The organism is Scytonema sp. UIC 10036, from assembly GCF_009725235.1.
Genome location: NZ_WJFC01000009.1, coordinates 1 through 57,671, shown reverse-complemented (window position 1 = coordinate 57,671; position 57,671 = coordinate 1). Strand labels below are relative to the sequence as shown.

43 protein-coding genes and 1 pseudogene (1 of these 44 running past the window's edge) are annotated in these 57,671 nt (G+C 42.5%); 32 read left to right on the top strand and 12 right to left on the bottom strand.

The window, feature by feature from the left end; all coding sequences use genetic code 11:
* Positions 1-1,449: the 5' portion of a pitrilysin family protein gene (locus tag F7734_RS06470; RefSeq protein WP_155743904.1), read on the bottom strand. It extends 1,317 nt beyond the left edge of the window; 1,449 of the gene's 2,766 nt are visible here — the first part of the coding sequence; its start codon is at positions 1,447-1,449; its stop codon lies off the left edge, out of view.
* 204 nt (positions 1,450-1,653) lie between these two features.
* Between F7734_RS06470 and nth the strand changes: the two genes are divergently transcribed.
* The 4 genes from nth to tilS all read left to right on the top strand — a co-directional run bounded on the left by nth (position 1,654) and on the right by tilS (position 4,498).
* Complete coding sequence (nth, locus tag F7734_RS06465) at positions 1,654-2,304, top strand: endonuclease III (protein ID WP_155743903.1); 651 nt, start codon at positions 1,654-1,656, stop codon at positions 2,302-2,304.
* A gap of 80 nt (positions 2,305-2,384) precedes the next feature.
* Positions 2,385-3,059 (top strand): uracil-DNA glycosylase, encoded by a 675-nt coding sequence (gene ung, locus F7734_RS06460; protein WP_155743902.1) that lies wholly within the window; start codon positions 2,385-2,387, stop codon positions 3,057-3,059.
* Positions 3,060-3,101: 42 nt separating this feature from the next.
* On the top strand, positions 3,102-3,290 hold the full coding sequence (locus tag F7734_RS06455; RefSeq protein ID WP_155743901.1) for a hypothetical protein: 189 nt from the start codon (positions 3,102-3,104) through the stop codon (positions 3,288-3,290).
* Between the two features lie 200 nt (positions 3,291-3,490).
* Positions 3,491-4,498 carry a tRNA lysidine(34) synthetase TilS gene (tilS, locus tag F7734_RS06450; protein WP_166481767.1) on the top strand — a complete coding sequence of 336 codons (1,008 nt, stop codon included), beginning with the start codon at positions 3,491-3,493 and terminating at the stop codon, positions 4,496-4,498.
* Positions 4,499-4,528: 30 nt separating this feature from the next.
* Here tilS and F7734_RS06445 read toward each other — a convergent pair whose 3' ends face one another.
* Both F7734_RS06445 and hmpF read right to left on the bottom strand, forming a co-directional pair.
* Positions 4,529-5,764, bottom strand: coding sequence for an RNA-guided endonuclease TnpB family protein (locus tag F7734_RS06445; protein ID WP_166481763.1), 1,236 nt, complete (start codon positions 5,762-5,764; stop codon positions 4,529-4,531).
* A gap of 517 nt (positions 5,765-6,281) precedes the next feature.
* Positions 6,282-8,018, bottom strand: a complete 1,737-nt coding sequence (gene hmpF / locus F7734_RS06440; RefSeq protein WP_166481762.1) for a pilus motility taxis protein HmpF — start codon at positions 8,016-8,018, stop codon at positions 6,282-6,284.
* A 588-nt stretch (positions 8,019-8,606) separates the two neighbouring features.
* Between hmpF and F7734_RS06435 the strand changes: the two genes are divergently transcribed.
* The 8 genes from F7734_RS06435 to F7734_RS06400 all read left to right on the top strand — a co-directional run bounded on the left by F7734_RS06435 (position 8,607) and on the right by F7734_RS06400 (position 24,916).
* Complete coding sequence (locus F7734_RS06435; protein WP_155743899.1) at positions 8,607-9,908, top strand: response regulator; 1,302 nt, start codon at positions 8,607-8,609, stop codon at positions 9,906-9,908.
* A gap of 101 nt (positions 9,909-10,009) precedes the next feature.
* A complete protein-coding gene (locus tag F7734_RS06430) occupies positions 10,010-10,375 on the top strand; it encodes a response regulator (RefSeq protein WP_155743898.1) in 366 nt (121 codons plus the stop codon).
* 13 nt (positions 10,376-10,388) lie between these two features.
* Entirely contained in the window at positions 10,389-10,919 is a 531-nt protein-coding gene (locus F7734_RS06425; RefSeq protein ID WP_038074637.1) for a chemotaxis protein CheW, read from the top strand.
* A gap of 22 nt (positions 10,920-10,941) precedes the next feature.
* Positions 10,942-13,977 (top strand): methyl-accepting chemotaxis protein, encoded by a 3,036-nt coding sequence (locus F7734_RS06420; protein WP_155743897.1) that lies wholly within the window; start codon positions 10,942-10,944, stop codon positions 13,975-13,977.
* 187 nt (positions 13,978-14,164) lie between these two features.
* Complete coding sequence (locus tag F7734_RS06415) at positions 14,165-19,510, top strand: response regulator (protein WP_155743896.1); 5,346 nt, start codon at positions 14,165-14,167, stop codon at positions 19,508-19,510.
* 381 nt (positions 19,511-19,891) lie between these two features.
* Positions 19,892-21,940: a prolyl oligopeptidase family serine peptidase gene (locus tag F7734_RS06410; protein WP_155743942.1), complete on the top strand. Its 2,049-nt coding sequence runs from the start codon at positions 19,892-19,894 to the stop codon at positions 21,938-21,940.
* 306 nt (positions 21,941-22,246) lie between these two features.
* Positions 22,247-23,218 carry a YegS/Rv2252/BmrU family lipid kinase gene (locus F7734_RS06405; RefSeq protein ID WP_155743895.1) on the top strand — a complete coding sequence of 324 codons (972 nt, stop codon included), beginning with the start codon at positions 22,247-22,249 and terminating at the stop codon, positions 23,216-23,218.
* 129 nt (positions 23,219-23,347) lie between these two features.
* Positions 23,348-24,916, top strand: coding sequence for a metallophosphoesterase (locus F7734_RS06400; RefSeq protein WP_155743894.1), 1,569 nt, complete (start codon positions 23,348-23,350; stop codon positions 24,914-24,916).
* A gap of 670 nt (positions 24,917-25,586) precedes the next feature.
* On the opposite strand, the gene F7734_RS06395 is transcribed toward F7734_RS06400, so the two are convergent.
* Positions 25,587-27,239, bottom strand: a complete 1,653-nt coding sequence (locus F7734_RS06395) for a hypothetical protein (protein ID WP_155743893.1) — start codon at positions 27,237-27,239, stop codon at positions 25,587-25,589.
* A gap of 608 nt (positions 27,240-27,847) precedes the next feature.
* Here F7734_RS06395 and psaA point away from each other — a divergent pair.
* The 6 genes from psaA to F7734_RS06365 all read left to right on the top strand — a co-directional run bounded on the left by psaA (position 27,848) and on the right by F7734_RS06365 (position 38,726).
* Positions 27,848-30,106, top strand: a complete 2,259-nt coding sequence (psaA, locus tag F7734_RS06390) for a photosystem I core protein PsaA (RefSeq protein ID WP_155743892.1) — start codon at positions 27,848-27,850, stop codon at positions 30,104-30,106.
* A 118-nt stretch (positions 30,107-30,224) separates the two neighbouring features.
* The gene (psaB, locus tag F7734_RS06385; RefSeq protein ID WP_155743891.1) at positions 30,225-32,450 is read left to right on the top strand and encodes a photosystem I core protein PsaB; all 2,226 of its coding nucleotides are present in this window, start codon (positions 30,225-30,227) and stop codon (positions 32,448-32,450) included.
* Between the two features lie 638 nt (positions 32,451-33,088).
* Positions 33,089-35,302 (top strand): photosystem I core protein PsaB, encoded by a 2,214-nt coding sequence (gene psaB, locus F7734_RS06380; protein ID WP_155743890.1) that lies wholly within the window; start codon positions 33,089-33,091, stop codon positions 35,300-35,302.
* 595 nt (positions 35,303-35,897) lie between these two features.
* Positions 35,898-36,338, top strand: a complete 441-nt coding sequence (gene cynS / locus F7734_RS06375; RefSeq protein WP_166481761.1) for a cyanase — start codon at positions 35,898-35,900, stop codon at positions 36,336-36,338.
* A 105-nt stretch (positions 36,339-36,443) separates the two neighbouring features.
* Positions 36,444-37,349, top strand: a complete 906-nt coding sequence (locus F7734_RS06370; RefSeq protein ID WP_155743889.1) for a site-specific DNA-methyltransferase — start codon at positions 36,444-36,446, stop codon at positions 37,347-37,349.
* A 351-nt stretch (positions 37,350-37,700) separates the two neighbouring features.
* Positions 37,701-38,726, top strand: coding sequence for an SGNH/GDSL hydrolase family protein (locus F7734_RS06365; protein WP_155743888.1), 1,026 nt, complete (start codon positions 37,701-37,703; stop codon positions 38,724-38,726).
* Positions 38,727-38,848: 122 nt separating this feature from the next.
* On the opposite strand, the gene F7734_RS06360 is transcribed toward F7734_RS06365, so the two are convergent.
* Complete coding sequence (locus tag F7734_RS06360; protein ID WP_155743887.1) at positions 38,849-40,510, bottom strand: serine/threonine-protein kinase; 1,662 nt, start codon at positions 40,508-40,510, stop codon at positions 38,849-38,851.
* A gap of 535 nt (positions 40,511-41,045) precedes the next feature.
* Here F7734_RS06360 and F7734_RS06355 point away from each other — a divergent pair.
* The 7 genes from F7734_RS06355 to F7734_RS06325 all read left to right on the top strand — a co-directional run bounded on the left by F7734_RS06355 (position 41,046) and on the right by F7734_RS06325 (position 44,907).
* A complete protein-coding gene (locus tag F7734_RS06355; protein ID WP_155743886.1) occupies positions 41,046-41,609 on the top strand; it encodes a hypothetical protein in 564 nt (187 codons plus the stop codon).
* Positions 41,610-41,998: 389 nt separating this feature from the next.
* Complete coding sequence (locus F7734_RS06350; protein ID WP_155743885.1) at positions 41,999-42,580, top strand: COP23 domain-containing protein; 582 nt, start codon at positions 41,999-42,001, stop codon at positions 42,578-42,580.
* A complete protein-coding gene (locus F7734_RS06345) occupies positions 42,577-42,891 on the top strand; it encodes a hypothetical protein (protein ID WP_243146728.1) in 315 nt (104 codons plus the stop codon). The genes F7734_RS06350 and F7734_RS06345 overlap by 4 nt, the downstream gene beginning before the upstream one ends.
* A 269-nt stretch (positions 42,892-43,160) precedes the next feature.
* Complete coding sequence (locus F7734_RS06340; protein ID WP_155743884.1) at positions 43,161-43,646, top strand: hypothetical protein; 486 nt, start codon at positions 43,161-43,163, stop codon at positions 43,644-43,646.
* 194 nt (positions 43,647-43,840) lie between these two features.
* On the top strand, positions 43,841-44,074 hold the full coding sequence (locus F7734_RS06335; protein ID WP_155743883.1) for a DUF433 domain-containing protein: 234 nt from the start codon (positions 43,841-43,843) through the stop codon (positions 44,072-44,074).
* Between the two features lie 307 nt (positions 44,075-44,381).
* Positions 44,382-44,651 carry a type II toxin-antitoxin system ParD family antitoxin gene (locus F7734_RS06330; RefSeq protein ID WP_155743882.1) on the top strand — a complete coding sequence of 90 codons (270 nt, stop codon included), beginning with the start codon at positions 44,382-44,384 and terminating at the stop codon, positions 44,649-44,651.
* Entirely contained in the window at positions 44,626-44,907 is a 282-nt protein-coding gene (locus tag F7734_RS06325) for a type II toxin-antitoxin system RelE/ParE family toxin (RefSeq protein WP_155743881.1), read from the top strand. The genes F7734_RS06330 and F7734_RS06325 overlap by 26 nt, the downstream gene beginning before the upstream one ends.
* Here the strand turns inward: F7734_RS06325 and F7734_RS06320 are convergent.
* Both F7734_RS06320 and F7734_RS06315 read right to left on the bottom strand, forming a co-directional pair.
* Positions 44,880-45,266: a type II toxin-antitoxin system VapC family toxin gene (locus F7734_RS06320; protein ID WP_155743880.1), complete on the bottom strand. Its 387-nt coding sequence runs from the start codon at positions 45,264-45,266 to the stop codon at positions 44,880-44,882. The genes F7734_RS06325 and F7734_RS06320 overlap by 28 nt on opposite strands.
* On the bottom strand, positions 45,263-45,514 hold the full coding sequence (locus F7734_RS06315; protein ID WP_155743879.1) for a type II toxin-antitoxin system Phd/YefM family antitoxin: 252 nt from the start codon (positions 45,512-45,514) through the stop codon (positions 45,263-45,265). The genes F7734_RS06320 and F7734_RS06315 overlap by 4 nt, the downstream gene beginning before the upstream one ends.
* Before the next feature lie 113 nt (positions 45,515-45,627).
* Here F7734_RS06315 and F7734_RS06310 point away from each other — a divergent pair, with 113 nt between their 5' ends.
* Positions 45,628-46,116, top strand: coding sequence for a glycine-rich domain-containing protein-like (locus F7734_RS06310; RefSeq protein WP_155743878.1), 489 nt, complete (start codon positions 45,628-45,630; stop codon positions 46,114-46,116).
* 199 nt (positions 46,117-46,315) lie between these two features.
* On the opposite strand, the gene F7734_RS06305 is transcribed toward F7734_RS06310, so the two are convergent.
* Complete coding sequence (locus tag F7734_RS06305; RefSeq protein WP_155743877.1) at positions 46,316-48,667, bottom strand: NB-ARC domain-containing protein; 2,352 nt, start codon at positions 48,665-48,667, stop codon at positions 46,316-46,318.
* Positions 48,668-48,906: 239 nt separating this feature from the next.
* Between F7734_RS06305 and F7734_RS06300 the strand changes: the two genes are divergently transcribed.
* From F7734_RS06300 to F7734_RS06285, 4 genes are all read left to right on the top strand, one after another.
* The gene (locus F7734_RS06300) at positions 48,907-49,128 is read left to right on the top strand and encodes a hypothetical protein (RefSeq protein ID WP_155743876.1); all 222 of its coding nucleotides are present in this window, start codon (positions 48,907-48,909) and stop codon (positions 49,126-49,128) included.
* 97 nt (positions 49,129-49,225) lie between these two features.
* Entirely contained in the window at positions 49,226-49,375 is a 150-nt protein-coding gene (locus tag F7734_RS06295) for a hypothetical protein (protein WP_155743875.1), read from the top strand.
* A gap of 38 nt (positions 49,376-49,413) precedes the next feature.
* A complete protein-coding gene (locus F7734_RS06290) occupies positions 49,414-50,049 on the top strand; it encodes a hypothetical protein (protein WP_207714034.1) in 636 nt (211 codons plus the stop codon).
* Positions 50,050-50,548: 499 nt separating this feature from the next.
* Positions 50,549-50,731: a hypothetical protein gene (locus F7734_RS06285; RefSeq protein WP_155743874.1), complete on the top strand. Its 183-nt coding sequence runs from the start codon at positions 50,549-50,551 to the stop codon at positions 50,729-50,731.
* 353 nt (positions 50,732-51,084) lie between these two features.
* Here the strand turns inward: F7734_RS06285 and F7734_RS06280 are convergent, their stop codons facing one another.
* Both F7734_RS06280 and F7734_RS06275 read right to left on the bottom strand, forming a co-directional pair.
* Positions 51,085-51,435, bottom strand: coding sequence for a hypothetical protein (locus tag F7734_RS06280; RefSeq protein ID WP_155743873.1), 351 nt, complete (start codon positions 51,433-51,435; stop codon positions 51,085-51,087).
* A 15-nt stretch (positions 51,436-51,450) separates the two neighbouring features.
* Positions 51,451-51,696 (bottom strand): annotated as a pseudogene (locus tag F7734_RS06275) (DUF1822 family protein); the annotation flags it as partial.
* A gap of 45 nt (positions 51,697-51,741) precedes the next feature.
* On the opposite strand from F7734_RS06275, the gene F7734_RS06270 reads away from it, so the two are divergent.
* Positions 51,742-51,888: a hypothetical protein gene (locus F7734_RS06270; RefSeq protein ID WP_155743871.1), complete on the top strand. Its 147-nt coding sequence runs from the start codon at positions 51,742-51,744 to the stop codon at positions 51,886-51,888.
* A 76-nt stretch (positions 51,889-51,964) separates the two neighbouring features.
* Entirely contained in the window at positions 51,965-52,189 is a 225-nt protein-coding gene (locus F7734_RS60560) for a hypothetical protein (protein ID WP_166481759.1), read from the top strand.
* 704 nt (positions 52,190-52,893) lie between these two features.
* On the opposite strand, the gene F7734_RS06260 is transcribed toward F7734_RS60560, so the two are convergent.
* Positions 52,894-54,612 carry a GMC family oxidoreductase N-terminal domain-containing protein gene (locus F7734_RS06260; RefSeq protein WP_155743869.1) on the bottom strand — a complete coding sequence of 573 codons (1,719 nt, stop codon included), beginning with the start codon at positions 54,610-54,612 and terminating at the stop codon, positions 52,894-52,896.
* Between the two features lie 1,219 nt (positions 54,613-55,831).
* Positions 55,832-57,671 (bottom strand): BamA/TamA family outer membrane protein (locus F7734_RS06255; protein ID WP_243146727.1); only part of this gene is annotated, 1,840 nt, incomplete at its 5' end.

Below are 57,671 nucleotides of genomic sequence, written 5' to 3'. Positions count from 1 at the left end.
GGGGCTGAAGTTTTCTACAATGGGACCGGAACTAGCACTCTTTTCTCCTGGTTTACCATCAGGAAGCGTGGGTTCAAAAAAGCCGATAGTTTGTTGAGTCGGATTCAGGTAAGTTTTTGCAACTCGCTGTACATCTGCTGCTGAAACTTCGGCTATTGCCTCAAGATACCGCTTGGTGTAAAGATAATCACCAGAAACAGTTTGGCTGTACCCTAATTGAGTTGCAAGGCTTGTAATATCTTGGTTGTTTAAAACAAAAGCAGCTTGAAGTTGTGTTTTTGCGCGGTTCAACGCATCAGTAGCTACCTCTTTTTGTTGAAGTTCTGTTAAACATTGTTGCAGAACTTGTGAAATTTTAGAGAGTTGTTGACCGGGAACTGCTGTCACGTTAATTTCGTACCAACCAGGTTCAATCAATTCTGCAGCACTCGCGCTCACCGAACTAGCCAAACCAGATTCCACCAAAGCTTGGTAAAGTTTAGAACTGCGTCCACCAGTCAGGACAACATCCATTACATCAATGGCAGCTACATCTGGATGATTGACATCAGGCAAAGGATAGACAGCTTGTAACAGTGCTGCACTACCCGGTTCTTTTAGGACAATTGGCGATTGGGGACTGGCGACTGGGGAAGTAGAGCGAGATTTCGGATTCTGAATTGGTTTGTATCCCCGTCCTCTTTTCGGTAGTTTTCCAAAACTTTGTTGAATGGATTTGAGAACGGCTTGAGTGTCAAAATCTCCAGTAACAACTAGCGTTGCGTTGTCTGGGTTGTAGTATGTTTGGTAGTAGTTGCGTACTTGCTCTAATGTAATTTTTTTTACATCTGCTTTCGTACCTCCCACTGGTAAACCGTAAGCCCGTTTTGGAAATGCAGCTCGCATGACAGCACGATTGAGACGATACCCTGGCGAATTTTCATAACCCTGCAACTCCGAAATAACAACGCGTTTCTCGCTTGTGAGTTGGTCGGCTTGAATCAAAGCGCTTTCCATACGGTCTGCTTCTAGAGTCAGCAGTGCATCCAGTTTATCGCGCTGTACTGTACTAAAATAAGCTGTTTCATCATAACTGGTAAAAGCATTAAACTGGCTACCCAAAGCACTCAACAAACGACCAAACTGTACCGGACGGTCAGTAGTTCCTTTAAACATCAAATGCTCTAGCTGGTGAGAAATGCCGTTTTCTCCTGCTTGCTCGTTGCGTGAACCAACTCGATACCACACTTGTACGCTCACCACAGGCGCTGTGTGAACTTCCTTGGTCAGTACCGTTAAACCATTGTCCAGAACAGTTTTTCGCACTCCTTGCGTGAGGGAAAGACCAGAAACGGGTGTAACATCTGTTTGGAGGGCTGCAACGGAAAAATCACTGACCCATAGCACTCCACTTAGGAAGAGGCTGAAGAGAATAAGAATTGATGGACGTAGTTTGGAAAGAAAAGACATAGTAGTCTGCACAAAGGTATAAACACGCTATATGACTTTATGTTATTGAGAAAGCGCGATAAGCGTATCGGATTTAGAAAAAATGTACTGAGTGCCATAACTGTATCAGAGCGGTTAGATCCCCATAGGGTTTTCCCACTTTGCTAAATTTTGTTTAAAGAGGTATAACGGGCAAAGAATAGTTAAATTAATAACATTATTTTTATGCCCACCAGCACTCAAAACATTGAAACAATTCTTAACAAATTGAAACAAACCTATCCCAACGCTAAATACGAGTTAGATTGGGAGACTCCGCTTCAACTCCTAGTTGCAACGATTCTTGCAGCACAGTGTACTGATGAACGGGTAAACAAAGTCACTAAAACTTTATTTCCCAAATATCCCACGGCTCAAGCTTATGCTGACGCCGATATTTTAGAACTGGAGGAAGACCTAAAACCAACTGGTTTTTACCGCAACAAAGCCAAAACCGTCAAAAGTATGTGTCAAGACTTAGTTGAGAGATATGGGGGAGAGGTTCCCAAAACAATGGATGAACTGGTGACTCTACCTGGAGTGGCTCGCAAAACAGCCAATGTCGTTCTCAACAGCGCTTTTAATACTCCTTCTGGAATTATTGTTGATACCCATGTTGCCCGCGTTAGCCAACGCCTGGGCTTAACAAAACGTAAAACACCAGAAACGATAGAGCAAGAGTTAATGCAATTAGTTCCTCAAGAAGAATGGACTTTTTGGGGACCAGCCGTTGTTCTTCACGGGCGTTACACCTGCATATCAAAAAAACCAAAGTGCGCGGAGTGCGTTCTAAATAATGTATGTGAAAAAATTGGTGTAACAAACAGTGACCAGTGACCAATAACAACTAACAACTAACAACTAACAACTAACAACTAACAACTAACCACTAACCACTAACCACCAACTACTAACAAATGACCCAACTTCCTACTTCTTGGCAAACTGTACTTGCTGAGGAATTTGATAAACCTTACTTTCAAAAACTTCAAGATTTTCTTAAAGAGGAAAGGCAATCTTACTCAATTTATCCTCCTGAAGAAGATGTCTTTTCTGCTTTTGAACTCACACCATACGAACAAGTGAATGTCCTTTTGCTGGGACAAGACCCTTATCATGATGACAATCAAGCTCATGGATTGTGCTTTTCTGTCAGACCGGGTATTAAACCTCCTCCATCGTTAGTTAATATTTATAAAGAACTCAAAGATGATGTTAGTTTTAATATTCCAAATAATGGCTACCTCGTAACATGGGCTAAGCAAGGGATTTTGATGTTAAATGCAGTATTAACTGTACGCGCACACACTCCAAATTCTCATAAAAATAAAGGTTGGGAAACTTTTACAGATGCTGTTATTACCAAAGTGAATCAAAAGACAGATCCTGTAGTCTTTGTGCTGTGGGGTGGTTACGCACAAAAGAAACTGAAGTTAATAGATACCGATCGCCATATTGTTGTACAATCTGCACATCCTTCTCCATTGTCTGCGCGTAATGGATTTTTTGGTAGCAAAGCTTTCTCAGCTATCAATTCAGCATTACGCTCTTTTGGTAAGCCTGAGATTGATTGGCAAATTCCTGACATTTAGAGAGCGATAAGCTGGGTACAGCTTGCCCTTCGCGATCGCAATATGATAAAACCAGATTATCAAGCTATGACACAGCAGGAGTTAAGGCAATATATTCTCGAGCATCGTGATGATAAAGATGCAGTGCATGAAGCGGTGTTGCGTCTTCAACAAAATGGTAAAAAGCTCAACTCTATTGATGAATTAACACAAATTATTGAAGAAAAGCGTCGTCAAGGCTTAGAACCATAAATTAGAGTAGCTTTAACAAAGTTGTCATTGGGCACATAATAGTTGAAAGTATTACCAGTAAATAGTTTTAAATTGACAAAGTAGGCAAATGAAACTGTAGTTTATTTGGTTGAGAATCGCTATAGTAGAGATTTCCAAGCAATCGAGTTTCGTTGTTAAAAATTGTTGCTTATTGTGAATATTATTAAATGCCCTCTTCTATTCCTTGGACGCCACTCCATGCAAAAATACACCGTACTATTCGATCGCGTCGTCTATTCGCTCCCAATCATCGACTGTTAGTAGCCGTCTCTGGTGGGCAAGACTCTCTGTGTTTGATAAAGTTACTGTTAGATTTACAACCAAAATGGGGATGGGATTTAGCGATCGCTCATTGCGATCATCGTTGGCGTACTGATTCCCAAGCTAATGCAATTCATGTCGAAAACCAAGCCTTAGCTTGGGGAATTCCTTTTTATTTACAAACTGCTGATTCACCTCCAAGTAGTGAAGCCTCCGCTCGTGATTGGCGATATCAAGTTTTGAGCGATATTGCTTGCGAACATAAATTCGATTGTATTGTAACAGGGCATACAGCTAGCGATCGCGCTGAAACTCTCCTTTATAATTTAATTCGTGGAACTGGTGCAGATGGGTTGCAAGCATTAACTTGGCAACGCTTGCTTTTTGAGAAGATTTTGCTTGTTCGCCCGCTTTTAGAAGTGACGCGCACCCAAACAGGACAGTTTTGTCGAGATTTTCAGCTTTCTATTTGGGAAGATTCTACTAACTTTGAATTGAAATATGCTCGCAATCGTATTCGCCAAGAGTTAATCCCTTATTTGCAAGAAAATTTTAATCCTCAAGTTGAATCAGCTTTAGCTCAAACTGCTGAAATCTTGCAAGCAGAAGTCGATTATTTAGAACAAGCTGCTCTTCAGTTACGAGAAGAGGCAATGTTTGGGAAAGAGATTGGAGGAGATAAGGACAAAAGTTCTGATTCCTTGGTTCTACTGAAATTAAATCGTCGTATTTTACAGAAAGCACCACTAGCATTACAGAGGCGGGTTATGCGCCAAGTTTTATTGGCAGTACTTGCTATTGCTCCAAGTTTTGAGCAGATTGAAAAACTCACAGCCTTGATTGCAGCACCCAATCGTTCGCAAACCGATCCATTTCCTGGTGGTGCGATCGCTCGAGTTCAAGGTGATTGGATTATGTTCGAGTAATAGCTTGCAAAAGTAGTCACAGTGAACTACCTACACCGACCTGAGTACAGGTACGGTGTAGGCTTCTAGCTTCACAGACCGCCGCCCCTTTCCCTTACGAGTAGGTGGTCTTACGCAGTCTCCACTAGCAGTAACGGGGAACCCTCCGCCAGAGACTTCAGAACTAGTCTGAGAGTTCAAAATTCGGATACCTTCATTCCGGATGTTCAGCGCTGCGTTCCCATCTCTATCGTGATGAGTTGTACAGGATGGGCAATCCCATTCTCTGATATCCAGTGGCAACTCATCAACAACATGACCGCAATTTGAACACAGCTTTGAACTTGAAAAGAATCTGTCAATCTCTATTAATTTACCGCCTTTACGCTGTAGCTTGTAATCCAAGAAATTGACAAACATCCCCCATCCGGCGTCCGAAATAGATTTAGATAACTTACGGTTCCGTATCAGCCCCTTTACGTTGAGATTTTCAACTGTAATGATTTCGCTTTCATCTACAAGCTTTCTTGATACTTTATGCAGAAAGTCTTGACGGGAATTTGATACTTTTTCGTGAACTTTCGCTACCAGTTTTTTAGCTTTAGCACGAGACTTACTACCCTTCTTTTTACGCGCTAGCTTCTGTTGTTTCCTGGCTAGATTCTTCTCGTGCTTTTTTATATGTTTTGGGTTTGAATACTTTGTAACCTTTGTCCCATCATGGACGATTGCAAAGTCTTTAATTCCAAGGTCAATACCAATAACCTTGTCATCTATAAATACATTCTCGCCGTTCTCTGTTTCACACAGAATAGACGCAAAGTATTTTTCTGTGGGAGTTTCGCTGATAGTAACAGTCTTGATAACCCCCTTGATTTCTTTATGAAAAACCGCTTTAACTATTCCAACCTTAGGAATATTTAAGCAGTTTTCTACAACTGTTACGTTTTGAGGATACTGAATTGACTGCTTACCGTGCTTAGATTTGAACTTAGGAAACCTAGCTCGTCCTTCAAAGAAGTTTGTGTATGCCTTATTAAGATTAATAGCAACGCATTGTAGGACAGAGGAATAGCAATCAGTCTTTAGCCAGGGGTGCTCAATCTTTAGCTGAGGCAACATCCCCTTGTAAGTCTTCATCGGTAATGATTTGCCAGTTTCTTCGTAGTGTTGAATACAAGCATTTAAGGCATAATTCCAATACCATCTTGCACAGCCAAAAGACTTAGCTAGAGCTTCTTGTTGTTCAATTGTTGGGTATAGTCTGACCTTGATTGCATTCAACACTTTAACCACCTCCTTTGTTACACCTATGCTAGCATTAAAGAGTGAACAACGGGGGTACAACATGAAAGATAAATCATTAAAAATCAGGATATCATCTCGAAGATTGAATAAGTTACAACTATATGCCGCACAGGCAGATAAAACTATGACCCAAGTACTTGAAGAACTAATAGACTCTCTACCCCAGCCACAAGAATTTGGCAATTCCTCAAGCACCCCACTCCCGCGTTGACCGTCTCGGTACTTGAGGAGGGGATGCTTTCGTCATTGCCCCAAAATTCATCTCATCACTCCCCTGAGTACAGGGTGAGTGAGAGGCTTCTTTTGGATTAAGCTAAATCATTACTAGAGTGAAGATGATTATAGTATGACACTAATTTTTTCTCCAAACGTATACACATTTACGCAAAGGTTTACGACCATGAGAGCCCATTTGCTGACTGCTATTACCCTTACCTATTGTCACTGTTATGTTGGGTTTCGTTCCTCAACCCAACCTACGCTGTATTTGGGTGCTTTACGATAAAATATTTTCTAAGGTTTGTCGCATCTGGTTAATTGCTTGACTGTGATAATTCTCTACTTCCTGTACTTGAGCCAGAGATTGAGCTATACCTTCTAACTTGTGTCGCAACCCATCTACAGTGTCTTGAATGGGTTGTAAATCTTGATATAAGCTTAATCGGGTTTGAGATTCTGCGATCGCAGTTTGCACGGACAGCAAGTTCTCTTCTATAGCTTGGATCTCTTGGTACTTTGTTTGATGCTGTTGAGTTTGTTGCTCAATAACGCTTTGAACTTGCTCGATATTGCTACGCATCTGTTCGATTTCACTTTCGAGGCTTTGCAATTCCTGCCCTTGTTGCTGCCGTTGTTGGTCAATACGTGCGAGGATTTGTTTGAAATCTGTGCTTTTATCCTCAAGTTCGGAACCCGGAGTTTTTCCTTGTTTTTTACAGAGCACGAGTTGATGTTGCCTGCAAACTTCTGTCCGTTCCTGCAAACTACGACGCTGTCCTACCAAAGTTTGGTTCAACATTTGATAAGAATCTTTTTCATCTACTAGTTCGGACTCTAATTTGGAACGTTCTCCTCCCGACACTTGATTTATCTTATTTTGCAGTTCTTCTATAATTTTTTGTCTTTCTGTTAATTCTTGTTCTTGTTCGTTAACAAAGTTAGAGTCTATATTTAACTTTTGTTGCAAATCCCGCACAGTGTCTTGCAGTTGTTCTACAGACCTTTTCTCTAAAGCCGCTATATCAACTTTTGGCGTAGAAATGACATCACTAGATATGGAAGCCAGAAAGCTAACTTGCTTGTATAACTCTTCTTGATACTGCAACTGCTCTTTTAAAGAACGAGCGTACTCCTGCTTGTTGGCAAGGGTGACTGTATCAACTTTTAAATTTGTTATTTGCTCTTCTAAAAACTGTTGTGCTTGCTGCCATTCGTTTTTTTGCGCGGACAAAGTTTGTGACAGGCGACTGGCTTCTCCTTGTTGGTGCTCAACCACAGCTTTTTGCTGTTCGAGTTGTTGCCAGTGTGGGTTCAGCACCGCTTGCTGCTTTTCTATAATTTCAAAGGCAAAATTGAGGTTTTCGCGGACTGTTTGTGTAGATGTAACGTTTGTAGAGAGGCGAGTCAGCAATTCATTCAAGGTTTTGCTTTGTTCTTCATCCAACACAGCCCCTTGCTGACATTCTGCTTTAAATTCTTCCAAACGGCGTTGCTCACCCCGCAAGTGCTCCCACGCCCCCTCTAATTCTTGACGGTTACGCTCCATCTCTGTTCGCAACCTTTCTACTTCCTCTCGTGCCGCCTCTACTTCCTTTAGTTGTGTTTCACAGCGTTGAACATTTTCCTCTACGTGTTGCAGTTCTTCCAAACGCGCTTCTAACTCCATTTCGCGGCGATTGAATTCCTGTGCTTGAAATGTCAGCGACTGCTTCCACTGATCGATTTCTTCTTCCTTAACCTTGAATTTCTCTATCTGACGGGAAAAGTTCTGCAAAATATTGATTAACGGACGTCCCGCTTCTTGAACCCTTTGCACTTGGCGATTGGGAGTGAGTTCAACCAGAATCAGGACTCCATCATTTAATTTGCTAGCTTCTTCACCCGCGATGGTTTCTTCCGACACTGTTGTCCAGCTTTGGTCATTTCGCTGGCAAGCCAACAATTTCAGTTCGGTTTTGCCACCGCCACTGAGTAAACCGCCTTTTTGTTTTTGTACTTCTGCTAAATATAGCACACTGTTATTCCTCTGGTGTACTTGATGTCCGCGTTTTGATTTATATCTTACATAGTGGTTTTTGCCTGCCTTATTTATCCCTAATTTAGGAAGATTAAGACAGACTATACTTTCGCGCATCCGTAAAACTTACGTCTTGTTAATAATCTTGATAGCCTCGATCGAGATTGAGCTTATACCAATTTGAAAAAAGAGTGCGACAGATTATTGGATAGAATCAAGTCCAACTGAGGCTTTTTCAATCCAAAATCTAAAATCCACGCATCCAAAATGGTATTATTTACCGAATGCTCTTATTTTGTACTGTCAGTAGTGACAATGGCTACCGTGTAATTACTAGCATTGTCAAAGTCTATTAAAAGAACTTAAGATAAGCTATGTTAAGATCTCTAGCGCTCGTCTTTTGTCCTTAGTCTCTAGTCCTTTAGCTTACTTTTGACCAAAGGCTACTGATGAATGTAAAAACTTTTTAGCTTACGATAAATTACTTATTATCCCCCTATTAAAAGTTATATATTATCTCAACTAGAACCGCCATAATATGCTGAGTGTAACAAACACAAATGACAAGGAGTTCCCATAAGCTCAATGCAGGGAAATTTAAAAGAAATCGATATTCGAGGTATTTTGCAATTGATAGAGTTGGGCCAACGAACAGGGGTATTGTTTGTTGAAATTGACGGCTCTGACAATGGCAAAAAATTTGGTGTAGGTAATGCTCTAGGTTCGGATGCTAAGAGTCCTGACTGTCCTCAGTCTTGGTTTGTTTTTTTTCTTAACGGTCAAATAATCTATGCCACCAATGGCTGTCATCTGTCACCTTTAAGCGATTACCTGCGGCATTACCGCATCAAAGAGCGTCTTGAGGACATACAGATTCCTCTTCTAAAATCCCCAAGTATCCCACAGTATGAATATATTTGGGTACTATTACAACAAAATATCATCAACCCCGTACAAGCTCGCGGTATTATTCAAAACTTAATTTCCGAAACTCTTTTTGACATCCTAAGCTTGTATGATGGTCGTTTTATTTTCAAGTCATATCCGACGCTAACACCTTTGTTAAGTGCTTGGGAAATTACACCTATAGTGGCTAAAATGACAGTGCAGTTACAAGAGTGGAAGCAGTTATATCCTTTTATTCAGTCTCCCGATCGCTTTCCGGTACTCGCTGACATCACTCAGTTACAATCTTCTCTACCCCGCACCACACTAAAAAAGCTACAACTTTGGGCAGACGGCAAAACATCTTTACGTCAACTATCCCGTTATCTTAACCGCAGTATTTTAACTGTTGCCAAAGCTATGTACCCTTACGTACAACAGGGGTGGGTAAAATTTGTATGTTCTGTCACTAATAATGACACTATTGAACTACAAAATTCAATTCCCGAATTGGAGGTGGACTGTAAAGCACGTGTAGTCTGTATTGATGGCGAAAGGGAAATTGCGGAAGCTGTGGAGTTGACTTTAAGACAGCAGGGGTATGAAGCGATCGCGCTGACCGATCCTGTAGCTGCCCTCAGTCAAGTCTTTCAACTCCAACCCAATTTAATTATATGTAACACTGCCATGTCGCCATTAGACGGGTATGAGATTTGTAAAATGCTCAGAAACTCCACGGCATTTCGATTGTTACCAATCGTTCTGCTTGTAGATGCCCGAGAGCATCACTCACCTATCAAAGCCAAAATGATGGGGGCGACAGATTGTTTAACATCGCCTTTTGGGAATACTGAGTTATTAAAGCTTGTTGAAAGATATATGAACTACAGTGTTATTGGCGATCGCGATCGAGGTACAACTCTTGTTGATCCGATTCAATATAGGGTAAAAAATAATATCACAGAATCAGCAAGCCTTAATAAAACCTCAATATCTAACTAATTCGATTCAGGAATAGAATTATTTTATACAGTAAATGCTTGCACTAAAGCGGGGTATGTTCCGAATAGGAACGTCTAACTCAGGAGGTATATAGACGTTTTATGAGTACAGTTCTGATTGTGGAAGACAGTGTCGCACAAAGGGAGATGATTACAGACCTCCTGAAAGCGAGTGGCTTAAAAGTCACCCACGCCAGCGACGGAGTTGAAGCACTAGAAGCTATTCACAGTGCTTGCCCCGATCTGGTGGTATTAGATATCGTTATGCCTCGGATGAACGGCTACGAAGTTTGTCGCCGCCTGAAGTCCGATCCAAAAACCCAAAACGTCCCAGTCGTTATGTGTTCTTCTAAAGGAGAAGAATTTGATCGCTACTGGGGGATGAAGCAAGGGGCTGACGCTTACATAGCTAAGCCCTTTCAGCCAACTGAGTTGGTGGGAACAGTCAAACAACTTTTGCGAGGATGAGGATGAATAGAAAATGGTTAGCAAACCGGACTTCTTAGGAGGAAGTGGACAAGATCACTTCCGCCCTGAATTACAAGTAGAAAGTCCTGAAGGAGAACTGTATTTAAGATTTTACATTCCCTCGCATCAGGAGTTTGCACTACTAGCCACGGGAATTCGAGAAGTTATTGAACTCAGCCCTGACAGAATTACTCCAATTCCTAATGCATCTCCATTGCTTTTGGGTACTCTAAATTTACGAGGTCGAGTCATTTGGGTGGCTGATTTGGGTCAATTCCTGGGAGAAGTAACGGCATTGAATACAGATCGAGCTGAAATTCCGGTAATTGCTATTGAAGAGCAAGACACAATTGTCGGCTTGGCAGTAGAGGAAATTGGCGGAATGGACTGGCTTGATGTTCAGCATTTAATGGCACCATCTGGTGTCCCAGACACTATGACTCCTTTCTTGCGAGGAGAGTGGATGTTAGATGCTAAAAAAAATCAGTGTCTGAGACTGCTCGATCAGACGGCAATTTTGCGAAGCGCCCGGTGGGCAGGATGAACTTTGGGAGGTAGGAAATAACATGGCAACCGATATAGAAGATTACGAGCAGTTATATCAACAGGCTTATTTGGCTTACGTAGATACTCACTACGAACAAGCTGCCACCCTTATCGACCAGGTGGTACAAAATTTACCAGATGAACCTAACATTCGTTTACTAAGAGGTCATATATATTATGTGTTGCAGCAATATGATATCGCAAAAACCGAATATCAATATGTGTTGAAATTAACAAGCGATTCCAACATTACGAGTTATGCTCAAAGTGGATTGGAGGCTATTGAACAATATCAAACATCTGCTGACGAACAAGAGGATTTATCAGAGAAAGATGAAAAAAAGCAAAACAATTTTTCATCACAGTTAAAACCGCAAGTTGTTGAGGAAGAATTAGAAGATTCAGAAGAATTAGAAGAAATAAAAGATTTTGATAGCAACAGCTTCGCTCTGAAATCATTTGATGTAGAGCGCATAGAAGTTTCAGACGAAATGGAAGAACTACCTGTTAGCAGTCCATTCGATATACCGCTAGATGGAGGTTCTGGGTATAGTTCATCTTCTAGTTCTCAAGATAGCGTGGAAAGTAATCCTTTCGCTGTCAAATCAGATTCTTGGATGTCAAAAAATGCTAACCCTAAAGAGGAAGAATTAGAGCTACCTCCTTTCTTACAGGATGATATCTCAGACTTGAAATTTTCTGATGGAGAGGATAGCAATCCACAGCCATTTAGTGCAATTTCTGTTGAAAGCTCATGGGAAAAACAACAAGATGCAAGCAATTCTCCATTTGCACAGCTAGAGTTGCCATCATTGGGAGGATTGGGAAATGAAGATTTCTTCAGGAACAGTCAATCTGAAGAAGACGAGAAAGATATAAACATGAGAATAAGTATTGCTGATGATGAAACTTTACTGACAGATGATATAGATTTAAGGGCTGATTCAGCAGTGAGTTACAACAGTCAGGAAAAATTTTCTCCACAAAATAATACATTAGAAAATCTTGCATCATCCTTCTCAAGTGAAAGCGATCGCGTCGTGCGTTCACAATCCGAATTCACGTCTGGTGACAGAATTTATACAAACAATTCTAAATCTCTTCCTCTGCCTCAAGTCGATTCATCTTCATCATTGAACAACAGTTTTGCTTACAGCAATCTTGGGAAAGAAGAGAAACAGCAAAACCCAAGCCCAAAAGCACAGCAACATACTTTTGATGAAGACGATAGTTTTGACTTTGAAGCGTTTGAATCTGCCTTTGGTTCTGAGGCATTCTCTGAGGATGAAGAAAGCAGCAGTCACCTTGTAGCTGGAAAGACTTCTAAAGGTAGCAATATAGAATTTCTTGATGACTTTGATGACTTTGACGATCTAGGAAGTATTCCTGGGTTTGATATTGCAGATAATGACGTGCCATTGCGTTCTGCCTCCGTAGAAAATAATGGTAGAAATAATGGTAGATCTCGCAATCCGATATTAGACACGGGAAGTCATGACAAAAGCATAACACCCGATCGCGATTCGGAATTGTTTAGCATTACAGGTTCCCAAGAAGGAGTACCTGTGTTTACCCAGGGAGATGTCTCAAAGGTAGAAGCCCATGTCTCAGTAGAACAGGGTGTCCTTGCACCATTAGAAAATGCTTCTTTACAAACCAAACAGTGGATTACTGCTGGAACTGTAGGTTGCGTCTCAGCGCTGGTTGTTGCGGCTGTCAGCTTTACTGCGGCTAACTTTACTCCAAAAACACAACGCTCAGCAGTGCGGAACACGGGTTGGGCAATGTCACTAGCCGCAGGGCTGGCTGGCTTTGCCAGTGCAAGTTTTATGGGGAATTTTGCTTTCAAACAAATTCGCCGCACAACTAAAGATTTGCAAATGCAATTTGATGCTGTTAGCAAAGGCAATTTGAATGTTCAAGCCACCGTATATTCTGAGGATGAATTGGGGCAATTAGCCGCTAGCTTTAACGAGATGGCTCGTGTGATTTTTACAACAACTCATGAAGCTACACGTAAGGCACAAGAACAGGAAGAAGCAAAAGAGAACTTGCAGCGTCAAGTGATTCGATTACTTGATGACGTGGAAGGTGCTGCTAGAGGTGATTTGACAGTGCAGGCTGAAGTTACAGCCGACGTACTCGGAGCAGTGGCTGATGCTTTTAACCTCACAATTCAAAACCTGAGGGATATTGTGCAACAGGTAAAAGTCGCTGCAAGGGAAGTGACTAGAGGTGCTACCAATTCTGAAACCTTTGCTAGAGCTTTATCGAGTGATGCTTTACGACAAGCAGAGGAACTCGCAGTCACTCTCAATTCCGTTCAAGTGATGACAGATTCCATCCACAGGGTAGCAGAAGCAGCACGAGAAGCAGAAGCCGTTGCCCGTGATGCCAGCCAAATTGCTCTAAAAGGTGGCGATGCAGTGGAAAATACGGTGGCAGGTATTCTAGAAATCCGAGAAACTGTAGCAGAAACCACTCGCAAAGTCAAGCGGTTGGCAGAATCCTCTCAAGAAATCTCTAAGATTGTGGCGTTAATTTCTCAGATTGCTTCCCGAACTAACTTGCTCGCCCTCAATGCCAGTATTGAGGCAGCACGGGCTGGAGAAGCAGGACGGGGCTTTGCCATTGTGGCGGATGAAGTGCGACAGCTTGCAGATAGATCGGCGAAGTCTTTGAAAGAAATTGAAGAAATTGTGCGACAAATACAGAGCGAAACAGGTTCAGTAATGACTGCTATGGAAGAAGGTACGCAACAAGTTATTAAAGGAACTCAGCTGGCAGAAGAAGCCAAGCGATCGCTTGAAAACATTATTCAAGTGGCAAAGCGCATTGATAGCCTGGTACGCGGGATCACAGCTGATACAGTAGAGCAAACAGAAACTTCCCGTGCTGTCGCTCAAGTTATGCAATCAGTAGAACTGACTGCACAAGAAACTTCTCAAGAAGCACAAAGAGTTTCCGGGGCTTTACAACACTTAGTGGGTGTATCTCGTGACTTGATAGCTTCAGTTGAACGCTTCCGCGTTGAAACCAGTGAAAATACTAGATAAAAATTATGAATTATGAATTATGAATTATGAAGTTTTGCTTTCACCATTCATCATTCATCATTCATCATTCTTTTCACCATCTACCATTCATCATTCATCATTCTTTTCACCATTCATCATTCATAATTCATAATTCATAATTCATCATTCTTTTCATCATTCATAATTCATCATTCATCATTCTTTTATGCTGCCAGAACAACAACAGCGCATTTTGGGTTACTTCATAGAAGAAGCCAAAGATCATTTAAATACGATCGAGCAGGGCTTGCTGAATCTTCAAGGTACCCTTGGCGATCCGGAAATGATTAACGAAGTCTTCCGGGCGGCTCACTCTATTAAGGGTGGGGCGGCAATGCTTGGTCTGAGTAGCATTCAGCATACCGCTCACCGTTTGGAAGACTGTTTCAAAATTTTAAAAGAGTATCCCATTAAGGTTGACCAAAAGTTAGAATCCTTATTTCTTGGTGTGTTGGATACCTTGAAAGCTCTATTGGAGAACTTACAGGGACCTTTTGGTTTGACTGAAGAAACAGTCAATAACTTAATGTCGGAAACAGAACCCGTTTTCAAGTGGTTGCACGAACATTTAGAGTTACTTGTAGCACAGGGAACTACAGAAGGGGCAAATAGAATAACTGTAGCTGTAGCTTCATCTTCACCACAGCCAACATTCACAGATAACGAACGGCGACAAACGGTGCAAACTGAGGTACTCCAAGTGTTACGGGATATGTTACAAATTTTTAAGCAACCTGCAACACCTGAAACTCGTCAGAATCTTAAGGAATGCTGTCATAAATTAGCTCAACTTGGTGAAGCATCAAATTGGTCAAATTGGTGCAATTTGTGCCGCTCTTGCAGCAATGCGATCGCTAACCCTGAAAATACGTATCTTACCTTAGCTAAAATTGTTATTACAGATATTAAACAAGCTTTAGAATTAGTCCTGACAGGCAGAGAAACTGAAATTGCAGTGAGTCAGCAACTGCAAGCGCTCATATCTATTGAAGCCGAAATAGAATTATTAGAACTTCCTCTAGATTTGATGGATGAATCGGCTACTACGCCAATAGAACCATCCGAAGTCCCACAACTAAATACCATAACAAGTACTTTCGATTATGACAGTACGCACCCAGATGAAGGGGTGGCACAAATTATTGAAGATGATCCGATAATTGAAGGGGTTGAACCGCAAGACAAAATTACCAGTCTTTCTGATTTAACCTACCAATTTCAAAATCAGTTTGACATACCTATTATACAAAACAGCACAGATGGTCATGGTCCTGAAGTAGGAATTGCAGAGTTAAATACTCTTGCCGATTTATTTGAAGGGGAAAGTTCGGAGCTCGATGATACATGGGATAAGGAAGAAGTTTTAGATATTTCTAATAGCAGTCAGTTAGGAATTGAAATTAGCACAAATACTATTGAAGATACAGATAGCGAATTCGAGGATTTATTCTTTCAAGAAGAAATTAAAAAGCAGCTGGAATCGGCAAAAAATGCTAAAGAAGAATTAAGTTTTGGTGAATTATTTGGGGGTTTTATAGAAGAAGCTTCAGAGCTACAAAACCAAAGAAAATCTAGTTTAAATGTAGACTTTCCTGTTGAGGTTACACAGACATCAAACGATCTCACAATTCAACAAGGGAAAGGAAATAGCGATTTATTAGAACTGAGAATTGATGATATTGATGATAACAAACCATTGATAGCAGAAATTTCTGCGAGCAATATCGAGTCTGTAGAAAATCTTGAACCACCTTCCATACAAGAACCTAGCTTTGATGATTTATTCATAGAAAATACAAATTTATCTCCAATAGAGGAAATTGCGCCAAAAGCTTCGAGAGCAGAATTAAAAACTCTGCCAGAAAATCATGAAATTTTGACTGCTAATGGATTATTTAGTGAACTTGAAGAAGTAGATATTACTGATGATTTATTAGAAAGATTACCTGAGATAGAAGAAACTGACTTATTTTGGGATAATGAAGTAGAAGAAAATACAGAAGAACTTGATTCCTTTGGAGAAGAAGATGCAGCCCAGAAGTTAGAAGAAATGCTATTTCAAGCAGCTGCTGAAGAAGAGATTTTTGAGGATGAGCCGTCTTTAGAGTTAGAATCAGATAGCTTGGGCTTGGAAGGTTTGGATGCTAACTTTCAGACGCAAGCTCAAGATTTCGATTTCATGTTTCCATCTCAAACAGATGATGATTTACTTGAGGAGTTGATACAGACAACTTCCACCAACAATGCACCTGCTGTTAGTGATGACAAACTCTCTGCGATAGAATCTTCTAGCTTATTAAAGCAAAATGACAGCCTTTCGCATTCAGGAGATAGAGTCACAGCACCGCCTCCTGAAGCCCTCGAATTTACTCCTGAATTTACTCATTCTTCACAAGAAAAGATAGAGACAAGCTTTGCTGAATCCGATCTTGCTTCTGGTGAAGAGGAAGAAAATTTAACTTCACCTTTCATACTAGAAAATTCACAGAAAATTTATTTAACAGATGACGGTGTTGGCAATACAAACAATACTTTTGACTTGCTACAAGAAGTAGGTAGCAATGATTTACTACCTGTAGAAGCTTCTCAAGAAATAAGTTTTACAGAACTATCTGAATCCATAGAGTTAGAGAGTTTAATAAATATTCAATCAGAAACAATTGTTCAAGAAGAATTTGCTGATTTTGATTTTCCTGATTATCCGGATTCAGATAATATTTTATTAGTTGATTCAGAGAGCAAGTTCAGCAAAGAATCAAATGTAGAAAAAGAATTAGAAGTTAGCGATCGCTTGCCAACTATTGAGGCTGATTCTGAGAAAACACAACAAGAAGTTCCAGAAGAGAATTCTGTAGGTGCTATTCAATTAGAAGAATTAGAATCAAGTGGTGAAGAGCCAGATATTTTTTCAAATCTTGTATCGGAGTCTGTAGAGTTGGAAGAAGAAAGTTTCTTAGATATTCAAGATTCCGATTTTTCTGACTTATCTGCCCTCTTTGACAATCCAGAACAAATTATTAACGGTGCTTCTGTTCCGATAACAAAAGAGGCATTAGAGCAAACTGTAGCACAGAAAGTAGAAATCCCTGAAATCCAGGGAGCGGATTTTTCAGACCTGTTTGCGAGTTTAGAATTAGAGGAAGAAACCTGTGTTCCACAAACCTCTTTACCGGATAAGCCAGTTGAGCAAGAAACACAAATTTTAGATACTCAAGCAGCAAATTTATCAGAGTTGTTGGCAGGGCTAGATCTTGATGATACATCTTTCATCATGGGTTCTACTTCTTCACAAGAAACAGAATCAAATACTCCACAAGAGGAAGTCGCTCAACCAATCGAGCCATCATGTGATGATGAGTTTGCCGATCTTGATAAGTTATTGGAGGAGGAATTAGCACCTAGTTTTAGTTCTCCTCAGAAATCAGAGCTAGAAGTGGTTCCTCCCTTCCAAGTCTCAGAGGTAACGAGTAAGCCAGCCACACCCGCTGCTGCCAAAGGAGAGCTTGACATTCAGTTTCAGGAATTGGAAGAAATGGTGAAGGGAGATTTTCCTCCCCGCCCCTCTGTGGCTCGCGCCCCTCGCTTTGAGCAACTTATGAAGGTTCCTGTTAAGCATTTGGATGACATGAGCAATCTGGTTGGGGAATTAGTGGTTAATCGCAACACGTTGGAACAAGATCACGAACGCACTCGCCAATCTTTAGACAATTTGCTCCATCAAGTGCAGCAATTAAGTGATGTCGGAGCGAGAATGCAGGAATTATACGAGCGTTCTCTTCTGGAAGCGTCTCTGCTTAATAGTCGCAAACACAATAGTTCTGGCGTCTTTCAGCAACAAACAGATAGGGGTTTCACAGAACTGGAAATGGATCGGTTTACCCCCTTCCATTCCTTGTCGCAAGAAATGATTGAATTGATTGTACGGGTACGTGAGGCAGCAAGTGACATTGATTTTGTGACAGAAGAAACCGAGCGCGTCGCACGACAGTTCCGTCAGGTTACTAACCAACTTCAAGAGGGAATTACGCGAGCAAGAATGGAACCTTTCTCCGAGGTGAACATTGCTTTGGAGCGAGGAGTCCGCGAAAACGCTATTAAGTCAGGTAAGCAAGCGCAACTGAAAATTGAAGGAAAAGATACTTTAATTGACAAAATGATTTTGGGACATCTCCAAAGTCCTTTGAACCATTTGCTGAATAATGCGATCGCTCACGGTATTGAATTACCAGAAGTGCGCCAAGCCAATGGTAAACCACCTATGGGAACTATTACCGTCCGCGCTTTCCACCAAGGAAACCAAACTGTTATTTCTGTCAGCGATGACGGTGCGGGAATTAATACTGAAGGAGTTAAGGCAAAGGCGATCGAGAAAGGTTTGATTACCGCAGAACAAGCAAAAACCCTGTCTCGTCTTGATATTTATGATTTACTCTTCCTACAAGGTTTCAGTACTGCCGAAAATATTGACGATCTTAAAGGACGGGGTGTTGGTATGGATGTTGTCCGTACCAGAATCAGTGAAATCCGAGGGACTATTAGTATTGATTCTACCTTAGGGAAAGGGACAACCTTTACCATTCGTCTACCCCTAACGCTCAGTATTTGTAAGGCTCTGTGCTGTGTTTCCGACAAAGCGCGGATTGCTTTCCCAATGGATGGGGTGGAAGATACTCTCGACATACCTGCAAAAAATGTTCAGCAGGGTAATGATGGTCAAAAGTACATCATGTGGCGCGATACAATGCTGCCATTTCGACCTCTTAAGGAAATTTTAACCTTCAATCGTCTGCTCAGTCGCGGTAACGTTTACGGTGGAAATCGCGATGATGATACGATTTCTGTTGTTGTTGTGCGATCGGCAAGTACTTTTGTTGCCTTACAAGTTGACTTAGTGCTTAACGAGCAAGAAATAGTCATCAAGCAATTTGAAGGACCTGCACCCAAGCCCATTGGTGTTGCTGGTGCTACTGTGTTGGGAGATGGTCGCATTATGCCGATAGCTGACGTTTTGGAAATCATTGATATCTTCCAAGGAAGAACTTCCAAACAACGCGGACTCAGCTTCAGAGAACAGATAACCTCAACGCTCACAGTAGAAACCCCAGCTGTTAAGATCGATCCAACAGTCCTAATTGTTGATGACTCCATCACAGTGAGAGAGCTGCTATCACTGACATTTAATAAGGCAGGTTATCGAGTAGAACAAGCACGTGACGGTCAAGAAGCATGGGATAAACTGCGATCGGGTTTACCTTGCGACATCGTATTTTGCGATATTGAAATGCCCCGTTGCGACGGTTTGGAGTTACTCTCTCGCATTCAAAAAGACCCCAGCCTCAGCAACTTGCCGATCGCCATGCTGACTTCACGAGGCGCAGATAAGCACAGACAAATGGCAATACAATTGGGTGCTAGTGGTTACTTCACCAAACCATACCTTGAAGAAGCTTTGCTCGAAGCAGCTTCGCGGATGTTAAAAGGCGAAAATTTGGTTAACAATATTGGAGCTTGAAGAAGGCAGATGGCAGATGGTAGGTGGGCAAGAAAAACAAAACTGTGTAACAAAATATACAATTCCCCCATTCTATTCGTAGTAGCGCTGTCTTCGCATGTATCACTACTACAAATCAGTATGATTATTATCACTGACTCGCACTAATACAATTCTTGTAGGTTGGGCATTGCCCGCTCTATTATAGTAGTAATCATTATTTGTGCCAATTTACTTAAATTATGTAGACTCTCATCATAATCTAAAATGTTTTCCGTCTTGCGTAGGTTTTTAATTCCTTTTCTAGCAACTATTATTGTATCTAGGTATCTATCTGTTCCTGACGTTGCTGTTGCTAAAACTCCAGTTCAATCTCATTTAGTACACTCTTCGCTCCACCCTATGTCTTATCCCACAACCCGTAAGAGCAATCAAGTCGATGATTACCACGGAACTTTGGTTGCAGACCCCTATCGTTGGTTAGAAAATCCTGATTCTCCAGAAACAAAGGCTTGGATTGAGGCACAAAATAAAGTCACTTTTAGCTATCTTCAACAAATCCCTTTAAGAGAAAAAATTCAGCAGCGTCTTACTAAACTCTGGGATTATGAAAAGTATAGTATTCCTTTTAAAGAGGGCGATCGCTATTTCTATTTTAAGAACGATGGTTTGCAAAACCAAAGCGTACTTTATACTTTAAAGACTCTTGAGGACCAACCAAAAGTTTTACTCGATCCAAATAAACTATCAGAAGATGGTACTGTTGCTCTCTCAGGAATAGCTATTAGTGAAAATGGTCAGTTTTTAGCATACGGTTTATCTTTCTCTGGTTCTGATTGGCAAGATTGGAAGGTCAGGAATATTGAAACGGGAAAAGACTTGGAAGACCATTTAAAGTGGATTAAATTTTCTGGAGTATCTTGGACTCATGACGGTAAAGGTTTTTTTTACAGTCGTTATGATGAACCAAACCAAAAAACTAAATTGGAAGAAGTCAACTATTATCAAAAACTTTTTTATCACCAACTGGGGAAACCTCAATCAGAAGATGTATTAATTTACAAGCGTCCCGATCGCAAAGAATGGGGATTCAATGGCGATGTTACAGAAGATGGGCGCTATCTTGTGATTTCAGTATGGGAAGGAACCAATCCCAAAAATTTAGTTTTCTATAAGGATTTGGCAAATCCAAATTCAGAAGTTGTAGAACTGATTAATGAATTTGAAGCCAGTTTTAGCTTTGTCGATAATAAGGATAGCATCTTTTACTTGCAAACAGATTTAAATGCGCCAAAAGGACGTGCGATCGCAATTGACATTAAAAATCCCCACCGAAAAAATTGGCAAGAAATTATCCCTCAGGCTGAAGAAACTTTACAAGGTCTTAGCACAATTAACAATCAATTTGTAGCTGATTATCTTAAAGATGCTCGCAGTCAAATCAAAATTTTTGAGATGACAGGTTCGTTTGTCCGAGAAATTGAGTTACCAGGAATTGGTTCTGCTGGTGGTTTTGGCGGTAAACGCAATGACACCGAAACTTTTTACAATTTTACAAGCTATACTGTACCGGGAACTATCTACCGCTACGATATGGTCAGTGGCAAGAGCAAGGTTTTTCGGGAACCAAAGGTAGACTTTAACCCTAACGCGTATGAAACAAAACAAGTTTTTTATAACAGTAAAGATGGTACTAAAGTACCAATGTTCATCACTCATAAAAAGGGAATTAAGTTAGATGGTAACAATCCTACATACCTGTACGGGTATGGCGGATTTGGTGTATCTCTCACCCCCAGCTTTTCTGTTAGTAGCTTAGTCTGGATGGAGATGGGTGGCGTATATGCTATTCCCAATTTGCGTGGTGGTGGTGAATATGGGGAAGACTGGCATCAGGCGGGAATGAAACAGAGAAAGCAAAATGTCTTTGATGACTTCATCGCCGCTGCTGAATGGTTGATTGCAAAGGGATATACCAAACCAGCTAAATTAGCCATCGGCGGAGGTAGCAACGGTGGATTGCTTGTAGGAGCGTGTATAACTCAGCGTCCCGACTTATTTGGTGCCGCTTTGCCAGCTGTCGGTGTGATGGATATGTTACGCTTTCACAAGTTCACCATTGGTTGGGCTTGGATTGCCGAGTACGGTTCCCCAGACAATTTGGAAGAATTTAAAGCACTTTATGCTTATTCTCCCCTGCATCGGCTGAAAGTAGGTACAGCCTACCCAGCAACTATGATTACCACAGCAGAAAGTGACGATCGCGTAGTTCCAGCCCACAGTTTCAAATTTGCAGCCGCTTTACAAGCTGCCCATAGTGGTACCGCACCAGTTCTTATTAGAATTGAAACTAAGGCAGGACACGGTGCTGGTAAACCAACTGCTAAAAGAATTGAAGAAGCGACAGACGCTTGGGCTTTTTTAGTCCGGACGCTTGATGTACAAGTTTAGATTCACAAAACTTCTTGTATCTCCTCACTCAGACAACAATAAATTGCACCGTTTTATGACGTTTTACGGCGTTTTACGAGTCTCCCAAGGATAGGAACCAATACTGCAAGGACTCTCGAATTTTTGTAGTAAACCCGTGTGTGAAACCCAACAAATGCTTGTAAATGTTGGGTTTCGTTCCTCAACCCAACCTACGTAATTTCATTGTTTGAGCTTAACCAACAAGTATTGGGATAGGAAATACTTGTCCTTGGCAAGCTAGAATAGTGGAACTTGTAGCAACATTAGACTTTATACTGAAACCCTATGAAACGTTCTGCTTGCCTTATCTTTAATCCTGTTGCAGGTCAGGGTAACTCAGAGCAAGATTTGGCAATGATTCGGGCAATTTTGGAGCCAGAGATTGACCTAGATATTCAAATGACAACTGAAGATAGCTGTGCTGATGATTTGGCACGTCAAGCAATCGAGCGGGGAGTCGATCTCGTCATAGCTTCAGGAGGCGATGGGACTCTTTCAGAAGTTGCTACTGCGGTTGTTGGTACTGAGGTTCCATTTGGTATTATTTCACGGGGAACGGCAAATGCTTTTGCCCATGCTTTAGGAATACCTGACACTATCGATGCTGCTTGTAAAGTAATTTTGCAGGGAGTGACTCGGACTGTAGATGCCGCGTACTGTAACGGTCATCCAATGGTATTGTTAGCCGGGATTGGTTTTGAAGCTGATGCTGTAGAACGAGCAGACAGAGAAGCAAAAAACCGATTTGGGATTCTTGCATATGTTTTGGCTGGAGTGCAAGAGTTGCGGAAGATGGAACATTTTGATGTAGAAATCGAAACTGAGGACAAGATCGTTAAAACCACTGCAGCCGCAGTGACAGTGGCGAATGCTGCTCCTTCTACTTCAATTTTGGCACAGGGACCAGCAGGTATTATAGTTGATGACGGGCTGCTTGATATGACAATAGTGGCTCCAGCAAATAGAGCAGGTGCGATCGCCGCCGCATTCCATCTTTTTCAAACGGCGTCTACAGGTAACGCAGCAGAGCGCAATGATATAGGTTACTTGCGAGCCAAACAATTTAAAATTAAAACAGATCCCCCTCAAAAGGTCGTTGTTGACGGTGAAATTTTAGGAACAACTCCTGTAGAAATTCACTGCGTCCCAGCTGGTTTAACAGTTTTTGTGCCATCAGTGGAAGAAGAAAAACTTCTCGAAAAACTAGAGGGACTACCAAATCTGGTAGTTGAGGAGAAAGAAAAAGAAAATGGATAATGGTTAGTGGTTAGTTGTTAGTTGTTAGTCGTTGTACCAGTAACAACTAACCACTAACCATGTACGGGCGCGGCGGCCTTGCGCCCCTACTAACCGCCAACAACTAACATCATTCCCAGGAGTATTCCATTGAAACTCGTGACTGAGGCAGCTATTGCCGAAAAAATCCGCAAGATGAAGCAGCGAGTCAAGTGGCAAGAGCCTGTCATTGTTGAACGGGGAATTGACCAAACCCGGTTAGCGATCGACGATGGCGCATCTGACAATCCGGAATTCTCATTTTTGGTTGTTGGCGATAGTGGAGCCGGACCGCATTGGGGTTACAATCCCCAACGACAAATTGCTGAACTCATGCTTCCACACCACCAAGAAAGCAGTTTTATGCTGCATACGGGTGATGTGATTTATTTGGTGGGGTCGAGCGAGTTTTATCCAGATAACTTTATTAAGCCTTATCGCGAATTTATTGTAGGGGGAGAGAATCCTGAGAGGATATCCTACGATCGCATGGTTTTTCAACTGCCAATTTTACCTGTTCCGGGGAATCACGATTATTACGACTTGCCACTCTTGTTTGGATTGATATCTTTGACAACACTACCACTGCGACGGTTACTGGGGTCGGGTGTAGATCTTGATGTTGGTTGGCGCGGTTCGGGAGAGGGTGATGTGTATGCGCGTGCTTTTCTCGATTACTTGAAAGGTCATATGCTTCCAGGAGAGTTAAGCCGTCATCTTGATGAATATTACACGGTACAAACAACTACGGGACGGTGTTTGCGTTACCAACCGGGACGTTTTACTCGTCTTCCCAATCGTTACTATACCTTTCGTTATGGCGGCATAGATTTTTTTGCACTTGATTCTAATACGTTTAACAATCCACGTCCCCTTCCTAAAACTCAGGAAGGGGATGCTTTTCGCAAGGAGTTAGAGTTGCGCCGTCAGAGTTTAGAACAGGAAAAGATGCGGCTGATGGACAGTTCTCCTAAAGTGCTTCCCACCGATCCCCATCGCACGGAGAAACTTGATGATGTGCGAACTAATGTGTCACAAATCGAGGAAATTATTGTTGATATTGATAAGCAACTTTCTACTCATCAAGAAACAGCAACAGATATTGAGCAATTAGAATGGCTCAAACAGCGACTGATTGAATCTTGGAATTGTTCGGATGTTCGAGGGAGGGTGATCTACTTTCACCACCCTCCCTATGTAACAGAGGCAACAAAATGGCAACAGGCACAAACTTTAGCGGTTCGCCATCGCTTGCGGAATGTCCTCAGTGCAGTGGCGAAAGTCGTTGGTTCCAAAAGTGGCGATCGCCCCTTGGTTGATTTAGTTTTAAACGGTCATGCACACTGTTTGGAACATCTTGAAACAGTAAATCGAGACAGTGCTGATTTTGGCATTCACTGGATTGTTTGCGGTGGAAGCGGGTATAGTTTGCGACGCCAGCGCCCTGAAGGGTCGGATTTGTACGAGACATTTGTCAGCAAAGAAAAGCAGCGGTTGGTAGCGCGATCGTACTTATTTATTGGTCGTAACGGTCAAGGTTTGCAAAAGCGAAGACCTTACACTAGCTTGCGTATCGATGTTAAAGATGGTTGTCCTCCTAAATTCATTGTCCGTACCTTTGTCGCTGAGTGGTATCAACGACAATGGAATAACTACGAGATTGAACCTTTCGTTATTTAGATTCCCATCCCCTCACCTCGTTCCCAGGCTCCGCCAGGGAATGCCTTACTGGAGGCTCCGCCTCCTGTCTTCAAAGAAGTTGCGAGACCAACCTCTTGTGGAACAGGCGTCTCGCCCACCCCACAAAACAGATAATTTACGCTCTTGGCAGTCCTAGTAAAGTTGGCTGGGTATTGGCAACTGTTCCCCCATTCCGCACGCCAACTGTCACAAGCGGTAATTACTGAATGAAATCTCTAAAAAAAGAATAAAACTATACTGTTTTTCTTATAAAAACAGGTGACGAAGCGTGAAAACTGGAACATAACACATCCAAGTCATTCTGTGACTTCAATTATTGAATTCTCAAATATCACTTCTGGTAAAGGTGTTTTATATTCTCCATGTACATGAATTGATGATGAATCTAAGAGGTTGTTTGAAAAGTCATGATTGATGTATCAAATATTTTTTACCCCACCCTACTACCTCGTCCACCTTAAAATGGTCGGTGAAGACACCAGGGGGAGCAGGGGTGCTGGGGCGCTCTTGAGAAAGAATCTAGACTGATTGACCGATTAATTTCTACCTACCAATTAAGCCTAGATGCACTACTACGTTTCTTTAAGAAGGTGCGAGGCGGAGCCTCGCGGACTGCATTCCCAGGCTCCGCCTGGGAACGAGAGGAAGACTACTGCGGATCGGTAGTAGTTTTTGGCTGAGGTGTGACTGTTTCTGGTGGAGGTGTGACTGTTTCTGGTGGAGGTGCGACTGTTTCTGGTTGTGGAGATTCAATAATCTCTGGCAAAGTAGGAGTTACGCTGGGAGTGGGTTCAGCAGTGATTTCTGGTTCTGGCGTTTTACTCGCCCGACGATTGAAATATTTGCTAAACCGTCCCTTTTCCTCTGACTTGGGAGGAACTGTTTCTGATGGAGTTGTTAGTTCCACTGTTGTTGTTGGCTCTGGCTGAGTTAGCGTTTCCGGTACAGGTGTTGGCTCAGCTTTTGGTGCTTCTGGGGCTTGCGGTTCTACCGTAGTTTCTAGTTGAGGAGATTCGATAATCTCTGGCAAGGTAGCGGGTTCGCTGGGAGTTGGTGCAACAGTTGTTTCTGGGGTTGGAGTGGTTTGTGGACGGCGTCCGAAGCGATTGAAAAACCCTCCCGATTTTGCTTTTTCTGGCTGAACTTGAGGTATTTCTTGTAGTTCGGGTTCGGAACTCGGTTGTTTTGGTTCCTTAACTTGTGTTTCTGGCGCTTTTTCTTCAACAGTAGGAATTGAAGTGGGAACAGGTGTCGGTTCGAGTTCGGGAACTGGTTGTGTTTGTTCCTGTGGTTTGACTTCGGGTGCTTTCTCTGGAGTTGGGATTGGGGTTTGGATGGGTGTGGGTTCAGCAATTGGTGTCTTAGCTGTATAGTTGGGATCTACAATGCTTCGGACTTGGTCGGCTGAAAGTTCCCCTCGAACAATTCTAGAAAGCGTATCTTGACCTTTTGGATTGTAGGTAATTAATCTAGTGGTGCTGTTGAAAACATTTTTGACGGGATTTCCTTGCTCGTCTAGAAATTCTAGTTCTACCCAATTCTTACCGGGCTTGAACCCTTTGAGATATACTGACTGCCAACGGTCTAAAACAAAGCTTTCACCATTGATTGTGCAGCGAATACGCCAATCTGCGATTTCATCGTTGGGATTTTGTTGTGCAACTAGGTGCAGAGGAGCATTGGTTAAATAAAAGTCCAGTAGAATTGGTTCTGCACCGTAATCGCCTTTAGGACGGCTGTAGGTTAACAGTGGTTGTTTTGGATCGGGGTTATTATTGTCAGTCTTTGTAAATGTATTGAACGTTGATTGAGCATAAGCACCTTCGTTTTTAAAGCTTTCATGCCAGGGACGGGAAGCAAAAACGCGTAGAGTATGGGTTCCTGGGGATAAATCTGATAAAACTAGGGGTTTATCTAGGTCATAGACTGCTATGTAGGGTTCGTTATCGAGAATGACGTGTAAGTGGGGACCGAGATCCCATTTTGAATCTTTAAATATAGGTAGATCTTTAACCTGAAAGCGGACTGTGACGGTATTATCTTGTAGGATTTCGTCTGCTTTGGGTGCCACGATTGTCACTTGTGGCTGATAAATTTCCAGTGCTTGCCGCAGTTCTTGGATTGTTGCTGGTGGAGAAACTTCTGATATTTGCCCTGAAAGTTGAACTTTCTGTTGCGAGCTAGCGATCGGTTCTTGGCTGACAGCTTTTTCACTGTTACCACAACTGGTCACATTTAAGACTAGTACCAGCGCCATGAACCACCTGAGGAGAGCAATTCCTGTCTTCTGCCACAAGTTCATGTATTTCACCAAATGAGAGTTAAAAACCAAACTTTCCACTGGACAATATAGCCCAAAAATGCATCATTACCTGCACGTTTTCAGGCTTAAACTCAGGAGCTATATGATTTTGTCTTTACACATCTCATTGTAGCTTGAAAAAAGTATTTATTTATACAGTTTACTTATAGCAATATTAATTTAATAATTTTTTAATTATTTTGAAGAGCGCTAAATTAAAGAAAAATCAAAACATTATTCATGGATAATCTCTCTTCCCGAGTCCCCGATCGCCAGTTCCCAGCCCCTAAATTAAAGTGCATTTTTCGTCTTTTTATGCTAGGACTATAATTTTTACGAATTGTGTCTGTTTGTAAAATAAATGAAGAAAGTATTGACTTTTTGCCCAATGCTTTTCACTTCAAAAGCAGATTACACGGTAGATTCGGGGATTTTGAATTATTGTTAAATTCTCTCTAACAAGGTAGGAGTTAAGCCTTTATAATTCAACAGAAACCACTCTCCACAGATGGTCTTCATCGCTACTCCAGTTAACTGCTGGTTTAAAGCTAGGAAGGCAATAGTGTGGTAATGATAGTTCCTCAATCCTTGTTAAGAGAGGAGGTCGAATGACGATTAGTCCTCCAGAGCGAGAGGAGAAAAAAGCAAGAGTCATAGTCGATAACGATCCGGTGCCAACCACGTTTGAACTGTGGGCAAAACCAGGACATTTCGACAGGTCTCTCGCTAAAGGTCCAAAGACAACAACATGGATTTGGAACCTACACGCGCTCGCCCATGACTTTGATACGCATACCAGCGACTTAGAAGATATATCTCGCAAAATCTTCGCAGCCCACTTCGGTCACCTAGCCGTAGTAACACTCTGGCTGAGCGGGATGATATTCCACGGCGCTCGTTTTTCTAACTACGAAGCTTGGCTGAGCGACCCCCTCCACATCAAGCCAAGCGCCCAAGTTGTTTGGCCAATCGTTGGTCAACAAATTCTCAATGGCGATGTCGGCGGCGGATTCCGTGGAATCCAAATTACCTCCGGCTTGTTCTACATCTGGCGTGGTTGGGGTATCACTAACTCATTCCAGCTCTACTGCACTGCAATTGGTGGCTTGGTGTTAGCAGGTTTGTTCCTGTTCGCAGGCTGGTTCCACTACCACAAGCGTGCGCCAAAACTGGAATGGTTCCAGAATGTTGAGTCCATGTTGAACCACCACTTGGCAGTGTTACTGGGTTGTGGTTCCTTGGGATGGGCAGGTCACATCATCCATGTATCCTCACCTATTAATAAGTTGTTGGATGCAGGAGTGGCTGTTAAGGATGTACCTCTACCTCATGAGTTCATCCTGAACAAAGACTTGCTGATCGAACTATTCCCTGGCTTTGCCAATGGTCTAGCGCCATTCTTTACCTTGAATTGGGGACAGTACGCTGACTTCCTCACCTTCAAAGGCGGTTTAAATCCGGTGACTGGGGGTTTGTGGTTGACAGATAACGCTCACCACCACTTGGCGATCGCAGTTCTGTTCATCATCGCAGGTCACCAGTACCGTACCAACTGGGGTATCGGTCACAGCATCAAAGAGATTCTGGAAAACCACAAAGGTCCCTTCACTGGCGACGGTCACAAAGGTCTCTACGAAAACCTCACCACATCTTGGCACGCTCAACTGTCAACTAACTTGGCAATGTTGGGTTCGTTGACCATCATTGTGGCTCACCACATGTACGCGATGCCACCGTATCCGTACTTGGCAGTAGATTACGCAACTCAGCTTTGTATCTTCACCCACCATATGTGGATTGGAGGCTTCCTGATTGTAGGTGCTGCTGCTCACGGTGCCATCTTTATGGTGCGTGACTACGATCCAGTGGTGAATCAGAACAACGTGTTAGACCGCGTGCTTCGTCACAGAGATGCAATTATCTCTCACCTCAACTGGGTATGTATGTTCCTAGGCTTCCACAGCTTCGGACTTTACATACACAACGACACCATGCGTGCCTTGGGTCGTCCCCAAGATATGTTCTCTGACACAGCGATTCAGCTGCAGCCAGTGTTTGCTCAGTGGGTGCAAAACCTCCACACAGTAGCGCCTGGTGCAACTGCCCCCAACGCATTAGAACCTGTTAGCTATGCTTTCGGTGGCGGTATCTTGGCTGTAGGCGGCAAAGTGGCAATGATGCCAATTGCATTGGGTACGGCGGATTTCTTGATCCACCACATCCACGCATTCCAAATCCACGTCACTCTGTTGATTCTGTTGAAAGGATTCCTGTTTGCTCGCAGTTCTCGTCTGATTCCAGACAAGATGAACTTGGGCTTCCGGTTCCCTTGCGATGGTCCGGGTCGTGGCGGTACCTGTCAGGTATCCGGTTGGGATCACGTGTTCTTAGGTTTGTTCTGGATGTACAACACCATCTCCATTGCAATTTTCCACTTCAGCTGGAAGATGCAGTCAGATGTCTGGGGAACCGTAGACTCAGATGGTGTGGTCAATCACCTCACTGGTGGTAACTTCGCTCAAAGCGCTATTACCATTAACGGCTGGTTGCGTGACTTCCTGTGGGCACAAGCTGTCCAAGTGATTAACTCCTATGGCAGTGCGCTCTCAGCTTACGGTCTCCTCTTCTTAGGTGCTCACTTTGTTTGGGCATTCAGTTTAATGTTCTTGTTTAGCGGTCGCGGCTACTGGCAAGAGTTGATTGAGTCAATTGTTTGGGCTCATAATAAACTGAAAGTAGCTCCATCCATTCAGCCTCGTGCTCTTAGCATCATTCAAGGTCGGGCTGTTGGTGTAGCTCACTACCTCTTAGGAGGAATCGCTACAACCTGGGCGTTCTTCCACGCACGAATCATTTCATTAGGCTAAACATCAACAAAAAATTTTGGATTTCGGATTTTAGGTTTTAGATTCAATCCAAAATCCAAAATCCAAAATCCAAAATCATGAAGTTGGTGGCTAAAGGTCAGAGGATTTTATCAAACCCATGGCAACAAAATTTCCAAAATTTAGCCAGGATCTCGCACAAGACCCGACGACGCGTCGGATCTGGTACGCGATGGCTATGGGAAATGATTTTGAAAGCCACGATGGCATGACGGAAGAAAATCTCTACCAAAGGATTTTCGCAACTCATTTCGGTCACGTGGCAATCATTTTCCTGTGGGCATCAAGCCTGCTGTTCCACGTAGCTTGGCAAGGTAACTTTGAACAGTGGATTAAAGACCCTCTTCATATTCGTCCCATCGCTCATGCAATTTGGGACCCGCAGTTTGGGAAACCAGCAATAGAAGCATTTACCCAAGCAGGTGCTAGTAATCCAGTGAACATTACCTACTCAGGTATTTATCACTGGTGGTACACCATCGGTATGCGGACGAACAATGACCTATATCAAGGTTCCGTGTTCCTCCTCATATTGGCAGCAGTGTTCCTGTTCGCAGGTTGGTTGCACCTACAACCAAAGTTCCGCCCCAGCTTAGCTTGGTTTAAGAGCGCAGAACCCCGTTTGAACCACCACTTGGCAGGTTTGTTCGGTGTGAGTTCTCTGGCTTGGGCAGGTCACCTGATTCACGTAGCGATCCCCGAATCACGCGGACAGCACGTAGGTTGGGATAACTTCTTGACAACTCTGCCCCACCCAGCAGGTTTGCAACCTTTCTTCACAGGCAACTGGGGAGTATACGCTTCTAACCCCGATACTGCTAACCACATATTTGGCACATCTCAAGGTGCAGGAACTGCAATTCTGACTTTCTTGGGTGGGTTCCATCCGCAGACAGAGTCGCTGTGGCTGACGGATATGGCGCACCACCACCTGGCGATCGCAGTGCTCTTCATCATTGCCGGTCATATGTATCGGACTAACTTTGGCATTGGTCACAGCCTGAAAGAGGCTTTGAATGCCAAGAGCTTCTTTGGCGTCCCAGTAGAAGGTCCGTTTAACCTGCCACACCAAGGCCTGTACGACACTTACAATAACTCCCTGCACTTCCAGTTGGGATGGCACCTAGCTTGCCTAGGCGTTATCACCTCCTTAGTAGCACAGCATATGTACGCCCTGCCTCCTTATGCTTTTATCGCTAAGGACTACACAACTCAAGCAGCGCTGTACACGCACCATCAATACATTGCTGTGTTCTTGATGCTGGGTGCTTTTGCTCACGGAGCAATCTTCTGGGTACGTGACTACGATCCAGAACAAAACAAAGGCAACGTGCTCGAACGCGTACTCAAGCACAAAGAAGCGATTATCTCTCACCTGAGCTGGGTATCCCTGTTCTTGGGCTTCCACACCTTAGGTTTATACGTTCACAACGACGTAGTTGTTGCCTTCGGTACACCCGAAAAGCAAATTTTGATTGAACCAGTGTTCGCACAGTTCATTCAAGCTTCTCACGGTAAAGTACTGTACGGTTTGAACGTTCTGCTATCCAATCCAGATAGCATTGCAAGTACTGCTTGGCCTAACTATGGTAACGTATGGTTACCTGGCTGGTTAGATGCAGTTAACAATGGCACGAACTCATTGTTCTTAACCATTGGACCTGGAGACTTCCTCGTTCACCATGCTTTTGCCCTAGCAATTCATACCACCGTTCTCGTATTGGTGAAAGGTGCTTTGGATGCTCGCGGTTCCAAGCTGATGCCCGATAAGAAGGACTTCGGTTATGCATTCCCTTGCGACGGTCCCGGTCGTGGCGGTACTTGTGACATCTCCGCTTGGGACGCTTTCTACTTGGCAACATTCTGGGCACTCAACACAGTAGGTTGGGTCACCTTCTACTGGCACTGGAAGCACTTAGGAATTTGGCAAGGCAACGTTGCTCAGTTTAATGAGTCTTCCACATACCTGATGGGTTGGTTCCGCGATTACCTCTGGGCGAACTCCGCTCAGTTAATCAACGGCTACAACCCCTACGGCATGAACAACTTGTCAGTTTGGGCGTGGATGTTCCTGTTTGGACATTTGATTTGGGCGACAGGTTTCATGTTCCTCATCTCTTGGCGTGGTTACTGGCAAGAGTTGATTGAAACTCTAGTTTGGGCGCACGAGCGGACTCCTTTAGCGAACCTAGTTCGCTGGAAAGACAAGCCCGTGGCTCTGTCCATCGTTCAAGCTCGCTTGGTAGGTTTAACACACTTCGCTGTGGGTTACGTCTTTACCTATGCCGCATTCTTAATTGCTTCGACTGCAGGTAAGTTCGGTTGATGAGTTGACTGAATTAGCAGTAGTCAGTAAATAGCTAAAGTCCCTCGCCTCAAGGCGGGGGATTTTGTTTAATGAATTGAAAAATAAGAAGAGAAAATTTTTACTAATCTCATTAATTAGAAAAACGAATGCACGAGATATTTATTCTTGTCGAGCTAGAATATTATCCAATACTTGTCGTTTAATCCTAAAAATGCGAAAACACGTAGGTTGGGTTGAGGAACGAAACCCAACATTTACAAACATTAGTTGGTTTTCCCCAAGGATTTGCCAAACCTACAAAAATTCTTATCCGACCAGTATTGGAATATTATCTATTTAAATGAACCGCAAAGACGCAAAGGACACGAAGAAAGAGGAGAAGAAAATCGTAATCTTTGTTAGTGGAAAGGGAGTCGGTGAAAGTAAGTTGAAATAGGGCTTTCTCTATCCAAAATCCAAAATCCAAAATCCAAAATCCAAAATCCAAAATCCAAAATCCAAAATTTAAAGATATGCTGGTATTGCTTTAGAATAAGAAATGATTGCGCCTCAGCATACAAAATGTTTGGAAGTCTTCTCCGGAAGAAAATCCGGATATCCAGCAAGACTTGTTCTAGTTGAAGCCCAGCTAACCAGGACAACAAGAATTCATCTTTATGGCAACAAAATTTCCAAAATTTAGCCAGGATCTCGCACAAGACCCGACGACGCGTCGGATCTGGTACGCGATGGCTATGGGAAATGATTTTGAAAGCCACGATGGCATGACGGAAGAAAATCTCTACCAAAGGATTTTCGCAACTCATTTCGGTCACGTGGCAATCATTTTCCTGTGGGCATCAAGCCTGCTGTTCCACGTAGCTTGGCAAGGTAACTTTGAACAGTGGATTAAAGACCCTCTTCATATTCGTCCCATCGCTCATGCAATTTGGGACCCGCAGTTTGGGAAACCAGCAATAGAAGCATTTACCCAAGCAGGTGCTAGTAATCCAGTGAACATTGCATACTCAGGTGTTTATCATTGGTGGTACACCATCGGTATGCGGACGAACAACGACCTATATGTAGGTTCAGTGTTCTTGCTGGTTCTATCAGCAATCTTTTTGTTTGCAGGTTGGTTGCACTTACAACCCAAGTTCCGTCCCAGCTTGGTTTGGTTTAAGAGCGCAGAACCCCGTTTGAACCACCACTTGGCAGGTTTGTTCGGTGTGAGCTCTCTAGCTTGGACGGGTCACTTGGTACACGTAGCGATCCCCGAAGCTCGCGGACAGCACGTAGGTTGGGATAACTTCCTGACTGTTCTGCCTCACCCAGCAGGTTTGCAACCTTTCTTTACAGGCAATTGGGGAGTATACGCTTCTAACCCCGATACTGCTGACCACATATTTGGTACATCTCAAGGTGCGGGAACTGCAATTCTGACTTTCTTGGGTGGGTTCCATCCGCAGACAGAGTCGCTGTGGCTGACGGATATAGCACACCACCACTTGGCGATCGCGGTGATCTTCATCATCGCCGGTCATATGTACCGTACCAACTTTGGTATCGGTCACAGCATCAAAGAAATGCTGAACGCCAAGACCTTCTTCGGCGTAAAGACAGAAGGTCAGTTCAATCTGCCACACCAAGGACTGTACGACACCTACAACAACTCCTTGCACTTCCAGTTGTCCATTCACCTGGCGGCGCTGGGAACCGTGACCTCCTTGGTAGCGCAGCACATGTATTCCCTTCCTCCTTATGCCTTCATGGCTAAGGACTACACAACTCAAGCAGCGCTGTACACGCACCATCAGTACATTGCTGTGTTCTTAATGCTAGGCGCTTTCGCGCACGCGGCTATCTTCTGGGTACGTGACTACGATCCAGAGCAAAATAAAGGCAACGTGCTCGATCGCGTACTCAAGCACAAAGAAGCCATCATCTCTCACCTGAGCTGGGTATCCCTGTTCTTGGGCTTCCACACCTTAGGTTTATACGTTCACAACGACGTAGTTGTTGCCTTCGGTACCCCCGAAAAGCAAATTTTGATTGAACCGGTGTTCGCACAGTTCATTCAAGCTTCTCACGGTAAAGTCCTGTATGGTTTAAACACCCTACTGTCCAACCCTGAAAGCGTTGCTTCCACCGCAGGTGCGCCTTGGTTACCCGGTTGGATTGATGCAATTAACAACGGTACGAACTCATTGTTCTTAACCATTGGACCTGGAGACTTCCTCGTTCACCATGCTTTTGCCCTGGCAATTCACACCACCGTTCTCGTATTGGTGAAAGGTGCTTTGGATGCTCGTGGTTCCAAGCTGATGCCTGATAAGAAGGACTTCGGTTATGCATTCCCTTGCGACGGTCCCGGTCGTGGTGGTACTTGCGACATCTCCGCTTGGGACGCTTTCTACTTGGCAACATTCTGGGCACTCAACACAGTGGGTTGGGTTACCTTCTACTGGCACTGGAAGCACTTAGGAATTTGGCAAGGCAACGTTGCTCAGTTTAATGAGTCTTCCACATACCTGATGGGTTGGTTCCGCGATTACCTCTGGGCGAACTCCGCTCAGTTAATCAACGGCTACAACCCCTACGGCATGAACAACTTGTCAGTTTGGGCGTGGATGTTCCTGTTTGGACATTTGATTTGGGCGACAGGTTTCATGTTCCTCATCTCTTGGCGTGGTTACTGGCAAGAGTTGATTGAAACTTTAGTTTGGGCGCACGAGCGGACTCCTTTGGCGAACCTAGTTCGCTGGAAAGACAAGCCCGTTGCTTTGTCCATTGTTCAAGCTCGCTTGGTAGGTTTAGCACACTTCACTGTGGGTTACGTCTTTACCTACGCAGCGTTCTTGATTGCTTCGACTGCAGGTAAGTTCGGTTGATGAGTTGACTGAATTAGCAGTAGTTAGTCAATAGCTAAAGTCCCTCGCCTCAAGGCGGGGGATTTTTTGTTATTGGAATATTCTCAATAGTAGGGAGTTGCAACTACTCTGTGCTCTGGTGCGCCCTCTGCGGTTAAAAAGTAATTTATTGAACCGCAGAGGCGCTGAGTACGCAGAGGTAAGAGGAGAGAGAGCTATTCATTTCCTGAAGTTTTCAATCACCTTGACAGCACTAGCAATGCCCATTGTTCGGGAATATCCCCCACTATCAATAAAAGATATTAAGGCTGCTATTGCTTATGCTAGAAATTCATAAAAGAAAAGTATTTTTGTAAGTTGCTATGAATCTTTGTGTTACCCAAAAAATGCTTGTATAGCAGTCTTATTTGATAGGTAAAAATTCTGAACTGCAAAGACGCAAAGGGCGCGAAGAAAAGAGAGGAGAGAGAATTTTACAAATGGTTTAGGATTGCTATAGATGTTTGGTTTTATTCATCAACCTAACCTACATAATTTCATTTTTTCCGGTGAACCAAGTAATATTGGTATCAGTTGTATACAACCAACAGCAATCCTTTACCAAAGGAGTTTTTAGGTGGCTATTCCCGAAATTACTGAAACCCTCTTAACAGCAAAAAAAGAAAAGGGACTGACTTTTTCTGATTTGGAAAAGATTTTAGGACGTGATGAAGTCTGGATTGCAGCAGTTATCTACCGTCAAGCTAGTGCTTCTGAGGAAGAAGCACAGTTACTGGTTGACGCGTTAGGACTGGGTAAGGTTTATGTTAAAGAATTAACTGAATACCCAGTTAAAGGATTGGGACTTGTAGTACCAACCGATCCGCTCATTTATCGTTTCTATGAGATAATGCAAGTCTATGGAATGCCTATCAAAGAAGTCATTCATGAGAAGTTTGGCGATGGTATTATGAGCGCCATTGATTTCACTTTGGATATTGAAAAAGAAGAAGATATCAAAGGCGATCGCGTGAAAGTCATCATGTCGGGTAAATTTTTACCCTACAAAAAGTGGTAATATCTTCAGTACTTTACAGCCCGCCCAGACGGGCTTTGTTTGTATAGCCCCACACTTCCAGTGTGAGGGCATAAGCAAAATTTACTACACAAAAGCTGACAAAACTTGAAAGAAACACAAACTAATCGACAAACAGTACTTTCCAACCCTTACTACACTCAACCGCACGGAGAAGCATACTTAGGTGATAGCCTAGAACTCATTAAATCTGTAAAAGACAGTACTATCAATCTCATCCTCACCTCACCTCCCTTTGCACTGACACGCAAAAAGGAATACGGAAACGAGAGTGCAGAAAAGTATGTAGAATGGTTTCTGCCTTTCGCTCATGAATTTAAAAGAGTCCTTGCAGAAGATGGATCTTTTATTCTGGATTTGGGCGGTGCATATCTCCCCGGTTATCCAGTGCGAAGCATTTACCAGTATGAACTTTTAGTCAGACTGTGTAAGGAAGTTGGTTTTTTTCTCTCTCAAGAATTTTATCACTACAACCCAGCCCGACTACCTACCCCTGCTGAGTGGGTGACAGTTAGGCGAATCCGTGTTAAGGATTCAGTCAACGTTGTTTGGTGGTTATCGAAAACGCCTCATCCAAAAGCTGATAACAGAAAAGTTTTAAAGCCCTACAGCGAGAGTATGAAACAATTGTTGAAAAAAGGTTATAAAGCAAAAATACGTCCTAGTGGGCATGATATTTCTGACAAATTCCAAAAAGATAATCAGGGAGCTATTCCACCAAACTTGTTAGAAATAGCCAATACTGAATCAAATAGTGCTTACTTGCGTCGCTGTAAAGATTTGGGAATTCAACCACATCCTGCGCGTTTTCCGCAAGGCTTTGCAGAATTCTTCATCAAATTTTTAACAGATGAAGGTGATATGGTGTTAGATCCCTTTGCAGGTTCCAACACTACTGGTTTTGTGGCAGAACTCTTACAGCGTCGATGGATTTCTTTTGAAATTAATGAAGATTATGTGATTGCCAGTCGTTATAGGTTTGTAGATTTATAGAATAAAAACTACTGTTATGCAAACGTTTTCTAGTAAAATCTGTGTGGACATTAAAAAAAAGCTAGTGTATTATTTGACTATTCTTTACAGTAAAGCAGTGCTACTACACTTGTATTCCCTAGGTTAGAAGATTTTTTATACTGCTCGTACATAAAAGTTAGTGTTACAAACATGACTTATCTACTTATACGCAAAGAGTCTGGAAAGATGATAAATAAAAACTTGTCTGTCTTTACAAACCTGAATTCTGTAAATAAAAATAATAAGTAAAAGTACGTGAAATTGTCCTGAACTCAGTTAGTTCATGCTGTCAATAGGAAAAAGCAGCAAGCGGAGGAGCAATTGTAAACAATGAAGGACTTTTATCTGTTGGCAGCAGGTTTGTTAACAGGAGTGCTAATACCAGCATCAACTATTCCACAACTATCAGTTATTCCATCAGAAAATAGTGGGGTTTTGTGGAATTTAAAGGACAATCCGCTGCATGCTGTGGGCGGAAAAATATTGCCTAGTGTCGAGCTTTCGATACCTTCTGTACCTGAGTTTAGCAATAATCAGATATTATCAAAACCAACTGCCTCATCTTTCCATTTTAATACTCAAACTACGTATAATCGCCGACCTGTATCCGGGCGTCAACTTTACCATCAAAGATTGCTCGAACTGAAAATCAGTCAAACTCAGACTAATTTTCCTCACGAACGCCTGCAGCCGTTGTTGGTAGCTGCTAATAAAAGCCAACTGACTTATGAGGATTGGAAAAGCTTGTTGTCTTTGGAAGCTAAAGTCATGGCACAAGGACAAGGTAAAAGCAGCTTGGGTATTTTACTGGGAGATTCTTTAAGTTTATGGTTTCCTCAAGAAAGTTTACCATCAGATAGATTGTGGCTGAATCAGGGAATTTCTGGAGATACTTCTGGTGGGATTGTCAAAAGACTGTCGGCTTTTTCTGCAACGAAACCAGATGTTATTTATATAATGGCAGGAATCAATGACTTGCGGAAAGGGCTGACCGATGAAATCATCTTACGCAATCATCGTAAAATGCTCCGCAGCTTGAGGGAATCTCATCCACAAGCTAAGATTTTTGTCCAATCAATTTTACCGACTCGGTTAGCAAAGATTCCCAATCAGCGTGTTCGTCATATCAATCATCATCTCGCTCTTATTGCTAAAGAAGAAAATGCTTATTATTTAAATCTTTATCAATGGTTTATAGATTTTCGTGGCAATCTTCGAGAGGAGTTAACTACTGATGGCTTGCACCTTAGTCGCGAAGGATATGAAGTTTGGCAATCGGCGCTACGGCAGGTGGAGTTTAAGTTAAGTTCTGACAATAAGGTTTATTCAGAAGAGTCAATAGTTAACAGCCAATAGTCATTGTCCACCAAAACGCGTGCGGTGGGCATTGTCTATTTGATATGATTTCTGATTAAAGAATTATTATTATTCAACTCACGCAAAGGCGCGAAGACGCTAAGAAAAGAAGTTTGTCAATATTAATTATTTGTAGATGGGTTGGATTGTGGTTGTTCTTGTGTTGGGACTACTACAGAGGATGAATTGGGTGGTGTGGATTCAACATTAGAACGTTGTTCGGGGACAACAACAGGAGAATTATTTGAAGAATTATTTGACTGGTTGGCGGGTGGGGATGTTTCAGAAGTGCCACTTGAAGGTGGAGATTGATTTTCTGAAGATGATGGGGAGGTATTGCGATCGCGATATTTCCTCAGTGTCTCTCTTAATTTACTTGAGGAGTCAGTGGTTGGTGAAGCGGCTTCTTGTCTTTGTTCTGATGTTTCTTGTGTTGGTTCTGGATTTTGATTTTGATTTTGTTGATTTACTGATTCTCTAGAGTTGGCTTTGGTTGATTCTTGTGTTGTTCTTTGTGAGGGATATTGTTCGGGTGAAGTCCGACGGTTGCGCCTGCGTCGCTTGTAACTGGAAGTAGAAGTCGGTGCAGTTTTTACTTGAGGTGTATTGGTGTTATTGCTTTGAGATGTATTGGTGTCTGGCTCTGAAATTTGTGTCGTATTTGCTGTGGGTGTGTTCTCAAATACGGCATTATTATTGCGCTTCTCTACTGTCTGCTGTGGTGATGGCGATTGGTTTTTGGTCATCACGCTAGTGACGGCAAAACTTGTTGTAGCTGCTACAAGAGCTACACCTGTACCGATTAGAACTTTGGGTGATAATTTTTTGTTGGCTTGATTGGATTTGCTTGGAGGTGGTGCAGTGTCTACTTTGTTAGGCGTTACCTTCTGTGGTGATTTTGCAATTTGTGGTTGTGCTGATAAATCTATAGTCGGTACTGTTTGGGTTGTTACCAATTGAGGAACTGCATTTATGCTACTGTTCGGTAGTAATTCCAGCCACTCAGCAATGGTTTGGGGACGAAAACGAGATTCTACAGCCATACCCCTCATGACTGCTTGATTGATTGATGCACTTAAGTAGGGTTGTAACTCGCGGGGGGAAGGCATTGGTTCGCGATCGCGCAGTAATGCTGGCATGGGAACTTGTGCTGTCAACAGAGCGTATAATGTTGCTGCCAAACCATAGACATCCGTTGCAGGAGTGCGAGGTGCTTGCGACATATACTGTTCGATGGGGGAGTATCCTTCTGAGACGATACCCGTATGAGTTTGCCTTGCTCCATGATTAAACTCCCGTGCAATGCCAAAATCAATCAGCACGACTTCCTGCGTTCCTTGACGGAGTATAATATTGTCCGGTTTGACATCCCGATGCAGCAAGTTATTTTGATGAACCACCTGTAGTGCTGCTCCTATCTGGCGGATATAATGAACTGCTATGCTTTCTTGCAAAGGTATTGCTGGAATGACAAATGCTTGTGCCAAAGTTTCACCAGGAATGTATTCCATTACCATGTATGGCAACCCGTTTTCAACGAAAAAGTCGCTTACCCGGACAATATTTGGATGGACACACGTTGCCAATCGTCTGGCTTCATCTTGGAATTGACGTTCAAACTTAGCAAAAGAAGGATGCTGTTGCAATTTCTCATTCAGAGTTTTAATCACCACAACATGATGTAAGTATTGATGAGTTGCTTTGAACGTAATACCAAAGCCCCCCCGACCTATTTCCTGGTCTAAAGTATATTTACCACCCTGCAAGGTTGTACCTGCTAGCATATGGAGTCCTGCGCGCTGAGTCAATAAGCGTGAATATATTAGTACTGCATTTTAAAACACAAAACCGGAAACTCCAGTTTCGAGTCCTGAGTCTAACCTAAATTTTGAGCGATCGCAAATCCTGCTTAATATTTGAGAATCGCTTCACCTTGCAGATGCTCCACTTTGTTTTTTTAATTCCTATCATATACCGATTAAACAGAAACCAACGTAGGTTGGGTTGAGGAACGAAACCCAACAAATGTCAGCTTTATCGCAAAATTTTTTAGAAGTCCGGCTACATGGACATTTTAGCAAAACATCCAGGTAGCTGATTTGAATCTATCAAACAGCATTTCAACTGATGCCGTTATGCCCCAAAGTAATATAGGCGTTGAAGCGACAGTTTTACCAGTGAATAAACCGAGCGAAGCAAATTAATAAGAAAACAGAGGGGTTTATACGCTCCCTCTAACCCTGCATTTTAATTGACAGTAGCTAACGGGGTGACAGAGTTAGCTTTGATACCTAATTAAAAGCATTTAAGGAGAAATTGATGAAAACATTCTTCATGCTTCGCGGTCGCCGTAAGTTTATTATCGCAGGACTGAGCGGATTCCTGACTACGTTTTTGATTCATCCAGTTGCTTCAGTGCTTGCTGTGGATAAGCAAATCGATCGAAGAACGTATTCTGATGCAACAGAGAATCAGTACTACCTGGTCTTTTGTGCTCGAGGTGGTTCACCGACAGGTCACGCTTTTATCATTTGGGGTGTGGAAGATAACAATAAACTTATTTCTGCACAAGAAGCATTCGGATTTTACCCTTCTCAAGGTACGGGTGTTTTTGGCTCTGTCCCTGGAAGCGTTAAAGACGAAGCCTTGTCTGAAAAAATGAACTTTATTACAGATAGGCTCATAGTGCAAGTGGACAAGACTATCTTCGAGCGGGCACAAAAGGCTATTTCAAAATGGAGCACAGCAGACTACAACCTATTTAGTAACAATTGCATTAACTTTGTCATAGATGTTGCGCGTGATGCTGGTCTGCAAGTGCCATCTAAAAGTGGTACAGTTACGCCTTCGGGGTATGTGCAAAACCTGATTTACTCCAATTAATATGAAGTGGCTGTTGCTTTCTTGGAAGCTCTAGTCTTCCAAAGGGTGGAGCTTTCAGGTTAGACCACTTATAAACAATTTGGAGAAAGTGAAATCTTCAGTTGCACATTCAATAATCAATTACTTAACGAGCGCTATAAGCTTACTCGTGTTTTGGCAACAGGTGAATAAACCGAGAAAAGCAAATCAATAAGTAAACAGAAGAGTTTATACGCTTGTACTGACTTAGTTACACAACTTTCACTAGCGTTTTGATAAATAAACAGACACTCAGCAAATCAGTGAGTAAATAGAAGGGGTTATAAGTTTTAGGGAGTGCGTTACACTTTTGGTTTTTATTTCAACACGCAGGTCTTAATTAATTGGAAGTAAGATTTTAGGAGAAAAATATGAAGCTCAAGAAAATTACTTTTTTGCTGACTGGATATATTGTGTTTTCTACTATTCCAGCGTATGCCAATCCTCTAGGTTTAAATCAGGAAGACCTTGCCTTTTGCTCAGAAAACACTTCTTTTAGCTGTATCCCACAGTCTGGAGAGAGCATGGCTACTGTTGGTCAACGACCAGGAGGACAACCAGTTCCTCTAATCGCTTGGACTCCAGAAGGTTCAAACTACTTTGGTGAAAAATATTCCCCTCAAAATCGCTGCAATGTCGTCACGCAGAAAATAAACGCTGTAGTTAGTGCGAATGGTGGTCGTCTGAAGAATGTTAAGCTTACCAACGGAATAGTAAACCGCCAAACCGTGATTTGTGCGCTCAGTCCATCGGAAAGCGGTTGTAAACAAGATGGCTCTAACGTCCTGTTCACTCTCAAGCCAGAAAATGCAGCCAAGGCTGGTGCAATTCTCAATCAGTTGATACAGATGAGTCAGGGAAACAGTAGTGCTGGTGTCATTCGTGAAACTGACGGTCAAGTCATGGACGTTCGGGTGCTCAAAGAGAATCGGAGTTTTCACCAGGTTTTGTGACACCAGAAGGGTTAGTAGCACTATTTGAATTGCACTCCAATTATGTAAAATGTGTGCTACTTAATACCTGTTATTCATCCAAAGCGGCAGAAGCTATCAGTCAACATATTAATTATGTGATTGGTATGAATCAGCCGATTGATGATAAGGCAGCAATTAAGTTTGCTAAAGGGTTTTATGATGGGCTTGGTTACAAAATTTTAGATAATCAAGATATGTTTCAAAGAGCCTTTAACGAAGGTATGGTTGCCATTCAAATGGAAGACCTTTCACAGGGGTCGATACCAGTATTAAAAAAAAATTCCAGATAGGACTTCAACCTAAATTACTTAAGCGACAGAAAAAGGGACACAGAGCAATCATTCTTCTATCCACTGCTGGTTTTCTATTTACTTGTATTACCATTGGTTACAAATCTATTTCTAGAGATAAAATCGAGGGTATCTATGAAACTAAAGTTACAACATACCAAACATCACCTCCAAGCCAACTTATTAACAATGGTACCCTAGAAATATCACGACATATAGTGCCGCCTGTGTACAGACTTAGGTGGATAACGTCTGAAGTCTTTACCGGCTTGGGCATTTTACAAGGTAATGTTCTTTCAGGTGCTTGGAGCTGGGATACAAAGGAAACGGAAAAGTGCGATGTTGTAGCATATGAAGTGAAAAGCGATGGGATGCTTGATGGACGTTGGGTTTCAGATGGGAAAAACAATTTAGGCACCGAGACGGCAGTTAAAGTAAAGCATTTTTCCAGTAATAACATCGCTAGCATCTATCAGATTACTGGCAAGTATCCAAACGGAAAAACCTACAAGGGCATTCTGAAAATCGACCAACATCATGTGGAAAATGCGTACATCCTCACCTGGACAAGAGACGGGGATAGTATTAAAGGTCTTGGTATCTTAAGACATAATGTTCTTTCAAGTAGTCGGGGTAAAAAAAACTGCGGCACTATTGCTTATCTGTTGACACCTGATGGATTACTTGGTGGACGATGGGGTGACTTGAATCTTCAAACACAATTTAATATAGAACTGGCTAAGCCTAAGAGGTAGGATTAAAGGCGGTTATACTGAAACTTAGCTCTTTTAAGGTAAGTTCTAATCTCAAAACCTTTTGTAGAACTTCCTAATAGAGCGGGGGAAAATGGCTCAGTACGAGTAAGTCATGGAAAACCTCAAACGACTTCAACGTTAAGCTACAATGAAACAACAAGCCGAATGCTACGAAGAATGTGAATAGCTGTAAGATGGATATTCAATCGCATTTACGTGACCGACAAATTATTCACTCCGATCCTGAGATTATAAGTGGAACTCCAGTCTTTGTTGGAACGCGAGTTCCATTGCAAACTTTTTTTGATTACCTTGAAGGTGAAGCAGGCTTAGCCGAATTTTTAGAAGATTTCCCACATTTGCAAGCTCAGGTATTGATAGTATTGGAAGCGATCGCAATCATCAATGCTGGATCGGGAGCGAACTGAACGTGCTCATTCTATGCCAAGGACAATCTGTTGAGCAAGAAACTTTCAATTGAGTGCAATACATTAAAGAGTTAAGGAACCGCAGCCTGTAGCGGATGTACGCAGATGAACTTGTACTTCATCCGGATGAGAATCTTTATATAATACATGATTTATCCCCCGCAAGAAGGAACGACGAAGCAACCGCAAAGATGTGAGATTGCTTGTTCCTTGTGGCGGATATTTTACGTATCTTTATGCTTTGGCTTATGGTATGATAATAATCACACTATAAGCATATTATGGTCAAGCCAAAGGAGTAACGGTAATGTCTATGATGCGTAAAACCATTACTATCCCTGATGCGATGGAGGAATGGGTGAAGGCGCAAATTGCGAGCGGACGCTATGGCAACGATAGTGAATACTTTCGTGATTTAATTCGCCGTGACCAGGATAGGCGACAGGCGGAACAGGATTTGTTTGCCCTTATTCAGGAAGGGTTAGACAGTGGTGTCAGTACCTCTACGGTAAAAGATATTATGAAACGGGTAGAAGACAGGCTTAAGCACAATGGCAACCTATCAACTCACGAATAAAGCGGAGCGTGATATTGAGAATATTTACGAATATTCCATTCTGAACTTTGGCTTACGCATCGCGCAAGAGTATGTTTCAGGGATGCATGATTGTTTTGCGTTATTGGCAGAATATCAAAGCTGGGGGAGCAACTATAGCTTTATTGCGCCAGGATTACAGCGTTACGAATACCGCTCCCACGCCATCTATATATCAGCCAGAGGAAGAAGGCATTTTAAGAATTGTTATTACCAAATCACATTAACAGAATACTGAACGATCTGGCTGTCTACAGTTATAATCGGCATTTTCTCAACTTGACTTTGAGCAATCAGTATCCGATGGAAGGGATCTCGATGTAAATCCGGCAGATTTGTTACGTGCATTGCATGAATCATTTGAATCGGTAAGCTCTCAAATCGATTCATTTCCAACCGACTCGGAATATAGCGTTCTGGGACATCAGGTAAAGTTAGTTTTCCCAAGCGTACCTTAATGACAATTTCCCATGCACTCGCAGCACTTAAGAACAAAACGTTACCTGGGTCAATAATTATGTTCTTGGCAGTGGATGAAAGTCGAGTATCATCTGTAACCCACCAGATAAGGGTATGAGTATCAAGTAATGCTCTCATTCTAATTTGTCTGCTGAACCAAGAAAATCATTCAGAATATCCTCCGGTAGGGGAGCGTCGAAATCAGGAGCAATCTCTACCCTACCACGATCCAACCCTGGAACTCGGGGTAATGACCGATCTGTAATAGGCACTATACGAGCAATGGGAGTACCTGCTTGAGAAATAATCACTTCTTCTCCGGACAACACTCGACAGAGCAATTGGGCAAGGTCAGCCTGTACTTCAGGAACTTCTACATTATACATTTACACTCACTCTATGTTGTATGACTAATGATGGAGCTACTTATATCTTGGCACAGAGGTTAGAGTTTTTGCTTAAAATAGCGTTTTCGAGTAGGAGATTATCGAGTTAAATTATGAGTTTCAATGTGACATCTGCTACTTCGGTTAAAAACAAGACTTTCCAAGAAAATCTAGAATCTTTAAACTTGGAACCAATCGCCCAAAGATTGATGTATCCTGAAGACGGTCGAGGATGGAGTCGCAAACAAATAGAGCGGGCGATCGCTCGTTACAAAATGTTTTTGCATTTAATCTACCTCTATCCCAATAGCGCACTTGTCCCAACCTACGAAATCGATATTGTTTGGCATCACCACATTTTGGACACTCGCAAATATGCTTGTGATTGTGAGCAGTTATTTGGTTACTTTGTGCATCACAATCCCAACTTAAATTCTAGGAGTGAAACAAACCAATTATCCCTAGCAAAGGCATTCTATGACACCAAAACATTGTTTGCAGAGCATTTTGGCGTACTCTTAATTGAGAAAATCCAAACATCTCAAAGTATTATCCTATGTAAGGATAGACTACAGCAAGCAAGTGCTTGTGCAGACCTGTAACCAACCATGCTTAAGAACTAATAGTTCCTTGACGGTGCAAACTTCTGGATTTACCCGTGCAATAAACCCAAAATTCACGCATCAAACAAGTAAACTATACCATATCCGTTAGCATAACCATGCGGAAAAGTCTCTTAATTTCTTAGCGCCTTAGCGCCTTTGCGTGAGCTTTATTCAGGGTATGTAAGCGGACATGATATCACTCACCCCTCGTATTCTGGATGAAAGTTCTCATTTCCCTTGCTTCCGGTATCATTTTTAAACTCTCAAAACGAAGAGCTGCTTCTTGCGCCCAGTATCGAGCTTGTTTCAAATTTCCTTGACGCTGTGATAAGTAAGCAAAAGAACGCTGGTGAAAGGCAATAGAATGCTTATCTTTGTTACGCTCTGCTACAGGGAAACCCTGCTCCAAGATTTGTTGAGCAACTTCTAAATTTCCTTCCTCAATGGCTAGATCGGCTAGCCAATTTTGAATGGCAATCTCTGCCCTTTGCCATCCTATATCCTTTGCTTGTTTAAGTGCCTCTTGGTAAAGTTTCTTGGCTTGAACATAATCCTTCTTGAGGAAGAAAATCTTAGCTTGGTAATAAAGGGTTTGAATCTTCTGTCGCTGACGTTCTGATTCTTCTACATCAGAGTGATTCAGCATATTTTCCTTGATTTTCATCCAGTCATATGCTTGGTCAAAGTCGTTTTGATGAATGGAAAGAACCACCATCCTAGCTGCTAATTCCAGTTGGAAGGTAATGTCTTGATGGTTCCGCAGCTCCCAAGCACGTTGCAAAAGTACGCTGGCTTCTTCCAGATATTCAGGCTGTCTTGTGAGGGTAAGTGTCCAACCTTTATCATACAAAACCTCTACCAGTGTTGAGCGATCGCCCCGTTCTTGAGCAGCCCCTAGCAACCAATCCGTCCACACCAAGCGGTCATCCCAATACCCACGCACGTGAGTGTATCCTTTGATTTGTCTCCAAAAACTGAGGAGGTCGTCATATTTTCTCTTTTCCCTGCACCATTTCATCACATCCAGAAGATTCTCCCATTCCAGATCTAGGTGGCTGTATTCGGAATACCATTTTTTTTCATCGATACTACCGTATTCCTGCGAGAATTTTAAATACCACTTCACCCACTGCGATCGCGCTAACTGTTCAAATTCAGGATGCGCTGTGAGTTCGGCTGCTGCATACTCGCGAGTCAGAGGGTGTAAGCTATAACGTGCATCCTGCTGGCGGACTAGCGAAAGTTGTTGGAGTTGAGCTAATCCATCACCCGTATTCATCGAATCTTCCATAGCAATTGCACTAATGGTTTCTCTCTCAACTGCTCTAGCAAATAGCGATAATGTCATGAGTATTCGGTGGGGCGGTTGTCCTCGCAAACGCTCTACAGAAGTCTTGAAACAGAAGCGAGCTACATCACCTGTCGCGCTTTTTAATTTTGTCAGTACATCATCTAGCGGATACCCTGCCGCTAGCTGACCAACAGTATAAACTATTGCTGCTGGGATGCCGTGGGTGTTTTGGTAAAGGACTCGATCTGCAGGAGGCTGTAGCTCTACCCCTTTTTCTTTTGCTTGATGGTGGATTAAGTTCAGCCCATCTTCTTCCGGTAGAGATTCCAACCGAATTGGGACAAACAGAGCTTGTTCCCGTGTCGTCAGGATCACTTTAACTGTACGGGGCAAATCGTACACAAAACTTAATAATTCCTGTTTATCTTCGATAGTTTCCAAGTTATCCACAATCAGCAAAGTTCGCTGCTGCTTCAAGCTATCTCGAATCAAGTCTAGCTGATCGTCCGGCGATCTGTAGCTAATTTCAGGACGTTCTAGGGTGTAAGCGATCGTTCGGTAAATATCTCGTAGATTGCGTTCGCGTTTGAGGCGAGGTAAAATCTGCAAAGCTTTCAGATACTGCTGTTTAGCTGATGTAAAAATAATTGCCTCAAAGGTCGGTACGGTCATTCCTTCAAAGGTTAGCAAGACTGAACCAGGTATACTAGCTTGGAGGCAAAGATGAGCAGTTTCCAAGACGAGTGTTGTCTTTCCGACACCCCCAACACCATCAACACTAATCAAATGAGCCGGATGCTCCAAGGAAAGCAGCTCTAACAAGCGAGCTAATTCTTGACGGCGACCGATAAAACGAGTACATTCTCGCTTAGGTAAGTTTTCATAGATGGGTGGTGAGGCGGTTCCGCTTTGCGTAAGAGCGATCGCAGTTTCTGGAGGAACCACAGTCATAACATACGGTTTTTGAGGAGTTTCTGTAGAAGCAGTTGGCTCTAGAGACGTTTGTGTTACACCTTGTAATTGCTCAGTGAGAAAAATTCGGAGTCGATTCTCCTTACCCCGACTGCTACCACTGACTTTAAACTTGTTGTACACCTGTCCCATTCGTTTCAAGCAGGCTCCCTCAGAAGTGTTTAACTTCTTAGCAATGTCGTGATAATTCAGTTCCTCGCCATAGCGAAGCAGAAAAACTTCCTCCTGCTCTTTGGATAGTTCATAGTTACGAGCCATTTGCGCCAGAAAGTCGCGTGGGAACATCCGCCTTTCCTCCTATCATCCGTATACTCAGTTTACCTGGTAAATCGGAGTTTTTCAGAGTTTTACAGAATTCTATGATAAATTTTTATGATTTGGGTACTTGCTACAAGAGATTTTTTAGTGTAGCCTCTTAAATTGTAAAGTTTCAGAGGTCAAAAGCATAATTTCAGAGTTTTTCTACCCTCAGAAGAAAATTTCCAGTAACGGCAACGGTGACCAGTCCATATTTGGAGGACACAATGAAAATATTCTTGTCAATCGTACTAGGTTTCGTCACGTTTATTGCATGTACTGTCCTGACCATGCAACTTTCCAAAGCAGACATTGCTTCATTAGCAGTTCAAGACAAGGATTTTTATTTGGACAAAACAGTAGTTGCAGGCATATGGGCAAGATCGAGTACCTATCAAGAAGCTGATGTTGCTCAAGCAGATTTTTGCTGTTGTCAAATTACTAACTAATCTGTACCATTTTGGATTTTAGATTTTGAATTTTGGATTGAGTCAACCGTGCTTAGATTGAATCTCAACCAACTATTTGTCACATTCTTGAATCAATTTGCTAGCAATTTGGTTGTACGCGATCGCCCAAAAAACCTTCTCTTACAATATTCCTGAACAGAGCCGCTTGAAGAGCGATCGCAATTGTGCATCCATCAACTCATCAGCGTCCATCAGCGTGCATCTGCGGTTAATTACTTATTTTTGAGACTTTTGCAACAAGTCAACTCGCACCAGGAGAAAGTGATGTCAGAGCAGGCTTTGGTTATCGATAATTTCCAGAAAGATGCAACTTTACCGCTGATGCCAAATCCGGCTGTTTGGACAAGTTATGACTCGGGATGGAGCAATATTCATGCAGCACATTTTCGCCAACCAGCCTGGGAATTACCTAAATTTTATAACCTCCAACATATCATCATCATTCCAATTGCACCGTATCGGACAGTAAACGTAGAGTTTGTATTAGAAGAAAACCGTTTACTAAAAATGCAGTATCATCCGACCGATTCTTTAGACGGCTGCATTGAAATATTTCCCGCAAATCTATGTTCTAAAATTTCTTGGGATAAAGATATTGAGCATACTCATTTTTATCTGGAGCCTGCATTTGTTTCTCAAGTTGCACATGAAGCGATCGATCCGGATCGTGTTGAGCTTGTGTTTGAACCGAAGAAAGTCGATTTTTTAGTCTATCAGATTTGTCTGGCACTTCAAGCAGATCTACAACTAGGCAGTGGAAACAGCTTCTATGCAGATTCGATGGCAACTGCACTATCAGCACACTTGCTACGCCACTACACAACCCGCAAACATACCCTACGAGAATATGAAGATGGCCTGCCCAAAGATAGGTTACAAAAAGCTTTTGACTATGGATAAAACGTCAATCCGCTCCATGATAGAAGAGGGGCGAAGATTTTAATGCAGTTTGTTTTGGATTGTTCTGTAGCAATTAGCTGGTGCTTGGTGGATGAAAATAAGCGTTTGAGATGCGCTTACCCTGTAGGCAATAGTTACTAAAGTAGTAGATAACTTTATTTTCATACTTGATAACATAAAATCCCTATAAAAGACAATTGTTATGATAATCTGCCTCACATATCGCACTTGTCAATATCCCCAAACCTAAATTCTTACTAATTTCAAGAAATAATCAGCAATCTTAACAAATTTGATGTAAAATCACTCCTTAAGTTAATTAGCCAATAAATGGAACCAACAATAAATCAGGTCAAAGCACTGTATAGAGTATGCGTTCAAGCCAGTACTTTACTAAAACCCATCAATCTGACCCGACTAGATGAAAGAACTAAACGTATATTCGTATTAGTAGGAGACACAATAGAAGTTGAGATTGACATTGACGGAGGACTAATTTATGACTCAATCAAATTTTGAAGGAATGACACGACAAGAACTGCTGGTGTATGTTAGACAAAATCCACAAGATACAGAAGCGTTTCATCGCTATATGGATTTGTTGCGAATTGCACCAGGTCGAGTCAAAATAAACTTTGAAGAAATTGAAACGGAGTTACCTAAACGACTTCAACAAGATTAAAAACTGGCTAATCTAAACGACTACCAGTTTCTAACTGAAGATGTAAGATGCCCTTCTGAATGAGGGGCTTTTTTCATTTTACCAGTGTCACATCAAATATAGACTGTGATATTACTGCCGTATTTGTTTGGACAGCAAAGTGTATAAAGTTGCACTAACACCTGTGATAAATAAAACTATTACAGAGGGAACTAATGGTACCCAAACGCCCGACCAGTGTAACAGGGCAAAGGAAAGTCCGTATAAAATTCCAGATGCAATGCCATAAGTAATAACGGCGGGCTATATCGTCTTTGTCTAATGGTAAATTAACAATACCTATCCTTTCGGGAGGAACTTCTTTAGGAGCTGATTCACTTTTTTCGTGCAAGGAACTGCAGTGTTCTATCTATTGGGTAAAATAAATCAGATTCTAGCCAAGTTTTCAAATGCTTTTCTAATTCTTTTGCTAGCATCCGGCAAGTTTCATTTTGGCTTAACGCTCCTGTCTGAACAGTAATATTATTCAAAGTAATTCGAGTATTTCCTGAAAGTTGACGATAGTTTTTTTGCCACTCATCCAAACATTGAATGATTTTTGGGCTTGGAGGCAAATGTCCAGCTTCCTCTTTAAAATGGACATTTCCCTCTTCGCCAATCTCCAAAGTGACGCGGAATCCCTGCTCGAGATTACCATCTAGTTTAAGAACAACTCGTTTGCTCATGTAGAAACGCCCTGGTTAAATTACAAAAGTTTCAGTAATTGTTCGATCGCCACAAGTAATTTCTACACTGAAGCTTTCATTGTATTGACCGTTAAAGTCAAATTCAATTGTCTGAGTGACACTTGCACTAGCTTTCCCCACTTCATTTCCAGCTTCATCCAGCAGCCTAACCTGAATTTCATTAGGTAGATGAGAGCGATCGCCTGTTGGACAAATCTGTACTCCAACCGTCACTTCTGTCTGGTTGATTGAAACATCAGTTAAAACTAGAGTGTGTGATTTCCCTCACAAAAGCCCAATGCGTACATGACATCTGACATCTTCCAATCCCCTACCCGTGTTGCTGATGGCAAGAGTGGTAACAGCGATCGCTTGCCTGTAGGTGCGATTAAAGCTTTTCTTGGTAAAGAAAAAAACAGTAAAGGATTTTTAATAGACTTGCAATCTGTATGAATGAGGCAACGTCAAGTCGCTATCTCCCTACTCATAATTCGGTCAATCCAATAACTTCTGACCTACTGCAATAGCTATGGAGGCTCCAATACCAGCACTTAATCCTGTCGCCATACCGTTTATGACTCGATCTACAGATGCAGTTGTTGAGCATCGTATGGCTAACGATGTCATTTTGCATTTACTATTTTCTATCCAGGCAAAACTACCTCCAACAAGCATTCCTGCTAAACCACAAAGGCACAAAAATATCAGAAAACGCCGTTCTTTACTATCCATTGACAATAATGAAGCTAATTAATGTCCCTTTATTTATTTCTCAGTTAAAGAATACTGTTTTACGCCAATAACAATAATTCTTTACAAAAAATTCAATCCTCGTTTGACCGAAGCGATAAGCTGGGTACAGCTTGCGCTGCGCGATCGCTCAAACTCCATGAGAACTCTTGCGTATAATTGGTAACACCAATAACCCGATCGCTTGTGAGTGTGTGGCAGCCCTACATAATTGGTAGGGTCGCTCGATTTTAGATTTAAATGAAGAGTGCGATGCCTTCGGCAACCCACTTAAGTGGGTATCGCAACTCGGTATAAAAAATGCTCTGCAAAATACAGAGCATCACTCACCAGAGTACAATATTTACGGCAAATTTCAACCTGGTGAGGTACAAAAATTACCCCCCTCTGTCCCCCCTTATAAAGGGGGGATGAAAGGGGGGTGTACCTCATGAGACTGAGAAAGGCTATAATTGGCTAGATTTAATTTAGAAATTACATATAATGAATCCGTCAAACAGCGAATTACTTGTAGGAATCGTTTAAGTATGAATCTTCAGTTTCTAGACCAATCAAGCGATAGATAAAATCAAAAACGTTTTTCATTGTTAGTTCCTCATTGGCAGTTCACACTATTCAAATTACAGCGATAAAATGAAGAACTTGTGGAGATGCCACTTTTTGTTGTGCCAGTTGTGCAAGCTGGATGGATTGGGCGCTGTACCTTGATTAGTTGTTATCAGTGCATAACATTTTGGCAACATGGAAGCCAATTAAGTATGCTGTCATTTGAGGACTGATCCGTGGCAAGGGGACGGAAGAAAGGTCTGCTACATAGGCGTTGGCTGACCCATACAGCTTGCCTGTATTCGCTGGATTGTCAATCCCCGGATCGATCGCTTTACCGAATAAGCATCCCCCTGATAAGTGCTGCTCTGACAGCAAAAACTTCTTACTGTATATATCCACATAACGTTCAACCTGGTTCTTCTCATATGGAATCTTTGTGAACAAACGAAAGAGACTCTTGAAGATCCAGTTTGGCTTTTCTCCCAAGCAGCTGATAAAGTCCAGTTGGTTCGTAATTGCATTCTTGGCTATCTCTTTGTCTTGATTGGAGTTTGAGTCTTCCCCTTCGCTAAAGAAGCCCAATGCAATTCTAGTACCATCGCTTGTGTAGTAACCATCTACGGCAGGGTTGAACTTGACGATGGCAGTGACCAGATTTAGCTTGTTATGCCAGACGTTGCCTCGACTTAGGTTGTGTAAGCCCCAGCAAAAATCAATTATTAGGTTGACCCATAGAATCAACATCCTAACTACATTCTTTGTAAGCCAAAATAGAGTCGGGATCTTAATCATGACTTTCTTGAACCAGTTTGGCAGAAGGAAAGTTAGATACAAGTGAGAGATGAAGAACCAAAGTTCCTTAAATTCTCCCGCAAAGAAATCAAAGCAGCAGACTGTTGCCCATCTCTCTTGTTCGGGTTGGCTTACCGTTGTCGCAAAAACAGGGACATAAGAATCTCGGGACGTGACTTTAATATTCTTGTCCAGTAGGTAGATGCCGAGCGGCATACAGATGTGGTCGCTGACCTGCTTCCCAATCTCGTCATTTTGAAGTTTCTTCTGATGGGGCAACAACAGCCGTGGCGTAGCAGCACCTGCACAGAGAATCAGCTTTCCATCGTTGGCTTCTAGAGACACGCGCTCCGTATTTCCTGTGTCGAGATTCCGCACATACACCCCCACGCACCGCGCACCTTCCCCGCAATCATCTGAAAACTCAAGCTGCACAACTTTGCATCGAGTCTTAAGCTCCACCTGCTTATCAAACCAATCCACCAGCGATACACCGCTATACGTGCGTTGCCCAAATTGGTCGAACTGGGTGGGAAAGATGTGCAGTAGCTTGGCATCGCCCTCAGGATAATTGGGAACTTTGCGGATTTTATCTGTGCCGCATACCTCAGTGCTGCACTGAAAGCCAGCTTTCTGGGCAACCTGGAGAACGTGCTTCGTGACGGGCGATCGATCCAGAGGAAGGTCTAGACTCCTGAACTTAGCGTTTAATTCTGCTTTAAGTTCATCCCAGTAAGTGGCGGTCTTACCAATATGTTTACTCAACCACTCAGACGACTCGTGGATCATTGTGTAATTAATAGATCCGCCGCCACCCATGGTGCATGCTCGCCCCGATAGGATCGGAATTCCGTCAAAATTAAGCGCATTATGGAGCTTGAAGATATTTCCCTCTCCGTAGGACTGAGTCCAGTGGTTCTGGTGAGAGATGTCACTGGTTTCAAAGAAGCTGTCTCCTTCCTCCACAACTAACACTCGTTTGGGGATAGCTCTGTTAGCAGTAGCCTGGAGGTAGTAGTTCAGAAACCCACAGGCACCATTGCCAGAACCTACTACGATCGTGTCGTAAATCTTGTCTTCATCCATATTTTTCCTCGATGACAACGACACCATTCCAAGTAGGCGTAAAGGTAGCGCCGCTACAATTTATTGGCACTGATGGCAGGTATATTCAGAATCTTTGCCCGGTTTTGGCGATCGCCGCAGTACTTTACAATTTCATAAATTACAGGAGAAGAAGTTTGCTCCACTCTCAGTCTATAACCTTAAAATAACTGTTCTTAGCTACTTTTTAACAAATCTTTGTAATTATCGCTCTTCAAAGTACTTTCGCACATCCAATTTTTTGTTAAGTAGATGGCAAAATATATATTCATAAACTTGATTTCTAATAATCAAACACAGATATATAAATTATCGGAAATACGAGCATTAAGTTGACAACTACATTTAATCATTATTATTATGTGCCTTATATTTCTGAAAATTTAAAAGTGAACATCCATTAGTAAATGAGCAATTCAAAGGTGCGATCGCTCCCTTGCTTCGGCTATACTGGCGGAGCGTGCTCAAAAGATACGTGGCGATAATACTTATGCCTCACATTACGCTTGTTAGGAGGAAATTCTGTTCAAGTGCGATTTCTCAGCATAAACTTCTTTCATCAAAATGGCTCAATCAATTTGGTCAACTATAAATGAGAATTTTTTTGGAAGCAGCATTTACCTTCACAATTGCGCTCACTGCGAATACAACCGTGGCTGGCATAACGCTCGCTATGTTTACAGACAGTAGGCTAAGCCATTAACTGCTCAGGTTGTCGAAGGAAGTCTCAATGATTTCCAGGCGGGGACGCATAATCTAGGTAGGGGTAATGCTGCTAAACAGCAAGCTTATAATGTAAAATTCACCACAAAAATTTACTAAATTTCTCTTAGAACTTTATCATATCGAGTCCGAGCGATGACTCATATGTTTTAATTTTTACCAGATAATAAAACCTAACTAGGAATCGGTTTCTGTATGCACCCAAAAATAACCTTTCGTTAGTATACACTGACTGGCAAGGGATTGGTTCTTGTTACCGTCACCTAATCAAGTGCGATCGCGATGGTTACAGCTCAGTTATACTGTGAACGCCTAAGAACTGTTCTTTTTCAGAATGGGTTCACAGTAGGGGCGCGGCGCCGCCGCGCCCCTACTGTTGATAATTGTTGGGTTTTGCTGTCGCTCAACCCAACCTACAATTCCGGTCACTGGGAACGAGAGAATTCTCAATCCAAAATCCAAAATCTAAAATCTAAAATCAGAAGCGGTGACCGATACCAAAGTGCAATCTGCTTTCACCTTGGTCATTTAAACCAAAGTCAGCCCGAATCAAACCCAAAGGTGAATCGAAGCGCAAACCAGCGCCATAACCAAAACCAGTCCCTGGTTTGTCCCGAACTCCGCCAGGATTATCTAAGACAGTATCTCCAGAACCTAAATCGGAGGCAAAATCGGCAAATACCACACCCCCTAATGCATCCAAGACAGGTATGGGGAAGCGATATTCTGCAGAAGCTAAGACGTAAGTGCGACCGCTAGCAATATCACCACCATCATAACCCCGTACTGAATTGGGACCGCCTAAGTTAAAGGTTTCATAAGGTGGTAAATCGCCAAGCACTGTTCCTGCTTGCAAGTTCAAGGCAAACACTTGCGGTTTTTTAGATTCAAATAGTTTAAAGGGCGTAAACTGAGTGTAGTTTGCTTTGATGCGATTCATAGAAATTTGTCCGTTTCCAATAGGAACAGATTGTTCGGTACTCAGTTTCAGTATGGAACCGCTGGTTGGATTTGAGGGGTTATCTCGGAAATCTTTGGTAGCAGTGAAAGACACGGTAGCCAAATCATCAATACCACTACCGCTAAAAGACAGTTGATTACCCTGTTCGTCAAAGGGTGTGATGTTACCTTCGCGATCGCGAATACTTACACGGGTATAATTGAAACCCAAGGAAGTATCCCAATCATCAATTGGTCTCGTTAAACTAAAACTGGCTCCAACCTTTCCTTCCCGAATGCGATCGCCATCAGCCAGTTTAACGTCACCATCAAAAGTGTCAGAAAGTCCCCGTTTGCGAAAGGTAGTTATGCTGTAGCCCAAGCGGTTTGGATTTGAAGCGCGGTAGGGACTGGAGAATTTAGATTCAAACTGAATATCGCGACGACCAACTTGAACATTTACACCTAATGTATCGTTACTACCACCTACATTTCGGTCATTATAAGTTAACGTACCTACTATCCCTTGGTCAGCACTGTAATTACCACCTACATTAACAGAACGAGCACCTGCTTCCTTGAGTTGGTAAATGACATCAAGTTTTGTAGCATCACCTTCTAAAGCAACATTCACACTTTCAAACAATCCCGTTTTATAGAGTTGCTGTAAGTCCTGCTTGACGACACTTTCTTGAAAGAGTTGACCCGACTTCAGTTTGAGTTGTTGGCGCAAGAAATCTTGTTTGGTACGTCCCCTTACAGGGTTACCCTTGTCATCAACGACTTTGCCTTCGTCGTTAACAAAGCGAATTTGAACGCTACCAACAACACCTTCGCCAACGTTGACAGTCAGAATACCATCTTGAGTTGGGGTTATTGATATGACTCTTGCTATTTTATAACCATTGTCAGCATACCATTTATTGATTTGTTCTACGACTGCCTTCAAACCATTGGGACTGATAGCTGTTCCTACTTGGGATTGGAAACGTTCCCAAGCCACTTGATAAGTTAGTGCTTTAGCTCCAGAAAGTTGAATGGAACGCACAATCGTTGGTTGAACTTGATAGACAACGTTTAAACCTGTTGGTGTAGTGTTACTATTAACGCGAGCATTTATAAATAAACCTGTGTCTAAAATAGCTGCAACATCCTGCTGTAGCTGATTTTGACTTGTTTCACCGCCCGCTTGAGTTTTGATTTTACTGCGAATAATTTGTTCTAATTCTTCAGTTGCACCTTCTATTTTGACATCTGTAGCTGTCACGACTAGGTCGTTGGAGGGACTGGGAACTGGGGATTGGCGATTGGGCGATGAGGAGGATGAGGGAGAAAATTCTACCGTGTCTTCCTTGTCCCCCGTGTCCCCCGTGTCTCCC

Bases quoted from the DNA above. Each gene is read 5' to 3' on its own strand.
- F7734_RS06420 (WP_155743897.1), top strand. From the start codon at position 10,942: ATGGCAACCGATATAGAAGATTACGAGCAGTTATATCAACAGGCTTAT.
- F7734_RS06425 (WP_038074637.1), top strand. From the start codon at position 10,389: ATGGTTAGCAAACCGGACTTCTTAGGAGGAAGTGGACAAGATCACTTC.
- F7734_RS06405 (WP_155743895.1), top strand. From the start codon at position 22,247: ATGAAACGTTCTGCTTGCCTTATCTTTAATCCTGTTGCAGGTCAGGGT.
- psaA (WP_155743892.1), top strand. From the start codon at position 27,848: ATGACGATTAGTCCTCCAGAGCGAGAGGAGAAAAAAGCAAGAGTCATA.
- F7734_RS06310 (WP_155743878.1), top strand. From the start codon at position 45,628: ATGAGTTTCAATGTGACATCTGCTACTTCGGTTAAAAACAAGACTTTC.
- F7734_RS06285 (WP_155743874.1), top strand. From the start codon at position 50,549: ATGACTCAATCAAATTTTGAAGGAATGACACGACAAGAACTGCTGGTG.
- psaB (WP_155743891.1), top strand. From the start codon at position 30,225: ATGGCAACAAAATTTCCAAAATTTAGCCAGGATCTCGCACAAGACCCG.
- F7734_RS60560 (WP_166481759.1), top strand. From the start codon at position 51,965: ATGGAGGCTCCAATACCAGCACTTAATCCTGTCGCCATACCGTTTATG.
- F7734_RS06335 (WP_155743883.1), top strand. From the start codon at position 43,841: ATGGATATTCAATCGCATTTACGTGACCGACAAATTATTCACTCCGAT.
- F7734_RS06455 (WP_155743901.1), top strand. From the start codon at position 3,102: ATGATAAAACCAGATTATCAAGCTATGACACAGCAGGAGTTAAGGCAA.
- psaB (WP_155743890.1), top strand. From the start codon at position 33,089: ATGGCAACAAAATTTCCAAAATTTAGCCAGGATCTCGCACAAGACCCG.
- F7734_RS06350 (WP_155743885.1), top strand. From the start codon at position 41,999: ATGAAGCTCAAGAAAATTACTTTTTTGCTGACTGGATATATTGTGTTT.
- F7734_RS06360 (WP_155743887.1), bottom strand. From the start codon at position 40,510: ATGCTAGCAGGTACAACCTTGCAGGGTGGTAAATATACTTTAGACCAG.
- F7734_RS06330 (WP_155743882.1), top strand. From the start codon at position 44,382: ATGTCTATGATGCGTAAAACCATTACTATCCCTGATGCGATGGAGGAA.
- F7734_RS06415 (WP_155743896.1), top strand. From the start codon at position 14,165: ATGCTGCCAGAACAACAACAGCGCATTTTGGGTTACTTCATAGAAGAA.
- ung (WP_155743902.1), top strand. From the start codon at position 2,385: ATGACCCAACTTCCTACTTCTTGGCAAACTGTACTTGCTGAGGAATTT.
- F7734_RS06270 (WP_155743871.1), top strand. From the start codon at position 51,742: ATGACATCTGACATCTTCCAATCCCCTACCCGTGTTGCTGATGGCAAG.
- F7734_RS06410 (WP_155743942.1), top strand. From the start codon at position 19,892: ATGTCTTATCCCACAACCCGTAAGAGCAATCAAGTCGATGATTACCAC.
- F7734_RS06430 (WP_155743898.1), top strand. From the start codon at position 10,010: ATGAGTACAGTTCTGATTGTGGAAGACAGTGTCGCACAAAGGGAGATG.
- F7734_RS06280 (WP_155743873.1), bottom strand. From the start codon at position 51,435: ATGAGCAAACGAGTTGTTCTTAAACTAGATGGTAATCTCGAGCAGGGA.
- F7734_RS06435 (WP_155743899.1), top strand. From the start codon at position 8,607: ATGCAGGGAAATTTAAAAGAAATCGATATTCGAGGTATTTTGCAATTG.
- F7734_RS06320 (WP_155743880.1), bottom strand. From the start codon at position 45,266: ATGAGAGCATTACTTGATACTCATACCCTTATCTGGTGGGTTACAGAT.
- F7734_RS06395 (WP_155743893.1), bottom strand. From the start codon at position 27,239: ATGAACTTGTGGCAGAAGACAGGAATTGCTCTCCTCAGGTGGTTCATG.
- F7734_RS06305 (WP_155743877.1), bottom strand. From the start codon at position 48,667: ATGTTCCCACGCGACTTTCTGGCGCAAATGGCTCGTAACTATGAACTA.
- F7734_RS06365 (WP_155743888.1), top strand. From the start codon at position 37,701: ATGAAGGACTTTTATCTGTTGGCAGCAGGTTTGTTAACAGGAGTGCTA.
- F7734_RS06325 (WP_155743881.1), top strand. From the start codon at position 44,626: ATGGCAACCTATCAACTCACGAATAAAGCGGAGCGTGATATTGAGAAT.
- nth (WP_155743903.1), top strand. From the start codon at position 1,654: ATGCCCACCAGCACTCAAAACATTGAAACAATTCTTAACAAATTGAAA.
- F7734_RS06290 (WP_207714034.1), top strand. From the start codon at position 49,414: ATGTCAGAGCAGGCTTTGGTTATCGATAATTTCCAGAAAGATGCAACT.
- F7734_RS06260 (WP_155743869.1), bottom strand. From the start codon at position 54,612: ATGGATGAAGACAAGATTTACGACACGATCGTAGTAGGTTCTGGCAAT.
- F7734_RS06315 (WP_155743879.1), bottom strand. From the start codon at position 45,514: ATGTATAATGTAGAAGTTCCTGAAGTACAGGCTGACCTTGCCCAATTG.
- F7734_RS06300 (WP_155743876.1), top strand. From the start codon at position 48,907: ATGAAAATATTCTTGTCAATCGTACTAGGTTTCGTCACGTTTATTGCA.
- F7734_RS06355 (WP_155743886.1), top strand. From the start codon at position 41,046: ATGAAAACATTCTTCATGCTTCGCGGTCGCCGTAAGTTTATTATCGCA.